This is a genomic window from Rugamonas sp. GW822-FHT03B10 (assembly GCF_058801745.1).
In genome coordinates this window covers 115,344-172,130 of the sequence record NZ_JBXANP010000009.1, presented here as the reverse complement: position 1 = coordinate 172,130, position 56,787 = coordinate 115,344, and the positions used below count along the sequence as shown (strand labels likewise).

The following is a 56,787-nucleotide window of genomic DNA, read 5'->3' as shown; positions in this document are numbered from 1 at the left end:
TATGAACGCCTGACGGCCCTGCTGCCCAACCTGCTCGAACACCGCTGCGGCGTGGGCGAGCGCGGCGGCTTCCTCGAACGCCTGCGCGAAGGCACGTATGCCGGCCACATCCTCGAACACGTGGTGCTGGAGCTGCAGAACCTGGCCGGCATGAAGACCGGCTTCGGCAAGACCCGGCAAGTGGCCGAGGGCAGCGGCATCTACAAGATGGCCTTCCGCACCCGCCAGGAGAAGGTGGGCCGCGCCGCGCTGGCCGCCGGCCGCGACCTGCTGATGGCCTGCATCGAGGACCGTCCCTACGACCTGGCCGCCACCGTGGCCACGCTGACCGACATGGTCGACTCGCTGTGCCTGGGCCCCAGCACCGGCAACATCGTCGATGCCGCCACCGAACGCAAGATCCCCTTCATCCGCCTGACCGACGGCAACCTGGTGCAACTGGGCCACGGCGCCCGCCAGCGCCGCATCTGGACCGCCGAGACGGAACAGACCAGCGCCATCGCCGAAGGCATCGCCAGCGACAAGGATCTGACCAAAACCCTGCTGGCCTCGTGCGGCGTGCCCGTGCCCGAGGGCGAGCTGGTGACCAGCGCCGAGGCGGCGTGGGAAGCGGCCAGGGACATCGGCGTGCCCGTCGTCGTCAAGCCCTACGACGGCAACCATGGCCGTGGCGTGTCGCTCAACCTGATGACCCAGTCCGACGTGGAGAAGGCTTACCACCTGGCCGCGCGCAAGGGCGGCAGCAAGAGCGTGATCGTCGAGCGCTACATCGTCGGCAACGAGCACCGCCTGCTGGTGGTGGGCAAGCGCCTGATCGCGGCCGCCGCCGGCGAGGCGCTGTGGGTGACGGGCGACGGCACCTCCACCATCAAGACGCTGGTGGACACCCAGATCAACATCGACCCGCGCCGTGGCGAGACCGAGGACGCGCCGCTCAACCTGATCCGCACCGATGAATCGGCCGAGGTGATCCTGGAGCTGGAGCGCCAGGGCATGACGGCCCATTCCGTGCCGGCCGCCGGCCAGCCGGTGCTGATCCAGACCAACGGCAACGTCGCCTTCGACGTCACCGACCAGGTGCACCCGTCCGTCGCGGCCACGGCCACGCTGGCCGCGCGCGTGGTGGGGCTCGACATCGCCGGCATCGACCTGGTGGCGGCCGACATCGGCCGTCCGCTGGAGGAGCAGGGCGGCGCCGTGATCGAAGTGAACGCCAGCCCCGGCCTGCTGGCCCATCTGAAGCCGGCCAGCGGCAAGCCGCGCAACGTGGGCGAGGCCATCGTCGACCACCTGTTCAGCGTCACCGAGACGGGCCGCATGCCCATCGTCGGCATCGCCGGCGGCCACGGCAGCACCATGGCCGCGCGCCTGATCGCGTGGCTGCTGCAGATCGGCGGCCAGAAGGTCGGCCTGACCTGCCAGGACGGCCTGTTCGTCAACGGCCGCCTGCTGCCCAAGGATGGCTTCAGCGACTGGGAGACGGGCGAGCGCCTGCTGCTCAACAAGAATGTGGACGCGGCCGTGTTCGAAAGCAGCCCGCGCATGATCCTGACCGAGGGCCTGGCCTACGACAAATGCGCGGTCGGCGTGGTGATGAGCGGCACCATCGAGGAGGACCTGGGCGAGTTCTACATCGACAGCCCCGAGCGCGTGTTCGGCGTGCTGCGCACCCAGGTCGACGTGGTGCTGCCCGACGGCGCGGCCGTGCTCAACGCGGCCGACGCGCAAGTGGTGGAGATGGCCGAGCTGTGCGACGGCGAGGTGATTTTCTACGGCGTCGATGAGCACCTGGCGGCGCTGGCCGCGCACCGGGCACTGGGCAAGCGCGCCGTGTTCCAGCGCGCCGACCGCATCGTGCTGGCCACCGGCGTGGACGAGACGGCGACCCTGCCCCTGTCGCCGCTGGTGCCGCCCGAAGCCGTGCTGGCCGCCATCGCCGCCGCCTGGGCGCTGGGCCTGACGCCGGAGCTGATCGGCGCCGGCCTGCGCACCTACGAACCGCACGCACGGCACTGACAGGCAGGCGGCAGTTAGAACAACAATATGCAAGCGGCCGGCGGCGTTCGCGCGCCACCGGCCGGCACCAGCGATGGCGTCAACCGATTAAGCCGCCACGACGTAAAACACGACAGGATAAGCAGATTTATGGAAGTCATACGCATCCGCGCGCTGCGCGGCCCGAATCTTTGGAGTCATCACACGGCGGTCGAGGCCATCGTGTCGTGCACGCCCGAAGAGCAGAATATCGAACTGCTGTCCGGTTTCGAAGCGCGCCTGCGCACCCGGTTCCCGGCCCTCAACGCGCTGCAGCCGACCGGCCACACGGAAGCCGTGCCCATGGCCCACGTGCTGGAGCTGGCGGCCCTGTGCCTGCAGGCGCAGGCCGGTTGCCCGGTCACCTTCAGCCGCACCACGCCGACGCTGGAGAAGGGCATCTTCCAGACCGTGGTCGAGTACACGGAGGAGGCCGTGGGCCGGCTGGCGCTGGAGCTGGCCGTGAACCTGATCAACGCGGCCGTGGCCGACACCCCGTTCGACCTGACGGGCGCGCTGGCCGAGCTGCGCGAGCTGGACGAGGACGTGCGCCTGGGCCCCAGCACGGGCGCCATCGTGGCCGCCGCCGTGGCCCGCAACATCCCGTTCCGCCGCCTGACGGAGGGCAGCATGGTGATGTTCGGCTGGGGCAGCCGCCAGCGCCGCATCCAGGCCGCCGAGATGGATTCGACCAGCGCCATCGCCGAATCGATCGCGCAGGACAAGGAACTGACCAAGAAGCTGCTGCACGCGGCCGGCGTGCCGGTGCCCATCGGCCGCTCGGTGGAGGACGCCGACGACGCCTGGGCCGCGGCCCAGGAGATCGGCCTGCCGGTGGTGGTCAAGCCCAAGGACGGCAACCAGGGCAAGGGCGTGACGGTCAACGTGATGACGCGCGAGCAGCTGACCAAGGCCTTCCACACGGCGCGCGAATTCCGCGACGACATCATGGTCGAGCGCTTCCTGCCCGGTAACGACTTCCGCCTGCTGGTCATCGGCGACAAGCTGGTGGCGGCCGCCCGCCGCGATCCGCCCCAGGTGGTGGGCGACGGCGTGCACACCGTGCGCGAGCTGGTGCAGCAGGTGAACGCCGACCCGCGCCGCGGCAGCGGCCATTCGACCTCGCTCACCAAGATCAAGTTCGACGACATCGCGCTGGCCCGGCTGGCGTTGCAGGACCTGGAGGCGGACTCGATTCCGCCCAAGGGCCAGCGCGTCATCCTGCGCAACAACGCCAACCTGTCCACCGGCGGCACCGCCACCGACGTGACCGACGACGTGCATCCGGACGTGGCGGCGCGCGCGGTGGAGGCGGCGCAGATGATCGGCCTCGATATCTGCGGCGTGGACGTGGTGTGCGACAGCGTGCTGCGACCGATCGAGGACCAGCGCGGCGGCGTGGTGGAAGTGAACGCCGCGCCCGGCCTGCGCATGCACCTGTCGCCATCGTACGGCAAGGGCCGCGCCGTGGGCGAGGCCATCGTCAACAGCATGTTCCCCGAGGGCGAGGACGGCCGCATCCCGGTGGTGGCCGTCACCGGCACCAACGGCAAGACCACCACCGTGCGCCTGATCGCCCACCTGCTCACGGCCAGCGGCCTGCGCACCGGCATGACCAACACGGACGGCGTCTACATCGAAGGACGCCGCACCGACAGCGGCGACTGCAGCGGCCCGCGCAGCGCGCGCAACGTGCTGCTGCACCCGGACGTGGACGCGGCCGTGTTCGAGACGGCCCGTGGCGGCGTGCTGCGCGAAGGCCTGGCCTTCGACCGCTGCCAGGTGGCCGTGGTGACCAACATCGGCACCGGCGACCATCTGGGCCTGAACTACATCACCACCGTGGAAGACCTGGCCGTGCTCAAGCGCGTGATCGTGCAGAACGTCGCCGACAGCGGCTTCGCCGTGCTCAACGCGATGGACCCGATCGTGGCCGGCATGGCCGCCAACTGCCGCGGCAAGGTGATCTTCTTCGGCGCCGAGCGCGGCCATCCGGTGATCGCCACCCACGTGGCGCAGGGCCGCCGCACCATCTACGTCGAGAACGGCCACCTGGTGGCCGTCGAGGGCAAGCTGATGCACCAGGTGGACCTGACCCAGGTGCCGATCACGCGCAACGGCGCCATCGGCTTCCAGGTCGAGAACGTGATGGCGGCCGTGGCCGCCGCGTGGGGCGTGGGCATCAGCTGGGACGCCATCCGCCTCGGCCTGAAGACCTTCGCCAACGACACCGACAACGCGCCCGGCCGCTTCAACGTGTTCGACTACAAGGGCGCCACCCTGATCGCCGATTACGGCCACAATCCGGACGCCATCCTGGCGCTGGTGCAGGCGGTGGAAACCATGCCGGCCAAGCGCCGCTCGGTGGTGATCTCGGGCGCCGGCGACCGCCGCGACCAGGACATCCGCCAGCAGACCGAGATCCTGGGGCGCGCCTTCGACGACGTGGTGCTGTACCAGGACCAGTGCCAGCGCGGCCGGGTGGACGGCGAAGTGGTGGCCTTGCTGCGCGCGGGCCTGACCGGCGCGCCGCGCACCAGCCACATCGCCGAGATCACGGGCGAGTTCCTCGCCATCGACACGGCGCTGGCGCGCCTGGAGGAGGGCGACCTGTGCCTGATCCTGGTCGACCAGGTGGAGGAGGCGTTGGCCCACATCGCCAAGCGCATCGCCGAAGCCTGATTTTAAAAGCAGTCGCTTCGCGCGGCCGCCGCCGTGCCGGGAATCCCCGGCGCGCCGGCGGCCGTTTTATTTGCATGGGCCGTTCCGCGTTTTAAACTAGTGGCTTGATATTAAGTCGCTATTTAATCGATATTCTCCTGCGTTGCCGCCGTCTTCATTGCCGCCTCCAATAGATCGATGCCCGATGTTATTAATGGCTGGCGTGGCTATTATATTTGAAGGGTTTATTCTTCATCGTCTCCGTGTCAATTCGGATAGGTGCGCGCGCAGTGCCGGCGCAGCTCTTGTTCCTTGCCGTGCCGCCGATGTTGAGGGCGGGGCGGGGCACGCTGGCATATTGGTTCCTTGCGGAATGATTCTCTCAGATTCTCATTCATTAAATTATTAAATTCAAAAGACAAATATATATTTTTCCGGCGGTGTGCATCATTCATGGAGGCTATGGCATTATATTTCTACGGCGGGAAATAAATAGGCGTCCTCCCGTGATATTCACCAGTTGCTGTTTGTTTGCTAGTTATCTGGCGGGTTTTTCCTAAAAAACGGTCGAACGAATGAGGAGCAAGCAATGGATCCATTTATCGGGCAGATCATCCTGTGGCCGGGCCTGTGGGTGCCGGAGGGCTGGGCGTTGTGCGACGGCAGCAGCGTCAACGTGTCGGACTATCAGGCCTTGTTTTCGCTGATCGGCTACACCTACGGCGGCAACGGCAGCAGCACCTTCGCCTTGCCGGATCTGCGCTCCAAGGTGCCGGTGGGGACCACCGCCATGAACGCGGTGGGCCAGAAGGCCGGCGCCGCCACCGCCAGCGTGACGGCCGTGGGCACCGGCAGCGTCACCATCGGCGTGAACAATCTGCCCGGCCACACCCACGCCGCCACCTTCACCCCCGGCGGCGGCACGACGTCGGTGAGCATCGCGATCCCGGCCGATGGCGGTGGCGAGACGGACAACGTGCCCGGCACCGGCCTGGTGCTGGGCAAGGCCGTGACCGGCACCGCCGCCACCAAGATCTACAGTGCCAACGCGGCCACCACCACGCTCAAGCCATTCTCCGTCGACGTGCCGGCCGGCGGCGGCACCGTGGCCAACGCCAATACGGGGGGCGGGGCCGCGCTGCCCGTCACTGTCAACGTGCCGGTGTCGGTGAGCACCCTGCAGCCTTCGCTGACGCTCAATTACATCATCGCCACCACCGGGATCTATCCGAGCCGCCCGTAGTCGGCCGTCGTTCGGTTTAGCGAATCGCGGCGCAGGCCTGCCTGCGCCGCGCCCTTGCCGGACCGCCGCCGTGCGTCCCGTCGCGCGCCCAGCCGGGTGCACGGCGCGCGGCCGCCATCCGGTCCACCTGAACAGGATGAAGCCATGTATCGTTCGCCAGAATTCGCCGTCCCTGCCCGCGCCTGCCCCCACGCGCGCCACGAAGTCGTGTTTGTCGACAGTGCGCTCGACGACTTGCCCACGCTGCTGGCCGGGCTCGCGCCGGGGCTGGAAGTGCAGCTGCTCGATCCGGCCGGCGACGGCCTGGCGCAGATGACGGCGGCGCTGGCAGGGCGGCACGCCATCGCCGCCGTGCACCTGCTCACACACGCCACGCCGGGCGCGCTGGCGCTGGGTACGCTGACGCTGGACGCGGCACAGGCGGCGGCGCGGGCCGATGAGCTGGCGCGCATCGGCCGGGCGCTCGCACCGGGAGCCGACCTGCTGTTGTATGGCTGCCGGGCCGGCGCCGGCGAGCGCGGCGCGGCGCTGCTGGAGGTGCTGGCGCGCGCCACCGGCGCCGGCATCGCCGCATCGGACAGCACGACGGGGGGCGCCGCCATGGGCGGAGACTGGCTGCTGCAAGTGCGGCGCGGACTGGTGGCCACGATGGCGCTGGGGGCCGACGGCGCGCTGGCCGGCTACCGGGGCGTGTTGAGCGTGCCCACGTCCACCTTCGATTTCGAGTCGGGCGTGAGCGGGCAGACCAATGCCGCAAATCCGGGTGCCCAGATCACCAGCCAGACCCTGGGCAGCGATACGCTGACCATGACGTTCGGTGCGGGCGACGGCGTGGGATGGGTAACGGATCCCGATTCCCTGGGGCTGGGACCGGTGACGAACTTCAGCGGAATGATTTTCGGCATGTCGTTCGAATACCCGACGACGGGGTTGATGTTCACGCTGGACGGCGGCAAGACGTTCGACCTGACCGGCTTCGACATCATGGATATGTCCGATGGCGACTACAGCGCCACCACCTGGCGCTTGACCACCAGCAAAGGCGACACCGGCTTAACGTTCACCAGCGGCCCAGGGCAGGCCGCCCATGAGGCGCTGTCGGACGTCTTTCTGGATGGGGTCAGCTGGTTCAAGCTGACGGCCTCGGACGGCACCTCGCCGTTCCTGGTCAGCCTGGACAACGTCAAGCTGGCCAACATCGCCTTGCCCAACGTCGCACCCACTTTCGTCGGCGCCACCACCACGCTGACGGTGACGGAGAACGACGGCGCCACCGGCATCGCGAGCCTGCTGCAGGCGAGCGACACGGACAGCAGCCAGACCCTGACCTGGAGCCAGAACAGCGCCCCCGGCCACGGCACGCTCAACTTCTCCGGCGCCACGGCCAGCAGCGGCGACACGGCCATCACCAGCGGCGGCAGCATCAGCTACACGCCCACGGCCGGCTACGCGGGCACCGACAGCTTCATCGTCCAGGTGTCGGACGGCACGGCCACGGCCACCCGCACCATCACCGTCAGCGTCAACCCCGGCGCGCCCGGCACGCCCGACCTGGCCGGCGCCAGCGACACCGGCAGCAGCAACACCGACAACGTGCTGACCGGCGGCAGCATCGGCTTCAGCGGCACCAGCCCGGCCGGCGACAGCAGCAGCACGGTGCGCGTGTTCCTCGACCAGAACGGCAACCACAGTTACGACGCCGGCACCGATCCCACGGCCACGGCCACCGTCAGCGGCGGCAACTGGAGCGTGACCGACCTGGATGCGAGCGGCGTGAGCGACGGCAGCTACAACGTGTACGCCCAGCTGACCTCGGCCACGGGCGGCCTGACGGGCGCCGCCAGCGCCGCGCTCAGCGTCACGCTCGACCACACGGCGCCGACCCAGACCGTGGGGTCCATCGCGCTGTCGGCCGACACCGGCAGCAGCGGCACCGACTTCATCACGCAGACGGCCGCGCAGACGGTCAGCGCCCAGCTCAGCGCCGTGCTGGGCGGCACCGACGTGCTGTACGGCTCGACCGACAACGGCGGCACCTGGACCGACATCACCGCCATGGCCAGCGGCACGGCCATCACGTGGACCGGCGTCACGCTGGCGGGCAGCAGCGGCCTGAAATTCAAGGTGACCGACCTGGCCGGCAACGATGGCACGGTGGCCAGCCAGGCCTACGCGGTCGACACCACGGCGCCCACCGTCACCATCGGGGGCAGCCACTCGTCGCTGAATGTCGGCGGCACCTCGCTGCTCACGTTCACGTTCTCGGAAGCCGTGACCGGCTTCACCACGGCGGACATCACGGCGCCCAACGGCGACGTGAGCGGCCTTGCTTCGTCCGACGGCGGCACCACCTGGACCGCCACCCTCACGCCCACGGCCGGCATCGAGGACGCCACCAACGTCGTCACGGTGGATAAGACCGGGATCAGCGACCTGGCCGGCAACGCCGGCAGCGGCAGCTCCAGCAGCGGCAACTACATGGTCGACACGGTGCGCCCGACGGCCTCGCTGGTGGTCGCCGACGCGGCGCTCAAGGCCGGCGAGACGTCGCTGCTGACGGTCACGTTCTCGGAGGCGGTGAGCGGCTTCACGACGGCCGACCTGACGGTGGACAACGGCGCCGTGGCCGGCCTCAGTTCCGCCGACGGCGGCATCACGTGGACGGCGACCCTCACGCCCACGGCCAGCGTGACGGCCGCCACCAACGTCGTCACGCTCGATGGCACGGGCGTGGTCGACCTGCACGGCAACGCGGGCAGCGGCAGCGCCGATTCCAACAACTACGCGATCGACACGGCGCGACCGTGGTCCACCATCGCGCTGTCCGACAGCGCACTGGCGGCGAGCGACACGTCGCTGGTGACGATCACGTTCTCCGAGGCGGTGACGGGGCTGACCAACGCCGCGCTGACGTTCTCCAACGGCACCCTGAGTCCTGTCAGTTCCAGCGATGGCGGCGTCACCTGGACGGCCACCTTCACGCCCGCGGCCAGCGTGGATGCGGCCACCAACACCATCTCGCTCGACAACGCGGCCGTGACCGACGCGGCCGGCAACGCGGGCAGCGGCACCACCGACTCGGGCAACTTCACCATCGACAGCACGGCGCCCACGGCCACCGTGGTGGTGGCCAACGCCGACCTGCACGGCGCCGCCACGTCGCTGGTGACGATCACGTTCTCGGAAGCGGTGACGGGCTTCACGACGGGCGACCTGACGGTGGCCAACGGCACGCTGGACGGCCTCAGTTCGTCCGATGGCGGCGTGACCTGGACCACCACCCTGACGCCGGCCCTGGGCGTGGCCGACGCCACCAACGTCATCACGCTGGACAACACGGGCGTGCACGACATCGCCGGCAACGCCGGCGTGGGCAGCACCGACTCCAACAACTACGCCGTCGACACCATGGTGCCCACGGCCACCATCGCGCTGAGCGACGCGGCGCTCAGGATCGGCGACACGGCCACCGTCACCATCACCTTCTCGGAGGCCGTGACGGGCTTCACCAACGCCGACCTGACGATCGACAACGGCACGCTGACGGCGGTCAGCTCGTCCGACGGCGGCGTCACCTGGACCGCCACGTTGACCCCGGCGGCGGCCACCGCGGACGCCACCAACATCATCCGGCTCGACAACACGGGCGTGCTCAACGTGGGCGAGGTGGCCGGGGTGGGCCACACGGATTCGGCCAACTACACGGTCGACACGGTGCGCCCCACGGCCACGGTGGTGGTGGCCGACGACGCGCTGCTGGCGGGCGAGACCTCGCTCGTCACCTTCACGTTCGCGGAGGCCGTGACCGGCTTCACGGCGGCCGACCTGGCGGTCGCCAACGGCGTCGTGAGCGGCCTCAATTCGGCCGACGGCGGCACCACCTGGACCGCGACCCTGACCCCCACGGCCGGCGTGACGGACGCCAGCAACGAGATCACGCTCGACCTGTCGGGCGTGGCCGACCTGGCCGGCAACGCCGGCGCCGATTCGGCCAACTCGGGAAACTACACGGTCAGCACGGTGCGCCCCACGGCCACCATCGACGTGGCCACCACCACGCTGGGCGTGGGCGCGACCAGCGCCGTCACCATCACGTTCTCGGAGGCGGTGACGGGCTTCGACAACAGCGACCTGACGGTGGGCCACGGCACGCTGAGCGCCGTCGCCTCCAGCGATGGCGGCGTCACGTGGAGCGCCACGCTGACGCCGGACAGCGCCGTGAACGCGGCCGGCAACGTGATCACGCTCAACGGCGCCGGCGTGCACAACGCGGCCGGCAACGCCGCCAGCGGCACCATCTCGTCCAATGCCTACACGGTCAGCACGGCGGCGGCGCCCTCCGGGCCGCCAGCGGTGCCCAGCACGGTCGATGGCGTGCCGCTGACCACGGTCACCACCGTCGATCCGGCCACCGGCCTGACCACCCATGACGTGACGGTGCCGGTGGTGCTGCCGACCCGGCCCGACGATCCGTCCACGCCCAATCGCGGCCTGGCCGACATCCCGCTGGGCGTCACGCCGGCGGGCGGCCAGGGCACCACGCTCACGGTCAGCCTGCCCACCGGCACGGGCCTGGAGGCCAGCGGACCCACCAGCCTGCTGAGCAACGCGCAGGCACTGCAGGACCTGATCCTGCGCATCGAGCAGCGGACGACCACCGGCTCGGCCGAGCAGCACGACATGACGGGGCAGGGCAGCAACTTCCTGCATGGCCTGGGCGGCAGCACGCTGTTGCAGACCCAGACCCTGGTGCCGATGGCGGGTCAGGGCCTGGGGCCGCAGACCATCCACATCAGCGGCAGTTCCACCACGCCGGCGCCGGGCCAGCCGGCCAACGGCACGGCCATCGGCCTGGTGATCGACGCCAGCCACCTGCCGGGCGGTTCGACCCTGGAGTTGAACAACGTGGACTTCGCGGCCGTGGTGGGGGCGGCCACGCTGCGCGGCGGCGATGGCCAGAACTTCGTGATCGGCGACGACGCCTCGCAGAACATCCTGCTGGGCGCCGACGACGATGTGCTGTACGGCGGCGGCGGCAACGACATCGTCGGCAGCGCAGGCGGCAACGACTATCTCGATGGCGGCAGCGGCGACGACACGGTGGCCGGCGGCATCGGCAACGACACGCTGGTGGGCGGCACCGGCAACGACGTGCTGCAGGGCGGGCGCAGCGACCAGGGCGCGTGGCAGTTCTACCTGGGCGCGGACGGCGCCTTGTCGGCCCGCCACCAGACGGCCGTGTTCGCGCCGACCCAGACGGAAACCCTGCAGCGGTCCGAGTTGAACGGGGCCAGCGCCGACCTGGCCTTCCTCGCCGCCACGCCCACCCGGCTGACGGACCTGGCGTTGTTGTACCACGCCGCGTTCGGCCGCGCGCCGGACCTGTCGGGCTTGAATTTCTGGCTCGGCACGGGCATGGCCGTGGCCGACATCGCGCGCGAGGTCGTCCAGTCGGCCGAGTGGCAGGCCAGCGGGCTCGATCAGCTCAGCGACCAGGCCTTCCTGCAACACCTGTACCAGCAGGCGCTGGGACGCGCGCCCGATGCGGACGGCCTGGCCAACTGGCTCGCCCGGCTGGCCGGGACGGATGGCCAGCCGGCGTCGAGCCGGGCCGAGGTCCTGCTCGGCTTTGCGGAAAGCGCCGAGCACCGGGCACTGGAGAACGGCAGCGCCGGTCTGCTGATCGGCGCCGCCAACGTCACGCGCGAGGGCAGCTGGATCGCCGGCGCCGGCGACAACCGGCTCGACGGCGGCGCCGGCAGCGACGTGCTGGTGGGCGGCGACGGTGTCGACACGGTGGTCTACAGCGGCGCGCTGGCCGGGTACAAGTTTGAGCTGGGCAGCGACGGCGCCGTGCACGTGGCCGACAAGGCCAACAGCGATGTCGATACCATCAGCGGCATCGAGCAGGGCGCGTTCAGCGACGGCACCGTCGATTTGCGCTTCACCCAGGCCGCGCCGGACACGCTGAAAACGTTGGGACTGTTGTATGGGGCCGCGCTGGACCGGCCCGGCGACCTGGCCGGCTTCAGCTGGTGGGCGGCGCAGCATGTGGGCGCGGGGCAGATGGCGGCCGGCTTCGCCGACAGCGCCGAGTTCCACGCGCGCTACGACGGCATGGACAACGCCGCCCTGGTCCACGCGCTGTACAACAACAGCGGACTGGCCGACACGGCGGCCGGCGGCAGCGCGCGCTGGGTCGATTTCCTGGCCGCGCACAGCCGCGCCGAACTGGTGGGCGCCTGGGTGGCCAACGCCGACGTGGCGGCGGCCCAGTTCGGCAGCCAGGGCCTGTGGCTGGTGTAGCTCTGCCTTTGGAGCGAGGACAGGCCGCGCCGGCCGGCCTATACTGGATGGTACATTAAGAAAAACTATAGATTCCATAAGAATTTATAGTTTTTCTTTATCGTCGCCTTTGTTTAGACTATCTCCATCGTTCACCACCCAGGAGTCAACGCCATGCACCAGCCACCGATCACCACCGCCTCCGGCATTCCCGTCGCCGACAACCAGAACTCCGCCAGCGCCGGCCCGCGCGGCCCGCTGCTGCTGCAGGACTTCCACCTGATCGAGAAGCTGCAGCACTTCAACCGCGAGCGCATCCCCGAGCGCGTGGTGCACGCCAAGGGTTCGGGCGCCCACGGCAGCTTCACCGTCACCCACGACATCAGCCGCTACACGCGGGCCAAGTTGTTCGCCGAGGTGGGCAAGCAGACCGCCACCTTCGTGCGCTTCTCCACCGTGGGCGGCGAGCGCGGCAGCGCCGACACCGAACGCGACCCGCGCGGCTTCGCCGTGCGCTTCTACACGGAGGAGGGCAACTGGGACCTGGTGGGCAACAACACGCCGATGTTCTTCATCAAGGACCCGATCAAGTTCCCCGACTTCGTCCACACCCAGAAGCGCGATCCGCAGACCAACCTGAAGTCGGCCGCCATGATGTTCGACTTCTGGAGCAAGGCGCCGGAGAGCCTGCACCAGGTGACGATGCTGTTCTCCGACCGGGGCACGCCGGACGGCTACCGCCACATGGACGGTTTCGGCAGCCACACCTACAGCCTGGTCAACGCGGCCGGCGAGCGCTTCTACGTCAAGTGGCACTTCAAGACCCGCCAGGGGATCCGCAACCTGAGCGCGGCTGAGGCGGCGCGGCTGGCCGGGGCCGACCCCGACTACGCCCAGCGCGACCTGTTCGGCGCCATCGCCGAGGGCCGCTTCCCGCGGTGGGACGTCAAGCTGCAGGTGGCCACCGAACAGCAACTGGCCGAATGGGAGGCGCGCACCGGCTGGAACCCGTTCGACCTGACCAAGGTCTGGCCGCACAAGGACTTCCCGCTGCTGCCGGTGGGCGTGCTGGAACTGAACCGCAACCCGGACAACTACCACGCCGAGGTCGAGCAGGCCGCCTTCTCGCCGGCCAACGCGGTGCCGGGCATGGGCTATTCGCCCGACAAGATGCTGCAGGGCCGCCTGTTCGCCTACCACGACGCGCAGCTGTACCGGGTCGGCACCAACCACCAGCACCTGCCCGTGAACGCGCCGCGCTGCCCGTTCCACAACCACCAGCGCGACGGCGCGATGGCGATCCAGAACGGCGGCGCCGCGCCCAACTACGCCACGGTGGCGGCGCAGGGCAGCCATCCGTCCGGGCTGGGCCACGGCGAACCGGCGCTGGCGCTGCACGGCGGCGCCGGCCGCTACGACGGCCGCGGCCAGGAGGACGACTTCACGCAAGCGGGCAACCTGTTCCGCCTGATGCCGGCGCCGGCGCGGCAAAACCTGTTCGACAACCTGGCCGGCCCGCTCAGCCAGGTGCCGGCCGAGACGGTGCAGTGCCAGCTGGCCCTGTTCGACCAAGCCGATCCGGCCTACGGCGCCGGGGTGCGCGCGGCGCTCAGGGCGCGCGGCGTCGACCTGGCGTAACGGCGGCGCCGGACCGGCCGTGGGCCGCCGCGCGGAACTGCACTACAATCAGGTTTCCCACTGATCGCAGTCTGCCGCGCGGAGGCGCCATGCACCGAACCCCCACCCGTCATTCCCATCCGTCCATGCCGGGCCAGGTGGTGCTGGTGCTGCAGGGCGGCGGCGCGCTGGGCGCCTACCAGCTCGGCGTGTACCAGGCCATGCACGAGGCGGGCGTGGAGCCGGACTGGGTGATCGGCACCTCGATCGGCGCCATCAACGCCGCCATCATCGCCGGCAACCCGCCGCACCACCGGCTCGAACGGCTGCGCCAGTTCTGGGGCCAGATGGAGCAGAACGCGCTGGGCTTCTCGGCCATGCCGCGCATGCTGGCCAACCTGGTCACGATGGGGCAGGGCATCCCGGCCTTCTTCGAGCCGAATCTGGCCGCGTGGTGGGGGCCGGAGGCGCGCCTGGGCGTGGAGCAGGCGGCCTACTACCGCACGGGGCCGCTGCGCACCACGCTCGACACGCTGGTCGATTTCGATTACCTCAACGGCGGTGACACGCGCCTGACGGTGGGCGCCGTCAACGCCCGCACCGGCGCCATGCGCTATTTCGACACCCGCAGGGAGGCGCTGAACGCGTCGCACGTGATGGCCTCGGGCGCCATCCCGCCCGCCTTTCCGGCCGTGCGCATAGCCGGCGAGCCGTACTGGGATGGCGGCATCTATTCCAACACGCCGATCGAGGCGGTGCTCGACGACGAGCCGCGCCGCAGTTCCGTGATCTTCTCGGTGCAGGTGTGGAACCCGGACGGCAGCGAGCCGCAAAGCGTGCTGGAGGTGCTCGACAAGCACAAGGAGATCCAGTACGCGAGCCGCGCCGGCAACGTCGAGCAGCAGCGCAAGCTGCACCGGCTGCGCCACGTGATCCGCCAGCTCACGCTGCACCTGTCGGACGAGGCGGCCGGCACGCCCGAGGTGCGCGAGCTGGCCGCCTGGGGCTGCGGCACCACCATGCATATCCTCGCGCTCAAGGCGCCCCGGCTGGGCGGCGAGGACCACACCAAGGACATCGACTTCAGCGCCCACGGCATACGCGAGCGCTGGCAGGCCGGCTACGACGACACCCGGCGCTTCATCGCGCTCAAGCCGTGGGAGGGCGAGGTGGACCCGATCGAGGGCGTGGCCATCCACGAACTGCCGCCCGCCGCCTAGCGACAGCGCCGGCGGCCGGACCGCCCGGCCGCGCGCGCTCACGGCGTGGGCACGCGCAGCACCTGGCGGCACACGTCCAGCCAGGCGCGCGCCGCGTGCGACAGGTAGCGCCCGTTCCACACGTGGGCCACCTGCCATTGCAGGCGCGGCTCCACCAGCGGCAGCGCATCGAGCTTGCCGATGGCGAGGCGGTGGATGAAGGGCTCGGGCACCAGCGCCACGCCCATGCCGGCCGACGCCATCGCCACCAGCCAGTCCCACTGGCCGCTCTGGGCCGCCACCTGCGGTTCGAAGCCGGCCTCGTTGAACGCCGCGCGCAGGTTGCGGGTCATCGCGAAATCGTCCTTGAGCAGCACCAGCGGCATTTTGGCCAGCGCCTTGACGGGCAGCGCGGTCCGTTGTTTGGGGAAGGTGCCGGCCGCCGCCAGCGCCCAGATCGGATAGCTGGCGATGCGCACCGTCTCCAGCGCCAGCGCCGGATCGGCCGGCAGCACCGTCATGCCGATCTCCAGCTCGCCGGCCGCCACCTGGCGCTCGATGTCCTGGCCCGTGCCCTCGTGCAGCGTGAGCACGATGTCGGGGTGGCGCTGGCGGAACGCCTTGAGCACGGGCGTGAACAGCAGGTTGATCATGGGCGGGATGCCGACCGTCAGGCTGCCCGCCCTGGCGGCCTGGATGTCGCGCAGTTCCAGGTTCAGCTGGCGCATGGTGGCCAGCATGTCCTCGCCGCGCGCGTACACCACTTGGCCGGTGTCCGTCAGCGACAGCTTGCGGCCGTCGCGCACCAGCAACTGGGCGCCCACCTCGTCCTCCAGCTGGCGCACCATCTTGCTGATGGTGGACTGGGTCACGTGCAGCGACTCGGCGGCCAGCGTGAAGCTGTTCAGTTTGACGGTCTCGACGAAGTAGCGCAGCGAGCGGAGATCCATGAAATTTTCGAATGAATTGAGGGAGAATAAGTCATAAAACGCATGCGGCTCCAATTCTATACTGGTTCGTATCCAATTTGTAGTCAAAAAGAGCGAGGAGCACCGCATGTACCAAGACCGCATCCGCCGTCCGGCGCTGATGGAGAAACTGATGACGGCCCAGCAGGCCGCCGCCCTGTTCCGCAACGGTATGACCGTCGGCATGAGCGGCTTCACCCGCGCCGGCGACGCCAAGGCGCTGCCGCTGGCGCTGGTCGAGCGTTCGCGCCAGGAGGCGCTGCAACTGACGCTGGTGACGGGCGCCTCGCTCGGCAACGACAGCGACGGCCTGATGGCCAACGCCGGCGTGGTGGCGCGCCGCATGCCGTTCCAGAGCGACGCCGCGCTGCGCCGCAAGATCAACACCGGCGAGGTGATGTTCATCGACCAGCACCTGTCGGAGACGGCCGAGCAACTGCGCTCGGGCGACCTGCACGGCATCGACATCGCCGTGGTGGAGGCGGTGGCCATCACGGCCGACGGCGGCATCGTGCCCACCATGTCGGTCGGTAACAGCGCCAGCTTCGTGCAGCAGGCGCGCCAGGTCATCGTCGAGATCAACCTGAGCGCGCCGCTGGCGCTGGAAGGGCTGCACGACATCTACCTGCCGGCGCCGCGCCCGCACCGGGGCGCCATCCCCATGCTCACGCCGTGGCAGCGCATCGGCTCGACCACGATTCCGCTCGACCCCTCGCGCATCGCCGCCATCGTCATCACGGACAGCCCGGACAGCCCGTCCAACGCGCTGCCGCCGGACGCCGAGACGGACGCCATCGCGCGCCACGTGATCGCCTTCCTGGAAGGCGAGGTCAAGGCCGGGCGCATGGGGCCGGAGCTGCTGCCGCTGCAGGCCGGCATCGGCACCATCGCCAACGCCGTGCTGCACGGGCTGGTCGACTCGCCGTTCCGCAACCTGACCATGTACTCCGAGGTGCTGCAGGACAGCGCGCTGGAGCTGCTCGACTCGGGCCAGCTGGCGATGGCGTCGGCGTCGTCGATCACGCTGTCGGCCGCCATGCACGACAAGTTCATCCGCGAACTGGAGCACTACCGCAAGCGCGTGATCCTGCGGCCGCAGGAGATCAGCAACCATCCGGAGGTGGTGCGGCGGCTGGGCATCATCGCGCTCAACACAGCGCTTGAATTCGACATCTACGGCAACGTCAACTCCACCCACGTGGGCGGCACGCACATGATGAACGGCATCGGCGGCTCGGGCGACTTCGCCCGCAACGGCGCGCTGTCGATCTTCGTCAGCAAGGCGGCGGCCAAGGGCGGCAAGATCTCCAGCGTGGTGCCGATGGTGTCCCACGTCGACCACACCGAGCACGACGTGGACGTGCTGGTGACGGAATGGGGCCTGGCCGACCTGCGCGGGCTGGCGCCGCGCGAGCGCGCGCCGCTGATCATCGAACGCTGCGCCGATCCCGAATACCGTCCGCAACTGCGCGCCTACTTCGAGCAGGCCTTGCAGCGCGGCGGGCAGACGCCGCACGTGCTGGAGCAGGCCCTGTCGTGGCACACGCGATACCGCGACACGGGCGACATGCGCGCGACGACCTCGATCTGACCGTTTTTGAAGTGGTTTGGCCCGGTGATGAATAATCGCCGGGCTTTTTTCATATGGCTGCATGAAAATTCTGTGGGTGGCGCAAACTGACCGGCGGCACGCTTGGAGAATCGCGCTAAAACCGGGAAAATAGCGGCATCGGCAACTTCCTCCACACGGAACCAGCAATGACCATCAAAATCAGCCAAAACTTCGACTCCGGCGCCATCGAGGTGCTGCGCGCGGACAGCGCCGCCGCCATCGAACTGCAACTGCGCCAGGACAACGCCGCCGACATCCGCCAGTGGTTCCACTTCCGCCTGCAGGGCGCGCGCGGCCAGGCCTGCACCATCAAGTTCCTGAACGCCGGCGCGGCCACCTACGCCAAGGGTTACGAGGACTACCAGGCGCGCGCCAGCTACGACGGCGAGAACTGGTTCCAGGTGCCGACCTCGTTCGACGGCCAGGTGATGACCATCCACCACACGCCGGACCTCGACAGCGTGTACTACGCCTATTTCGAGCCGTACTCGTACGAACGCCACCTGCGCCTGCTGGGCGAGGTGGCCGAGAACCCGGTGGCGCGCGTGCTGGACCTGGGCAGCACGGTCGACGGCCGCGACATGAACCTGGTGGTGGTCGGCGACCCCAAGGCGGAGAAGAAGATCTGGTTCATCGCGCGCCAGCATCCGGGCGAGTCGATGGCCGAATGGTTCATCGAGGGCATGATCGATGCGCTGCTGGACGACGCCAATCCGATCGCCCGCAAGCTGCTGCAGCGCTGCGTGTTCTACATCGTGCCGAACATGAACCCGGACGGCTCCGTGCGCGGCAACCTGCGCACCAACGCGGCCGGCGCCAACCTGAACCGCGAGTGGATGACGCCCACCGCCGAGCGCAGCCCGGAAGTGCTGGTGGTGAAGCAGAAGATGCACGAGACGGGCATCGACATGTTCTTCGACATCCACGGCGACGAGGCGCTGCCGTACAACTTCGTGGCCGGTAACGAGATGCTGGAGAACTTCAGCGACGAACGCCGCGCCGCGCAGCAGGCCTTCATCGACCGCTACAAGCAGGCCAGCCCGGACTTCCAGGACAAGTACGGCTACGCGGCCAGCAAGTACAAGGAGGACATGCTGACGCTGGCGTCGAAGTATGTGGGCCACCACTTCGGCTGCCTGTCGCTGACGCTGGAGATGCCGTTCAAGGACAACGCCGACCTGCCCGATCCGCACGTGGGCTGGAACGGCGCGCGCAGCAAGGCGCTGGGCGCGGCCATCCTGCAACCGATCCTGCTGTCGCTGGACTGAGCATGGGCGTCGAGATCGAACGCAAGTTCCTGCTGCGCGGCGACGGCTGGCGCGCGCTGGGCCAGCCGGTGCTGCTGCGGCAGGGCTACCTGTCCTCGCACAAGGAGCGGGTGGTGCGGGTGCGCATCGAAGGACAGCAGGCCATGCTGACCATCAAGGGCCGCACGGTGGGTGCCAGCCGCGGCGAGTGGGAATACCCGATCCCCTTGGCCGACGCGGCCGAGCTGCTCGACGGCCTGTGCGAGCAGCCGCTGATCGAGAAGTACCGGACCCGCATCGCCCTCGGCGGCCATGTGTGGGAGGTCGACGAGTTCCTCGGCGCGAACGCCGGCCTGGTGGTGGCCGAGATCGAGCTGGGCAGCGAGGACGAGGCCTTCGACAAGCCCGACTGGCTGGGCGAGGAGGTGACGTCGGACGTGCGCTACCTCAACGCCAACCTGATCCGCCATCCCTACACCAGCTGGTAAGACCGCGCGTTTTGGTCTAGGCTGGAGGAATGGACGAACGGCTTACCGCGCTTGAGGCGCAATTCAATTCCATCCTGCCGACGTTGGCGACGAAGGCGGACATCGAAGCCTTGCGCGCCGACATGTACAAGATGTCCACCGATACCCATCGGTGGATGTTGGCGTCCATGATAGGCATGTTCCTCGGCTTTGGCGGTCTGTATTTCGCTGCGTCGCGTGACTTGCGGCCGCCGCCGGCGCCCGCGCCGCAAGCCGTTACCCAACAGGTGGCGCCGCCGCCGGTCATCATCTACAACCTCCCTCCAGATACCCGCGAGCCAGCCAAATAGCGCTGCCTTACCGCTGGCGCTGGTTCAGTTGCATGCAAGCTCCATGATCAAAATGTTGTAACATCCTGATAATATTTTGGGAGGGGTAAGTATGTCCGCATATGAACTAGCGCAGTTGAACATCGCCGTGATGAAGGAACCGCTCGATTCGCCCGTCATGGCGGACTTTGTGGCCAACCTGGACCGTATCAACGCACTGGCGGAAAGTTCGCCCGGTTTCGTGTGGCGCTTGCAGACGGAGGAGGGCGATGCGACGGCCCTGCGTCCGATGGGCGACGACACCATCATCAACATGTCCGTCTGGCGCGACGTGGATGCACTGAACACGTATGTCTATGGCACGGCCCATGTCGAGATCATGCGGCGCCGCAAGGAATGGTTCGAGCGCATGCGCGACGCTTACGTGGTGCTGTGGTGGGTCCGCGCCGGCCATCGGCCCACCGTGACCGAGGCGGTCGCGAAGCTGGCGCAGCTGCGCGCGCAGGGACCGACCGAGCTGGCATTCACGTTCCGCCACGCCTTCCCGCCGCCCGATGCGCCGCAAGCCGGCTCGCCGTTCGGCCTGGACAGCGCGTGCCCGGCCACCTGAGCGTGGAGTGCGCCCATCGGCGCGGCTAGCAAAAATCGCTAGGCCGCAGTGCAGCCGATCGCGAGCCCCGATTCCCGGCTTTCCCGTATTGCCGCCGCGCGCGGCGCCCGATAATTGATGCTCAGGTCCGGATGTCCCGGACCGCATCATTTTGGAAAGGGCCCGCGCCATGCCGCAAACACCGACCGCACTGCGCCTCGACGGCCAGGGCAAGCCGTTGTGGCTTGCCCTGGAGCTCACCTACCGCTGTCCCCTCAAGTGCTCGTGGTGCAGCAACCCGCTCGATTTCGAGGACTACACGCAGCGCGAACTGACCACCGACGAGTGGCGCCGCGTGATGCGCGAGGCGCGCGCGCTGGGTGCGCTGCAGATCGGCTTCACCGGCGGCGAGCCGCTGCAGCGGCGCGACCTGGAGGAGCTGGTGGCCTATGCCGAGCAGATCGGCCTGTACAGCAACCTGATCACCTCCGGCGTCGGCCTGACCGAGGAGCGCCTGCTGGCCCTCAAACAGGCGGGTCTCAAGCAAATCCAGTTGTCGATGCAGTCGACCGACGCCGCCCTCACCGATGAACTGGTGGGCGCCAGGGCGCACCAGGCCAAGCTGGACGCGGCGCGCCGCATCAAGGCGCTCGGTATGCCGATGGTGCTGAACATGCCGGTCGGCCGCCAGAACATCGGCCACGTGGGCGCCATGATCGCGTACGCGGCCAATCTGGGCGCCGAATACCTGGAACTGGCCAACCTGCAGTACTACAACTGGGCCCTGATCAACCGCGACGAACTCATGCCCACGCTGGCCGCCCTGCGCGCGGCCGAGGCGGTGGTGCAGGAGTGGCGCGCCCGGCTGGGCAAGCAGATGGCCATCTACTATGTGATCCCCGATTACTACGAGGGCCGTCCCAAGGCGTGCATGAACGGCTGGGGCGCCATCCACCTGACCATCGCGCCGGATGGCGTGGCGATGCCGTGCCAGGAGTCGCGCTCGGTGCCCGGCCTGGAGTTCGTCTCGGTGCGCGAGCGTCCGCTGGAATGGATCTGGAACGAGTCGCCGCTGTTCCGCAAGTACCGCGGGCTGGACTGGTTGCCCGAACCTTGCCGCAGCTGCGACGAGCGCGAGAAGGACCATGGCGGTTGCCGCTGCCAGGCCTTCCTGCTGACGGGCGATGCCGGCAACACCGATCCGGCCTGCGACCGTTCGCCGCACCACCACCTGATGCAGGCGGCCGTGCACAGCGCGACGCGGCCGCTGCGCTTCCGCAAACCGCTGGTCAAGCGCGCCCCCGGCGTCATGTCCACCGCCTTCATGGAGGATTGAATGCGCCACCCCTACGATCACGCCCTCGCCACGCTGCTGTGCGGCGCGCTGTTGACGGCCTTGCTGGTGGCGCTGCTGCGCCACGGCTGGCTCTGAGGCCGCCATGGATGCCGAACACTTCGCCCTCGCGCTGCGCTGGTTGCACTTTCTGGCCGGCGTGGTGTGGGTGGGCCACAATTATTCGAGCGTGGTGCAGCGCCCCGTCTACGTGCCGCTCAAGGCGTCGGATCTGAGCGGTGATACCAGTCCGCGCTTCCAGGCCATGCTCAACCGCGAACACGGCGTGTTCCGCTGGGCCTCGGTGGTGACCTGGAGCGCTGGTCTGCTGATGCTGTGGCAGCGCGGCGCGCTGCCCTATGCGCTGCAACTGCACGGCGGCCTCGCGCCGATCGGCATCGGCATGTACATCGGCACGCTGATGATGCTCAATGTCTGGTTCGTGCTGTGGCCGCACCAGCAGAAGGTGCTCGGCCTGGTGCCGGCCACGGTCGAGGAGCGGCTGCGTTGCGCGCGCATCAGCCACCTGTCGTCGCGCACCAACACCATGCTCTCGGTGCCGCTGCTGTTCTTCATGGCGGCCGGCGCGCATGGCGGCCTGACGCTGCCCGGATGAACACCGTCTATAACTTCGCGGCCGGCCCGTCCCAGTTGCCGGCCGCCGTGCTTGAACAGGTGCGCGAACAGTGGTTCGCGCGCGCCGACGACGGCGCCACCGCGCTCGAGCGCCCATTCACCGGCGCCGCGTTCGGCGCCGCGCTGGCGCTGGCGCGCGCGCGCCTGGCCGCGCTGCTGGCCGTGCCCGACAATTACCACATCCTGTTCCTGGCCGGCGGCGCCACCCAGCAGTTCTCCATGGTGCCTCTGAATCTGCTGGGCGAGGCCAGCCACGTCGCCTATGCCGACTCCGGCCATTGGTCGCAGCGCGCGATGCGCGAGGCGGGGCGCTACGCCGACGTCGCCGTCGCCGCCCGCCATCCGGGCGCGCAGGCGCTGGCGGCGCCACCCGTGGGCCGCTGGCAGCTGCCCGACGATTGCGCCTACTGCCACATCACGCCCAATGAAACGGCCGACGGCATCGCCTATCCGGCCTTGCCCGACTGCGGCGCCGTGCCGCTGGTGGCCGACGTCACTTCCTGCCTGTTGACGGCGCCGCTGGAGGTGGCGCGCTTCGGCCTGCTGTACGCGGCGGCGCAGAAGAACCTCGGCATCGCCGGCATGACGGTGGTGATCGTGCGCGACGATCTGCTGCGCCGTCCCGCGCCGCTGGCGCCAGCGGTGTTCAATTACCGGCTGCAGGCGGCGCAGGGCGGCCGCGTCAACACGCCGCCGACGCTGGCCATCGAACTGGCCGGCATGATGTTCGGCTGGATCGCGCAGCAGGGCGGGCTGGCGGCGATGCAGGCGGCGGGCCAGCGCAAGGCGTCCCTGCTGTACGACGCGATCGACGGCAGCGGCGGATTTTTCCGCGCGCCGGTGGCGCCCGGCCATCGCTCGCCCGTCAACGTGCGCTTCGAGCTGGCCGAGCCGGCGCTGACGGAACGCTTCATCGCCCAGGCCGCGCAATGGGGCTTGCACAACCTGCGCGGCTATAGTCTGTTCGGCGGCTTGCGCGCCAGTCTGTACAACGCCATGCCGGAGGAGGGCGTGCACGCGCTCACCGCCTGCATGGCCGATTTCATGCGGAGGATGGGATGAACGGCTGGTTGCGCGCACTGCGCGAACGCCCCGGACTGGCCGGTGGCATCGATCGCGACGGCGGCCGCGCCGCGTCGCTGCTGGCCTGCGGCTTCGCCGGGGTGGAATTCGGCACCGCCGCGCCGTTGCCGGGACCGGGCGGGCAGCCGGGTGTGGCGGCGCTGGCGCAGCGCTTGGCGGCCGTGGTGGCGCAGCCGGGCCGGGCCCGGATCGGCATCGGGCTGGGCATGAACGCGGATGTCCCGCCCGACGCGCTGGCCGCGCAATGGCTGGCCGGCATGCATGGCGCGTGGCCGGTGGCCGATTACCTGTGCTTCAACCTGAGCGCGGCCGCGTACCGTCCCCTGTTGTTGCCCGCGCAGGACGCATTGGTCGGCGCCGCGCTGGCCACCGTCGCCGGCGAGCGCGCCAGGCTGTGCGCGGCCACCGGCCGGCGCGTGGGGCTGGCGCTCAAGCTGCCGGTCGCGGCGTCGTCGTTGAGCGCGGCGGCGCGGGCCGCGCTGGCGGCCGGCTTCGACGCGCTGGTGACGGTCTTGCCCGAGCATGCGTCGCGCCTGCCGTGGTTGCACGACTGGGCCACCGCCATCGACGGCGCCGCCGCGCTGGTGGCCGTGGGCGGCATGCGCAGCGCGGACGACGTGGGCGCGGCGCTGCGGGCCGGGGCCGACGGCATCCAGGTCCACCGCGCCTTTGTCGAGCAGGGCGCCGCCTGTCTGCCGCCGCTGCTGGCCGGACTGGCGCGGCCGGTCCCAAACTCATGAAAATCGCGAGGCGCGTTTGGCTGGGCGCCGTTGGCGCGGCCGAGCCGGCGCGGCGATACTGGTCGCAGGTACAGCACTCCGCTGACCATCCATCGAGGAGATACACAATGAACTGGGAAACCCCCGCCTACTGCGAAATCCGTCTTGGCTTTGAAGTGACGGCTTACGTCTACACGCGCTAAGCGCCACCGGAAGCGGCCCCGCGCCGCTTCCTTTCTCCCTTCCTTTTTCGAGCGCATCATGCCACTGCCCACCCACGCCATTCCCCGCCTCGCGCCGCATTACGTGTTCCGTTGGGAGGAAAGCCAGGCCGCCTGGCTGCTGCTGTATCCCGAAGGTCTGGTCAAGCTCAATGGCTCGGCCAGCGAGATCATGCGCCGCTGCGACGGCCAGCGCGACGTGGCGGCCATCGTGGCCGACTTGATGCAGGCATTTCCCGGCCCGTCCGGCGAGGTGGAGCAGGGCACGCTGGCCTTCCTGGACGTGGCCTGCGACAAGGGCTGGCTGCGCACCTGACGCCGGCCCGCACCACGCCAGCCGCCACCGCGCCAGCCGTCACACCGTCAGCAGGCCGCTGCGCAGCGCGACCATCGTCATTTCGGACGCGTTGCTGATGTTGAGTTTTTGCTTGATGTGGTAGAGGTGGGTGCCCACGGTGCTGGGGCTCAGGTGGAAATCCTGCGCCACCGCGTTCACCGAGCGGCCTTGCGCCAGCTGCAGGAACACCAGCATCTCCTTCTCCGTCAAGGCGCCGGCCGGGTCGGCGTCGCCGCTCAGGTTGGCCAGCGCCACGGCCTGCGCCAGCTCCGGGTCGAGGTAGCGCCGTCCCTGCGCGACCTGCCGCACGGCCCGTACCAGCTCGTCCGGTTGGCAGCGTTTGCTCAGGTAGCCGAGCGCGCCGGCCTTGAGCGCGCGCATCGGCACGATGCTCTCGTGGTAGGCCGACAGCATCAGCACCCGCGCGCCGGGCGCGCGTGCCAGCAGGCGCGCCAGCGCCGCCAGGCCGCCCATGCCGGGCATGGAAATATCCATCACCAGCACGTCCGGCGGCGCCTGCTCGTACAGGGCGAGCGCGCTCTCGCCGCTGTCGGCCTCCCGCACCAGGGCCGCGCCGGCGCCTTCGAGCAGCAGGCGGAATCCCATGCGCACGATGGCATGGTCGTCGGCCAGCAGGACCGTCACGTTGTTCAATGTCGTATTCATCGGTGCTTCCTCATTTTCCGATTCAGATTGCCTGGTCGATCTTGATGCCGTAGGCCGGCAACCGCGCGTGCAGGCGCACGCCGTGGCCCGCACGGCTGGTGATGGTGAGCTCGCCCTTGAGCGCCAGCACCCGTTCGCGCATGCCGCGCAGGCCAAAACCGTGGGGCTGGCCGGCGCCGGGCGGCAGGCCACGTCCGTCGTCGGCCAGCGTCAACTCCAGCCAGTCGCCGTCGGGCTGGCGGCGCAGCCGCAGCGTCAGCCGCACCTGCGCCGCGTCCGCGTGGCGCGCCACGTTGGTCAGCCCCTCCTGCACGATGCGCAGCACCGCCACGGCCAGCGCGTCGTCCACCCGCAGGCCGTCGTCGCACAGTTCGACTTGCAGTTCCACCTGCGGGTAGTGCTGGCGCCATTGCACCAGGTGGCGTTGCACGGCCTGACCGAGGCTGGCCGCGTCGTCGCCCGGTGGGCGCAGCCGCTGCAGGATGTGGTGGATGCCTTGCTGGATGTCGTTGGTGACGGCGACGATGCTCTGCGCATGACCGTGCAGCGCGGCCTGGTCGCCGGTGCGCTGGACGATGGCGCCGGCCAGCGCGCGGACCGCCGTGATGCCCTGCGCCAGTTCGTCGTGCAGCTCCTGGGCGATGCTGCGCCGTTCGCGCGCGAGGCGGGTGTGCATCTGCTGCGCCAGTTCGCGTTCGCCGTGCAGGCGCACGTTGTCGTTGACGGCCTCGTTGAGGCGGTCGGCCATGCCGTTGTAGGCGTGCGCCAGCAGGTTCAGTTCTCGCGCGCTGTAGACCGGCAGGCGCAGGTCGAATTGTCCCTGCCCCGTGCGTTCGAGCGCGTGCCGGATCTGTTCGAGCGGCGCGAAGGTGCGGTCCAGCAGGCGGCCGGTGGCCAGGAACAGCAGCGGCAGCAGGGCGCCGGCCCATAGCGCCATCGTCAGCGCGCTGTCCCATGCGTCCACGCTGGCGCGCGACGGGTCGGGGGTCAGCACCAGCGTCAGCGTGCCGGCGCTGATGTGGCGCGGCGGCACGTGCGGGTCCAGCAGGCGCGCGAACCAGGCCGGCGCGTCGCGTCCGGCCTTGTAGTGCGACGCCGGCGACACGTACAGCGAATGGCCGCTGGCGTCGAGCGCGTTGAGCGCGTTGGCCCGGATGCGGCCGGCCGCCTGCAGCCGTTCCAGCAAACGGGCTTCGGCCGCCGCGTCGGGCCGGTCGCGCAGTTCGCCCGACAGCACGGTCAGCCATTGCTCGCACACGCGGGTGCCGGCCGTGATCTCCTCGTCGATGCTGGTGCGCGTCGCCTGCAGCCAGACCGCGCCCAGCGCCAGCGTCAGGCAGGCCGTCACCGCCGTCAACAGCAGGCTGATGCGGGTACGCAGGCTGAGGCGCCGGAAGCGCGCCGGCAACTGTCCCGCCATCGCTCTTGATGTGGCCATTCCATTCTCCTTGGATGGCATGCATGCAAGAAACATACCGTTCGCGCCAAGGGCAGACGGGGCGGCAGGTGTGCCGATACGGACCATGACTTGTTCAGTTCCGGCACGGCGTGGCGCCGTGGCGGGCAATAAAAAACCCCCGCACGTTGGCGGGGGTTGTGGTGGACGCCGGGCGCTGGATCAGTGGAAGTGCTCGGTGCCCGTGGGCGCGTCTTCCGGCATTTCCGCGTGGGCCAGTTCGCCCGTGGGATCAGCGAACAGCGGCGCGCCGCAGTCGTCGCAGAACTCCATCACGTAGCGCTCGTTGTGCTTCTTCACCACCGTCACGCCGGCCTCGTTCAGGCAGCGCACGATCTCGTCCACCGGCGTCACCGGCTTGGCCAGCGGGCCGTCGGCGCCGGCCTGTCCCGGGCCTTCGGGCGGCGTGCCTTCCTCGTCCTCCTGGCCGTACAGCGGCCATACGACGCCGTAGACCACGTCCGTGCTCTGGCGCTGGGTGAAGGCGATGCGGTACTCGTCGATCTGGCCGTCGGCCGATTCCTCGCCGAAGCCGGCGATCACGGCGCGCAGCTCGGACGGTTCCACCGCCAGCGTGTGCGTCAGGTAGTGGACGGCGGCGCGGATCGACACCGGGCGGATCAGCTTGTCCGCTTCGCGGCAGGCCATGTAGTAGGCCTCCGGCAGCAGCAGTTCGATGCCGCAGCCCGGCAGCAGGCGCGCCACGGTCGGCATGGCCTGGGTGCGCCATTGTTCCAGCGCGGTCGCGCGCTCGGCGCTGAAGTTGGCCTGGTGGGCCGGCATCTGCCAGCGGAACAGCGGCGCGCCCGTGGGGGCGACCACGGCCACCAGCAGGTAGCGCGTGTCGGCCAGGAACGGCGCCGTCTCGGGGATCTTGGTCTCGGCCTTCAGCGTGGAACCCTTGAGCGCGGCCTGGCCCAGCTTGAGCGTCTTGCCGTAGGTTTCCACGTGGGTGCGCGGCAGCTGGTCGATCGAGTACAGCGTGGGCGACATGGCCATCTGCGCGCCGTCGGCCAGCAGGTGGGCCGAGAAGTGGGTCGACAGCGTGGCCAGGATGTCGGCCGGGATGGGGCCGGATGCGATGACGAAGCGGGTCCAGGCCAGGATGGGCGCGGCCACCAGCAGCACGTCGTACTGGTGCGGCACGCCTTCCACGTCCTGCGTGATGGCGGCGGACTCGCTGACCGCCTCCACGCCATCCATCAGCACGTCGTAGGCGTTCAGGTCTTGCTTGAACAGGTTGCCCAGCGTGGTGTCGATGGTGTCCTGGTGGCCGGTCTTGAGGAGTTTCTGGAGCTGCGCATCGAGGCTGTGTTCCCAGGCCCGCTCTTCGATACGACTGGCCGCCTGCCCCACGGCTTGGGCATAGGCGACGAGGCGTTGGCTCTCGGCAGACAATTTATGGGATGAATCTTTTGATGGACGACGCATAGCGCTATAAAGCTCTCGATAAAGTGAAAAAAGCGGATTGGATATCAGTCAGGCAGATGATAACCCTTATCCCCCGTATTGTAGTGGATTCGCTGGATAATCAGGCAATCGTCCCCGGTCCGCGCGTTTTTTGCCGAACGCCGGGAACGCCACGCCGCCAGCGTGCATCTAATGCGGCATAACCACCCAGCTGACAGAGAGCCCCACCATGCAGCCAGACCTGAAACCGCCGATGCCCGACCTGCCCGACGCCGAACTGGCGCGGCGCGTGGCGGCCGGCGAGCGCGATGCCTTCACCATCCTGATGCGGCGCTACAACCGCAGCCTGTACCGCGCCGCCCGCAGCATCCTGCGCGACGACGCCGAGGCCGAGGATGCGTTGCAGGAGGCCTACCTGCTGGCCTACGGCGCCATCGGCCAGTACCGGGGCGACGCCAAACTGGGCACCTGGCTCACGCGCATCGTCGTCAACGAGGCGCTGGCGCGCGCGCGGCGCGGGCGCCGGCGCGCCGAGGTGATCCGGTTAGACGGCATGGCCGAACCAACGGAGGAACAGGATATGAGCGACGGCGCCCACGACACGCCCGAAAACGCCGCCATGCGGACCCAGATGCGCCAGTTGCTGGAGCAGTCGATCGACCAGTTGCCGGACGCCTTCCGCACCGTGTTCATGCTGCGCGCGGTGGAGGAGATGAGCGGCGACGAAGTGGCGGCCTGCCTCGATATTCCCGAGGCCACCGTGCGCAGCCGCTACTTCCGCGCGCGCAGCCTGTTGCGGGCCGCGCTGGCGCAGCAGGTCGATCTGGCGCTGGAGGACGCGTTCGGGTTCGACGGCGAGCGCTGCGACCGCATCGTCGCCGGCGTGCTGGCGCGCTTGTGACGGCCGCCGGCCGCGATTTCATGCAGCACCCTCACCAAGGAGAATCACCATGTCTTTTCTGACCAATCAAGATGGCGCCACCCGGCGCGAAGCCCAACCCCGGCGCCTGTTCCTGGGCCAGTCCGGCCTGTTGCTGTCGGGCGCCGCCGTGGCCCTGCTGGCCGGGCGCGACGCGCTGGCGGCCAAGGGCGCCGCCACCCCGTCCGACCTCCAGATCCTGAACACGGCGCTGGGCGCGGAGCTGGAGGCGGTGGCCGCCTACCAGCTGGGCGCCGACAGCGGGCTGCTGCTCAAGCCCACGCTGGACCTGGCCGTCACGTTCCAGGGCCACCACAAGGCCCACGCGGGCATCCTGTCGGCCACCATCGTCAAGCTGGGCGGCAAGCCGGTCGAGGCCAAGGCGAAGTACGACTTCCCGGTCGACACGCTGAAGACCCAGACCGACGTACTGCGCTTCGCGGCCGGGCTGGAGAAGGGCGCCGTGAGCGCCTACCTGGGCGCGGTGCCGCTGTTCCGCGACCGCGAGCTGGCCAAGGCCGCCGCCAGCATCCTCGGCGACGAGGCCATGCACTGGGCCGTGCTGCGCAACGCGCTGGGCGAGGAGCCGGTGCCGGCCGCCTTCATGGGCTAAATAAAAAACCGGGGTCAGGTCATCCCATCAGGCAACATGCCAACGCGCATGTTGCCTGATGGGATGACCTGACCCCGGTTTGTGGTCTGCGTTGGCGCTGTTTAGGCGACCAGCAGCTGGCGCAGCACGAATGGCAGGATGCCGCCGTGCTTGTAGTAGTCGACTTCGATCGGCGTGTCGATGCGCAGCAGCAGCTGCACGTCCCGGGTCGAGCCGTCGGCGCGGTGGATCACCAGCGTGGCCTGCTGTTGCGGCTTGATCTCGCCTTCCAGACCCTTCAGGTCGAACGTTTCCTTGCCGGTGATGCCCAGCGATTCCACGCTGTCGTTGCCGAGGAACTGCAGCGGCAGCACGCCCATGCCGACCAGGTTGGAGCGGTGGATGCGCTCGAACGAGCGGGCGATCACGGCCTTCACGCCCAGCAGCTGGGTGCCCTTGGCGGCCCAGTCGCGCGACGAGCCGGTGCCGTACTCCTCGCCGCCGAACACCATGGTCGGGGTGCCCTCGGCCACGTACTGCATGGCCGCGTCGTAGATCGACATCTGTTCGCCCGACGGCTGGTGGATCGTGATGCCGCCTTCCACGGCCGAACCGTCGGCCTTCGGCGGGATCATCTTGTTCTTGATGCGCACGTTGGCGAAGGTGCCGCGCATCATGATCTCGTGGTTGCCGCGGCGCGAGCCGTAGGAGTTGAAGTCGGCCTTCATCACGCCGTTGGCCAGCAGCCATTTACCGGCCGGGCCGTCTTCCTTGATCGAGCCGGCCGGCGAGATGTGGTCGGTGGTGATCGAGTCGCCGAACACGCCCAGCGCGCGCGCGCCGGTGATGCCGGTGGCGGCCGCCTTCGGCGTCATCTCGAAGCCTTCGAAGAACGGCGGCTCGGCGATGTAGGTCGAGGCCGGCCAGTTGTAGACCTGGCCCTCGGTGGAGGACACGTTCTCCCACAGCTTGCCCGGATTGCCCTTGACGTCGGCGTAGTTGGCCTTGAACACTTTCGAGTTCATGGCGAACTTCATCAGTTTGCCGATCTCGGCCGAGGTCGGCCAGATGTCGCCCAGGTAGACGTCCTTGCCGTCCTTGCCCTTGCCCACGGGTTCGGTCATCAGGTCCACCGTCATGTTGCCGGCGATGGCGTAGGCCACCACCAGCGGCGGCGAGGCCAGGAAGTTGGAGCGGATGTTCGGGTGGATGCGCGCCTCGAAGTTGCGGTTGCCCGACAGCACGGCCGAGGCCACGATGTCGTTGGCGGTGATGGTGGCGTTCAGTTCCGGCGTCAGGTCGCCGGCGTTGCCGATGCAGGTGGTGCAGCCGTAGGCCGTCACGCCGAAGCCCAGTTGCTCCAGGTAGGGCAGCAGGCCGGCGGCCGTCAGGTATTCGGTCACCACGCGCGAGCCGGGGGCCAGCGAGGTCTTGATGTGCGGCGCCACCGTCAGGCCCGCTTCGACGGCCTTCTTGGCCAGCAGGCCGGCGCCCAGTAGCACGCTCGGGTTCGAGGTGTTGGTGCACGAGGTGATGGCGGCGATCAGCACGTCGCCGTTCTTCACGTTCACGCCGTTGCTGGTGGTGTAGGTCTGGCCCAGGTCGGCGGCCTTCTTGTTGAAGCCGTTCTCGGTGGTGGGCTTGGAGAACAGCTCGGTGAAGTTGTTCTTGACGTTGCCGATCTCGATGCGGTCCTGCGGACGCTTGGGGCCGGCCAGCGAGGGCGTCACGCTGCCCAGGTTCAGTTCCACCACGCGCGTGTAGTCGATCTCGCCGGCTTTGGGCACGCCGTACAGGCCCTGGGCCTTGAAGTAGTTGGCGAACGCGTCGATCTCGGCCTTGGTGCGGCCGGTGCCCTCGAAGTAGGCGATGGTGGCGTCGTCCACCGGGAAGAAGCCCATGGTGGCGCCGTATTCGGGCGCCATGTTGGCGATGGTGGCGCGGTCGGTCAGCGACAGCGTCTCGGTGCCTTCGCCGAAGAATTCGACGAACTTGCCGACCACTTTTTCCTTGCGCAGCAGTTCGGTGATGGTCAGCACCAGGTCGGTGGCGGTGCAGCCCTCGCGCAGCGCGCCGGTCAGGTTGACGCCGATCACGTCCGGGGTCAGGAAGTAGACGGGCTGGCCCAGCATGCCGGCCTCGGCCTCGATGCCGCCCACGCCCCAGCCGACCACGCCGATGCCGTTGATCATGGTGGTGTGCGAGTCGGTGCCCACCAGGGTGTCCGGGTAGTACACGCCGTCGTCGGTCTTGTGCACGCCGCGCGCCAGGTATTCGAGGTTGACCTGGTGCACGATGCCGAAGCCGGGCGGCACCACGCCGAAGGTGTCGAACGCCTGCATGCCCCATTTCATGAACTGGTAGCGCTCGTTGTTGCGCGAGAACTCCAGCTTCATGTTCAGGTCCAGCGCGCCTTTTTCGCGGAAGTGGTCGATGGTGACCGAGTGGTCGACCACCAGGTCGACCGGCACCAGCGGTTCGATCTTCTTGGCGTTGATGCCCATCTTGCTGGCCACGTTGCGCATGGCGGCCAGGTCGGCCAGCAGCGGCACGCCAGTGAAGTCCTGCAGCACCACGCGGGCCACGACGAACGGGATCTCATCGGTGCGCTCGGCGGTGGCGCCCCAGTTGGCCAGCTGCTTGACGTGCTCTTCCGTCACCTTCTTGCCGTCGCAGTTGCGCAGCACCGATTCCAGCACCACGCGGATCGATACCGGCAGGCGGGAAATATTGGTGCCCAGGCTCTTTTCCAGGGCCGGCAGCGAATGGAACTTGCCTTTCTTGCCGGCCGAGATGGTGAAATCCTTCAGCGTGTTCAGAGTGTTGCGGGACATGACTTCTCCTTCGGGGGTTCGTCTATTATTGATCGCAGGAAATACGGTACGACGCGGCGCCGGAAGTGGCGCCGCCAGTGCTAGCACAGCTTCAATTACAGCTTGCCGTCGGCGGTGGGTGCGGCCAGGCCGACGGTCTTGCTCTGTTCAGCGTTGCGGCATTCGTTGGCCAGCTGGTGGCCGCCCTTGGAGTCCAGCAGCATGCTCTTGGCGGGGATGCCGATCCACACCAGGCCCAGCAGCTTGTTCTCGAAGCGCTGCGCGCCCGTGGTGGTGCCCACGCGGGTCAGGCGCATCAGGCGCTTTTTCCAGCGCAGCGCGATGTGGCTGTCGTCGGCGTCGTTCTTGTACAGCGTGATCTTGTTGCCCAGTTCGCAGTCGAAATCGACCACCGTGGCGCCGGTCACGGTCGGCTCGTCGGCGTCCTCGTCGCCGGTCTTGGCCGCGGCGGCGGTGGCGTCGGCCTTGTGGACCTTGTGTTTGGCCGGCTTTTTCACTTCCGCCTGGGCGCTGGTGGCCAGGGTCAGGGAAGCGAGCGCGAGGCTGCATGCCAGGAAAAGTTTAGAGATGGACATGGTTATGCCTCCTTGGTGGGGTCGCTGGGACCGTTGTTGATCATGGCGGCCACCGACTCGGGCAGCGTGAGCCCGGCCAGTCTGGCCCGTTGTAAAACGGTCCAATAATATCGGTAGCTGGCGCGGTCATGCAAGCGTCCATTCAACGAGATCGGGCCCCACTGCACCTGGGCCGCCTCGTGCAGGATGGCTGCGGCCTCGTGCACCTCCGACACGCGCGGCGTGAAGGCCTTGATCACGGGCTTGATCTGGGTCGGATGGATGCTCCACATGCGTGTGTAGCCGAATTCGGCCGCCGCGCGCTGGGCGTCGTTGGCCACCACGGCCGTGTCCTTGATTTCCGTCGTCACGTTGTGCGACGGCACCTTGCCGTGCGCGTGGCAGGCGGCCGCGATCTCCAGCTTGGCGCGCACCACCAGCGGGTGGACGAACTGGCCCGGCGTGCGCATGGCGTTGCCGGGCACGGCGCCGTAGTGGGCCGAGACGAAGTCCATGATGCCGAACGACAGGCATTCGACCTGGGGCAGGGCGGCGATCGCGTGCACCTCGTGCAGCGCGCCGTGGGTCTCGATCAGCACGTGGATCGGCAGGCCGCTGCGGCCGGCCGCTTTGGCGTGGCGGTTGACGAGGGCGATGGCGTCCTTGGTCTCGCGTGCGCTGTTGACTTTGGGCAAGACCAGATAGGCCAGCTTGGGCGCGGCGGCGCAGATGATGGCCACGTCCTGCGCGAAGTGCGGGCTGGCCACGTCGTGCACGCGGGCGCCGATGCGGTTGAATTTGTTGTCGTCGGAGGCCAGCAGCTCGGCCACCAGGCGCGCGTGCGCCTCCTCGTTGCCGGCGCTGGCGCCGTCCTCGCAATCGAGGGTGATGTCGAACACGGGGCCAAGTTCTTGTTGCAAAGCAATCGACTTGCGCATCAGCTTCTCGGAGCCGGCGTAGTGGTCGCACACGGGCAGCAACAGCGGCTGGCGATTGCCCTGGAATAAAACCTCGGATGGATGCATGCGGGTAGGGGGAGTGGAGGAAGTGGAAACAGGGGAGTCTAAATGCAAACCCGCCGCGTCGCTCGGGGCGGCGCGGCGGGTGCGGCGGATCGGTTGTTCAACCGGGTCCACGGGAGGGCATTACGGCAGCAGGTGCTTGACGCCTTCGCGCTCTTCGGTCAGTTCCTTCAGGGTCAGGTTGATGCGCTCTTGCGAGAAGGCATCGATTTCCAGGCCTTGAACGATCTTGTATTCGCCGTTTTCGGTGGTGACAGGGAAGCCGAACACGGTGCCTTCAGGGATGCCGTACGAGCCATCCGAAGGAACGCCCATGGTGGTCCACTTGCCGGCCGTGCCCAGCACCCAGTCGTGGATGTGGTCGATGGCGGCGTTGGCGGCCGAGGCGGCCGACGACAGGCCGCGCGCTTCGATGATGGCGGCGCCGCGCTTGCCGACGGTCGGCAGGAAGGTGTTGGCGTTCCATTCCTGGTCGTTGATCAGTTCCTTGACCGATTTGCCGTTCACGGTGGCGAAACGGTAGTCGGCGTACATGGTCGGCGAGTGGTTGCCCCACACGCACAGCTTCTCGATGTCCTTGACGGCGGTGCCGGTCTTGGCGGCCACTTGCGACAGGGCGCGGTTGTGGTCCAGGCGCAGCATGGCGGTGAAGTTCTTCGCTGGCAGCGAAGGGGCCGATTTCATGGCGATGAAGGCGTTGGTGTTGGCAGGGTTGCCCACCACCAGCACTTTCACGTTGCGCGAGGCGACGGCGTCCAGCGCCTTGCCCTGCACCGTGAAGATCTGGGCGTTCGCTTCCAGCAGGTCCTTGCGTTCCATGCCTGGGCCGCGCGGACGGGCGCCAACCAGCACGGCCACGTCGACATCCTTGAAGGCGGTCATCGGATCGGAGTGGGCGGTCATCTCGGTCAGCAGCGGGAACGCGCAGTCGTCGATTTCCATCATGACGCCTTTCAGCGCTTTCTGGGCTTTCTCGTCATTGATTTCCAGCAGTTGCAGGATCACTGGTTGATCCTTGCCGAGCATGTCGCCGTTGGCGATGCGGAACAGCAGGGCGTAGCCGATCTGGCCGGCGGCGCCGGTCACTGCAACACGCATTGGGGTTTTAGCCATGATGAATCTCCAAGTTGGGAATGAAAACGTTCTGTCTAAGCTGACGACCAGCTCGCGCCGGCGGGGAAAACAGTAATGATACCAAAACCAGCGCCCTGCACGGGCCGCCTGGCCCATGTTTCGGCGGTGGCCGGCGACGTGCTGCTGTCCCCGGCGGCGTTCGGGCGTTGCCTTTCGGGATGCCTGGGGCGGGTCGATGGGGGCGTCGCCACAGGTCCTGAAAACGCTAGCCTGGCGAGTGTAGGCGCGTGCTTGGCATCTGTCAATCCTATCTTATGTCTTATATAAGACACATAACTAGACAGGTTTTTGCTGGACGGGAAGGGGCTTTTGTGGTGAAATCGTGGTCTATGAATCCCGCCCCGCCCAACCAAAACCAGAACAACACAGCCGTCAGCGGGACGGCCGGTCCGGCCGCGAGCCCGGCGCCGGCAGCGGGCAGCTCGCCCACTTTTTCGCCACTGTACCAGCAAATCAAGGCCCTGATCACGCAAAGCCTGCAGTCGGGCGAGTGGAAGCCGGGCGAACTGATCCCCAGCGAGGTCGAGCTGGCCAACCGCTTCAAGGTCAGCCAGGGCACGGTGCGCAAGGCCATCGACGAGCTGGCCGCCGAGAACCTCGTCATGCGGCGCCAGGGCAAGGGCACGTTCGTGTCCACCCACCACGAGGCGCGCGCCCATTTCCGCTTCCTGCGCCTGATGCCCGACGAGGGCGTGCCGCACTATCCCGAAAGCAAGATCATCGAAGTCAAGCGCATCCGCGCCCCGGCCGACGTGGCCCGGCTGCTGGACATGAAGACGGGCGACGCCTTGATCTTCATCAAGCGCGTGCAAGCTTTCGACGGCGTGCCCACCATCGTCGAGGAATTGTGGCTGCCGGGGCAGACCTTCAAGGGACTGACGGCCGAGCGCTTGATGGAATACAAGGGGCCGATGTACGGCCTGTTCGAATCGGAGTTCGGCACGCGCATGATCCGCGCGGCCGAGAAGATCCGCGCCGTGTGCGCCGACGGCGCCGCCGCCGAGCTGCTCGGCATCGCCGAGGGCACGCCGCTGCTGTGCGCCGAGCGCGTGTCGTTCACCTACGGCGACAAACCGGTGGAGCTGCGGCGCGGCCTGTACCTGACGGCGCACCACCACTACCAGAATGAGCTGAACTGAGTGGATTGAACTGAGCGCAGAGAGTTTGGAGACAGGGGCGCCGTTCGCGGCGCCTGACCAGCCCGCCGCACCGGCAACCTTGGTGTTGATGGACTGATAATACGATGAGCTACAAAATGTAGCCGCCTGACAGTGTTGTAAAACACTATTTTTGTTATATGTAGGAATAGATATTGGTGGTAGCTGCGAAATAAGCGAAAATCGCAGTCTCGCAACATTTTGTCTAAGATCAAAGGGAGGTTTGTTATGTCAGAAGCCGTCAGGGAAGCGCCTAAAAAGGAACGGCCCGAATTCCGCAATATCCACGTTACGGAATTGTCCAACTACCGTATGCCTTTGGCCAGCATCGTCTCCATCCTGCACCGCATCAGCGGCTTCATGATGTTCGCCCTGCTGCCATTCGTGCTCTACCTGCTGCAGCAAAGCCTGCTGTCGGAAATGACGTTCGCTTATCTGCAGGGCATCGCCTCGCAACCGATCGTCAAGCTGATCATCCTGGCCCTGGTCTGGGGCTATATGCACCACTTCTGCGCCGGCGTGCGCCACCTGTTCATGGACCTGCACTTCGGCCTGGACAAACTGTCGGCCCGCCAGTCGGCCGCTGTCGTGCTGGCAATCAGCCTGTCCCTGACCGCCCTGGTCGCCCTCAAATTGTTTGGAGTCTTCTGATGGCACAAAATAACGTCGGACCTAAGCGCCTCGTCGTGGGCGCCCACTACGGCCTGAAGGACTGGCTGGCGCAACGCATGACCGGCATCCTGATGGTGATCTACACCGTCACCCTGCTGGTGTCGTTCCTGACCGGCAGCAACTTCAGCTATGAAGGCTGGGCCGGCCTGTTCGCCCAGCAATGGTTCAAGCTGTTCAGCGCCGTGACCCTGTTCGGCCTGTTCTACCACGCCTGGGTTGGCGTGCGTGACATCTGGATGGACTACGTCAAGCCCGTCGGCCTGCGCCTGACCCTGCAAATCGCCACCATCGTGTGGCTGCTCGCTTGCGCATTCTACGCTGTGCAAATTCTTTGGAGTGTTTAATCGTGGCAGCATTCAAATCTGCAATCCCAACCCGCCGCTTTGACGCGGTAATCGTCGGCGCCGGCGGCTCCGGCATGCGCGCATCGCTGCAACTGGCCGAGGCCGGCCTGAACGTGGCCGTGCTGTCGAAAGTGTTCCCGACCCGCTCGCACACCGTGGCGGCGCAGGGCGGCATCGGCGCCTCGCTGGGCAACATGGCCGAGGACAACTGGTTCTGGCACATGTTCGACACCGTCAAGGGCGGCGACTACCTGGGCGACCAGGACGCCATCGAATTCATGTGCCGCGAAGCACCGAAGGTCGTCTACGAGCTCGAACACTTCGGCATGCCGTTCGACCGCAACCCGGACGGCACCATCTACCAGCGTCCGTTCGGCGGCCACACCGCCAACTTCGGTGAGAAAGCCGTGCAGCGCGCCTGCGCCGCGGCCGACCGTACCGGCCACGCCCTGCTGCACACGCTGTACCAGCGCAACGTGCGCGCCCGCACCCACTTCTTCGTCGAATGGATGGCGCTGGACCTGATCCGCGACGCCGACGGCGACGTGGTCGGTGTGGTGGCCCTGGAGATGGAAACCGGCGAATGCATGATCCTGGAAGCGAAGACCACCATCTTCGCCACCGGCGGCGCCGGCCGTATCTTCGCCGCCTCCACCAACGCCTTCATCAACACCGGCGACGGCATGGGCATGGCGGCACGCGCCGGCCTGCCGCTGCAGGACATGGAATTCTGGCAGTTCCACCCGACCGGCGTGGCCGGCGCGGGCGTGCTGATCACCGAAGGCGTGCGCGGCGAAGGCGGCATCCTGATCAACTCGGAAGGCGAGCGCTTCATGGAACGCTACGCACCGACCCTGAAGGATCTGGCGCCACGCGACTTCGTGTCCCGTTCGATGGACCAGGAGATCAAGGAAGGCCGCGGCTGCGGTCCGAACAAGGATCACGTGATGCTGGACCTGCGCCACATCGGCGCCGACACCATCCAGAAGCGTCTGCCGTCGATTCTGGAAATCGGCCACAAGTTCGCCAACGTGGACGCGACCAAGGAACCGATCCCCGTCGTGCCGACCATCCACTACCAGATGGGCGGTATTCCGACCAACATCCACGGCCAGGTGGTCACCCCGGCCGGCGACGGGACCCAGAAAGTGGTCAACGGCCTGTACGCGATCGGCGAATGCGCCTGCGTGTCGGTGCACGGCGCCAACCGCCTGGGCACCAACTCGCTGCTGGACCTGGTGGTGTTCGGCCGCGCGGCCGGCAACCACGTGGTCGCCTCGAACCTGAAGCAGAAGGAAAACAAACCGCTGCCGAAGGACGCCGCCGACTACGCGATGAACCGTCTGAACAAGCTGGAAACCTCGACCGGTTCGGAAAAGGTGCAGGGCGTCGCCAACGACATCCGCGCCACGATGCAGAAATACTGCGGCGTGTTCCGCACCGACGACCTGCTGAAACAGGGCTACGCCGAGATCATGAAGCTCGACGAGCGCCGCAAGCACGTGTCGTTCAAGGACAAATCCAAGGTGTTCAACACGGCCCGCGTGGAAGCGCTGGAGCTGGACAACCTGATCGAGACGGCCAAGGCCACCATCACCTCGGCCGTGGCCCGCAAGGAATCGCGCGGCGCCCACGCGCACAGCGATTTCCCTAACCGCGACGACGACAACTGGATGAAACACACCCTGTGGTTCTCCGAAGGCAACCGTCTGGATTACAAGCCGGTGGTCACCAAGCCGCTGACGGTCGACACCTTCAAACCGAAACCACGCACATTCTAAGGGTCAGAACATGGCACGCACTCTCAAATTCAAGATTTACCGCTACGATCCGGACAAGGATAGCAAGCCCTACATGCAAGACCTGACGGTCGAGCTGAAGGACACCGACAAGATGCTGCTCGACGCGCTGCAGCGCATCAAGTCGGACGTGGACGACTCGCTGGCCCTGCGCCGCTCCTGCCGTGAAGGCGTGTGCGGTTCGGACGCGATGAACATCAACGGCAAGAACGGTCTGGCCTGCACCACCAACCTGAACGAGCTGACCGAGCCCATCGTGCTGCGTCCGCTGCCGGGCCTGCCCGTGATCCGCGACCTGATCGTGGACATGACCCAGTTCTTCAAGCAGTACGACTCGATCAAGCCGTTCCTGATCAACGACTCGATCCCGCCCGAGAAGGAGCGCCTGCAGTCGCCGACCGAGCGCGAAGAGCTCGACGGCCTGTACGAGTGCATCCTGTGCGCGTGCTGCTCGACCTCGTGCCCGTCGTTCTGGTGGAATCCGGACAAGTTCGTCGGCCCGGCCGGCCTGCTGCAAGCCTACCGCTTCATCGCCGACTCGCGCGACGAAGCCACCGGCGCCCGTCTGGACAACCTGGAAGATCCATACCGCCTGTTCCGCTGCCACTCGATCATGAACTGCGTCGACGTTTGCCCCAAGGGTCTGAACCCGAACAAGGCGATCGGCAAGATCAAGGAATTGATGGTACGCCGCGCGATCTAAGCGAGGCAAAGCTGGACCCCGTGCGGGCGGCGCCGGACGCCGCCCGCTGTAGACCTCGCTGCAAGGTGCGAAATCAACATGACAGTATCGAAACCCGCTGCGCATCAGTCCGACCCGGCCAACCGCGCGCGCTTGCGCTGGCGCGCCCGCCGCGGCCTGCTGGAGAACGACATTATCCTGACCCGTTTTCTCGATGCGCATGAAACCGAATTGACCGACGAGGAAGTGGACGCATTCACGCGGCTCCTCGATTTGTCGGACAATGCCCTGATGGATCTGGTGCTGGCTCGAAAAGAGCCGGATGGCGATGTCGATCTGCCGCATGTGCACGCACTGCTGCAGCGGCTGCGCCAAGCTTGACGGTTGAGCGGACCCGCCGCGCACGACGCGGCGCCCGCCGGCCGGCATGTCCAGAATTTCGCCTTTTTTTATTTGCCTCATCTCTCCAAGAAGGAAGAGTCCATGAACACCTCTGAAAACAAAGCCACCCTATCGTTCTCCGACGGCAGCCCGTCGATCGACTTCCCCATCTACAAGGGCACCGTTGGCCCGGACGTGATCGACATCCGCAAACTGTACGCCGGCACCGGCAAGTTCACCTACGACCCAGGCTTCATGTCGACCGCCGCCTGCAACTCGTCGATCACCTACATTGACGGCGACAAGGGCGAGCTGCTGTACCGTGGCTACCCGATCGAACAGCTGGCCGTGAACGCCGACTTCATGGAATCGTGCTACCTGCTGCTGAACGGCGAACTGCCGAACGCGGCCCAGAAGAAGAAGTTCGTCGACACCGTCTCCAAGCACACCATGGTGCACGAGCAGATGCAGTTCTTCTTCCGCGGCTTCCGTCGTGACGCGCACCCGATGTCGGTGCTGGTGGGCACGGTCGGCGCGCTGGCCTCGTTCTACCACGACTCGCTCGACATCAACGACCCGCATCACCGCGAAGTGTCGGCCATCCGCCTGATCGCCAAGATGCCAACCCTGGTCGCCATGTCGTACAAGTACTCGATCGGCCAGCCGTTCGTGTACCCACGCAACGACCTGTCGTACAGCGCCAACTTCATGCGCATGATGTTCGGCAACCCATGCGAAGAATACAAGGTCAACGACGTGCTGGTGCGCGCGCTGGACCGCATCCTGATCCTGCACGCGGACCACGAGCAGAATGCTTCGACCTCGACGGTTCGTCTGTCCGGTTCGTCGGGCGCCAACCCGTTCGCCTGTATCGCTGCCGGTATCGCCTGCCTGTGGGGCCCTGCCCACGGCGGCGCCAACGAAGCGGCACTGAACATGCTGAAGGAAATCGGCACGGTCGACAAGATCCCTGAGTTCATTGCCAAGGTCAAGGACAAGAACTCGGGCGTGAAGCTGATGGGCTTCGGTCACCGCGTGTACAAGAACTTCGACCCGCGCGCCAAGCTGATGCGCGAAACCTGCCACGAAGTGCTGAACGAGCTGGGCCTGCACGACGACCCGCTGTTCAAGCTGGCCATGGAACTGGAAAAGATCGCCCTGAACGACGAATACTTCGTGTCGCGCAAGCTGTACCCGAACGTCGACTTCTACTCGGGCATCGTGCAGTCGGCGCTGGGCATCCCTGTGTCGCTGTTCACCGGTATCTTCGCCATGGCCCGCACCATCGGCTGGATCGCCCAGTGGAACGAAATGATCTCCGATCCAGAGCAGAAGATCGGCCGCCCACGTCAGCTGTTCGTCGGCTCGACCACGCGCGAAGTGCTGCCTATCGACAAGCGCGCGTAAGCGAGGCTGTCAGGTTGGACCAAAAAGCGGGCTGCGGCCCGCTTTTTTTATTTGGCGATGTGACTGTTGATTTGCACCGAAAACTGACCCACGTTGCCGTGAGATAGCCCCCTGAATCACCGGACACGGCCTATGCGGAGCGCCAATCCGCCAGCGCCATTGATCCATACGCCTTCCAGCTTTCCGGCTGGCTGAAGACCGAGGCGGCCAAATCCCGGAAGCAGAGACGCAGCCTCAAGCAGCTCCACAAGGATCTTATCAATTTGGGTTTTAAGGGGTCTTACGACAGAGTCGCGGCGTTCGCCAGACAGTGGAGGGAGGGTCAAACGGAGTGGGTCAATTCAGCGCGCAAACGAACACTGGGCGGATAAATTGTTTGTTGGATAGGTTTTCGATGAACGATGACCTCTACCAAATTGAGCACCCTTGATGGTGCGGCGTTTTGCATTGGGGGGGCAGAGTGTGGCCGAACTATTGTGCGGGCGTGACCGTGCGCGTCTTGACGTCCACCAGGAACGTTTTGCCGCCTTCGTTGGTGATGCGCAGACGGCCATCCGGGTCGAAGGTCATGGACGTGAAAAACACCCATTGCACGTCCGCTTCCAGCTTGGCGTCGATCGGGTTGCCATAGACGGGCAAGGTCCACAGCCGCTTGCCGCTGGCGATGTCGGTGGCGACCAGCACGCCGCCGACCTGGTCGGCGCCGACGTCGCGCCCGTCTTTGGCTTGGGCGTAGCGCACGCCTTCGTGCTCGACCGGCGGTACCTTGGGCGGCGGCAGGCGGTCTTCGGAAGTTTCGATCAGCATGACAGTATCCTTTTTAGCGGGTGCGTCATTGGCCATTGCCGGGGCGGCGGTGGTAGCGGATGCTTGCGCCGGCGCTCTGCCACAGCCGGACAGCAAGCCGGCCGTCATCAACAGCATGATGAGGATGCACGGTTTCAAGCGACTTGTACTTTGGCGTAGTCGCCGCTGCTCATGCGTCCGGCGCAATCCATGCAAAACATTGCCCAGCTGTCGGCATTGTTGAGCGCCTGGGCGGCGGTGAATTTGGCATCGCCGGCACCGGGTTTCAGTCCGGCGTCGTGATGGCGGTATCGATGGTCCTTGGGGCGTTGGCGGTCGTCAGTGCTGAAATGTGAGCTGGTGTCGTTGATGCGGGTGCCTATCCCATAGTATTCCTTGCTTGCCACGGGCGACAGGGGCAGTACCGACATTTATTCACAAACTCATGTCTGAGTGTCGGCACTGACGCTGAGGGCTCTGTGGTTCGTCATCTGATGCCTTGGTGGGCGAGGGGGCATGGGACCGCCCGGACGCATCAAAGCCGATACGGCGTGACAATTGGTGAGCGTCCCGGTTATTGAAATAGATAACATGTAGTATTCCATCAACATTTTCGCGGGGGGACGATGATTTACCTTTTCTATCCGTTCGACGATGGCACTGCCTTGGATACGCTGGATGCTTTGCAACCGGGAGTCGGAGGGATACCTGGTGTTGTGGCGTCCCCCAAGATTGGCGGCATTTATCGCAGCGATGGTAGCTATCCCGCCGGTTTGTGGTCGGTGACGGTCAATGATGCGATATTCGTTGTCGGCCACGCGGCCGAAGGGATGAAGGTGCTGGCCGATGCCCAAAAGAACATGATCGATCAGACCGAGGTGGTCGACCGCATGATCGCCTGCGGCTTGCCGCACAACGTGAACTGCAAGATTGTGATGTACGCCTGCGAATCGGGAAAAGGCGGGCCAGCTTCGCTCGGCTCCAAGGTCGCCAGTTCTCTCAAGACAAAAAAATACGCTTGTCGGGACAATGTCTGGGGCTTCATGTTCAAGGTCTCCACCAAAGCCAATCGGGACAATGCGCTCTGCATAGAGATGGGCAAGGGCAATTGGGTGGACTACACCACGCAGACGCATGCGCTGATGCAGACACCCCCTGGACATTGAAGACCTTCCCGGGCGGAATTGGGGGCCAGATGTTTCGATATGCCGTTGCGCTTCTCGTCATTGGTTGGGCTGTTAACGCCTGTGCGCAAAGCGAAAGCATCGAATTAAAGGCCCGTATTGAGCGCATTGAAAACGGACTGCTGGAGCCGGTTGCGGTCCATGGTGCACCCATCCGCACCATGCGGCTGCGTGATCGAATGCGTGCCCTGCATGTACCAGGTGTCAGCATCGCCGTCATCAACGCAGGAAAGGTGGAGTGGACCCGCTCTTACGGGGTTGCGGATGTAAGAACGGGTCGTCCTGTCACACCCGCCACGATCTTTCAAGTTGCATCAATCAGCAAACCGGTGGCCGCCCTGATGGCCGTGCGGCTGGCGGCAGATGGAAAGCTCGATCTTGACGATGACGTGAACCGAAGGCTGCGTCACTGGCATTTGCCGGGGGCGCAGCCGGCGGTTACTGTCCGGGCATTGCTCAGCCATACAGCGGGCATGCCAGAATTTGGGTTGTTGGGTTATGGCAGAGATGAGCCGAAACCCACACTCTTGCAAGTATTGGAAGGCGCCAGCCCGGCGACCAATCCGTCAGTGACCGTGGCAAATCCTGTGGGCGGCAGCTACGCCTATTCCAGCTTGGGTTATGCTGTGCTCCAACAGTACATAAGTGACGCCACAGGTCGCCCGTTCAGCGTTTTGGCCAGTGAAAAGGTATTTGAACCGCTCGGCATGCGCGACTCGTTATTTGCGCAGTCGCTTCCTCCCGCCCTGGCCGCACGCGCTGCATTCGGTCACGATCTGGATGGCACTGTCATTGCTGGAAACTGGCGCGAATACCCTGAATTAGCGGCGGCTGGCCTATGGAGCACGGCGCATGACCTAGCACGCTTTGTCGTGGCCGTTCAGTATGCTGTATCCGGACAGGATACGCGGCTTATCACCCAGCAACAGGCAAAGATGATGCTGACGCCAGTGGGGGACAGTTATGGTCTCGGTTTTGGACTCGATCACACTGGGGCAGAACCGGTATTCCATCACAGTGGCTCGAATGCCGGTTACAAGTCACTGTTCTTCGCATATGAGCGTACCGGAAAGGGCGCCGTCATCCTCACAAATTCGGATTACGGGGGAACTTTAATTGACGAAATTGCGCGCAGCATCGCTGCGGAATACGCATGGGGTGATTTTCGCCCGATTGAACGCGTCGGCGTCAAGGCTAACCCAGCGTTATTCAGCCGTTTTTCCGGCGATTACGCTGTGTCCAATACGACGCTGCGTATCAGCCACGATAAGGGGCATCTGTATGTCGCCGGGCCACCCATCGGTCCCCTGCCTGTGGAGTTGATCGCGGCAGGAGACTACGATTACTTTATTCGTGAAAAGGACGTCACCTTGCATTTCGATCGCAATGGTAGCGATAAGGTTCAAACTCTCACCTTCATCGATGGCCGGCCCCGCCAAGGCACGCGACTTGCCACCGGATCGCGCTGAGTTGCAGCGCGCTTTGTTCCCCACGGATCGGTGGGAACCGCCATGGCAACGAACGCGCAGAGTATCGCGTCGCGACGCGTTGAGAAAATAACTACTGTACATAAAAACAGTATAAAATGGCATCCAGTACTTAGCCAAGGAGCCATCGCATGTCGGAGCTGGACGTCTATTTATCGCAGTATTTCCTCGATACGGAGCAGATGGCGGCTGCGTCCGGGCTGCCTGTGGCGTCGTTGCTGACGCTGGTGCGGGAGCGGCTCGTGCCGGGCCCGTCTTACGTGGTGGCCAACGGCACCACGCTCAAATCGTATGTGTTCGGCGAGATGGGCGCCGGCGCGGCGAAGGAGGGCAGTTACTTCCATCCGGCGACGGCCGTGTGGGTCGACCGGGCCATCCACGTCATCGCCGAGGTCGGGCGGGAGCACGCCGGCGCGGTGCTGCGGGCCAGGTTCGCGGAGCGGATGCAGGCCGCGCTGGCCGAATTGAACGGCTCGACCTGGCGCCTGCCCGATTGCTTCGCCGAGGATGGCACGGCGATCTCGGATGGCATCGCCCGGCGCATGCAAAGCATCTGGGCGCACTTCATGCACGGGACGTTTGGCTTGTGCGTGGCCAATCCCGTGTCGGAAATGGCGATCGCGCGCAAGGAAGTTTTGCAGGAAAAGCTCACGGTGCTGAGCGTGAACGGCACCCGGTTCGCCTACACGGCCGACGAGGCGCTGGCCATGCTGGACCTGATCGACGACTTCGCCGACAGCGCCATGTCGTTTTCGCCCGTCGAATATGCAGTCAGCAGCCGCAAGCGTCTGGTCGACGATCTGGCGGCCCGTATCAGGAATGCGAGCGTGTTTGCAGAAACTGCCTGACTTCCCCTGCTTGGGCGTCAGCGCAAGAACATGGGGCGCGAATGTGCTAACGTGTGTGTTCAGCGGTGCTTTGCCGTGGAGTTAAATGATGGACACACTTTCGGAAGATTCAATTAAGACTGAGCTTGATGGGGCGGCATTGACGGTGGTTATTTCCGGCGAGCTCGCTGCCCGCCTGTCGCATTTGGCGGAACAACGGGGCTTGTCACTGGAGCATGCGGCGATAGGCGCGATCCAATATTATCTGGAACAGTTCGACGGGCTTGATGCCGTCGAACGCAGTGCGATTGAGGCGCTGCATGAGTATGCCACGACGGGCATGCATGTCACCGCGGCCGAAGCCGATGCTTGGCTGGCGGAGCTGGAAAACGGTCACGATGTTGAGCCGCCGGAATGCCACACCTGATCTGGTCGCGTGTCGCCTTGCGGGATGTGCAACGCATCTACCGCTTCTTGGCACGCAAAGATCCTCTGGTAGCCATGCGGGCAATTGCGGCGATCCGACGCGGCGTGTCGCCTCTGGCCGACTTTCCCGATATGGGGAGGCCTGCCAGTAAGCTCGGTCCCGGCGTTCGGCGCTGGGTAGTTCAGTTCGGCAGCGAAGGCTATGTCATCATGTACAAGGTGGACGCAACGGCCGTCACTTTGCTGTCGTTGCGTCATCAGAAGGAGTCCGGGCCGTGATGTCGCGGCCCTGCCCCGCCAAACTCCCTGAACGATCTCAACTTCCTGAATTATCCATGTAAGCCGTCACCTCCGCCGCCGTCGGGGGATTGCAGCCTTCGCGCATGGCGTTCAGGCTGGCGCTGGCGATGGCGCGTTGCAGGGCGGGCCGCAGCGTTTCCTCTCCGGCGTCGGCTAACGCGGCCGCCGACAGGCTTTCGTGCGCCGCCAGCGCGGCCACCAGGCCGGCCAGGAAGCAGTCGCCGCAGCCGACCGTGTCGCGGACTTCGATGCCGGACGGCGCGGGCAGGGTGATCGTCGCGTCGCGCGACAGCAGGATGGCGCCGTCGGCGCCCAGTGTCAGCGCGATCAGCTCCACCTGGGGCAAGTCCAGCAGCGTGCGGGCCGCTTCCAGCGGTGACTGCGCCGTCAGGCCCAGGTGGGCCAGGTCTTCCTCGCTGACCTTGATCAGGTGCGCGTGGCGCAGCGCGCGCCGCACGCCGGCCGCGTAGGCGGGCAGGTCGTCGCAGGCCAGCGGCCGCAGGTTGGCGTCGATCGAAATCAGCGCGCCGGCTTCGGCGGCGGCGGCCACGATGGCCAGCGTGGCATCCAGGTCTTCCGGCACCAGCGCCAACCCGCCTGTGTGGAACAGCCGCGCGCCGGCCGGCAGCGCGGCGCGCGCTTGCGCGGGCGTGATGTCGCGGTCGGCCACGCCCTGGCGGTGAAAGGCGTAGCTGGGCGACTTGTTCTCGTCCAGCGTGACGATGGCCAGCGAGGTGGGGCGGGCGCTGCGCTGCGGGCTGCCCAGGCGCACGTCGGCTTGCCCCAGCATGCGCGCGAAGCCGTGGCCGAAGCTGTCGATCGACAGCGGATTCAGATACGTCACCGCCAGCCCCTGGCGCGCCGTGGCCAGCGTGAAGTTGCATACGGCGCCGCCGAGCGCGGCGGCAAAGCGGCCGTCCGGCATTTCTATCATGTCCACCAGCGCTTCGCCGTAGGTCACTATCATGGTTTTCTCCTGCGTATTTCGTGTTGTGTGTTGGGGGCTGATGGCCGCCGCTCAGCGTGCGGCCGTGTGCAGCAATTTCAAAAACAGTTCGCGGTCGGGCGCGAAGTTGGCGTGCAGCGGCAGCAGCGCGGCGCCGATGGCGCGCGCGTCCGCGCCGATCGCGCCGGCGCGCAGGGCGGGCCGGCGCACGCCTTCCCAGCTGTAGCGTTCCAGCGCCTGCTTGGTTTGCTCCAGCAGGCGCGCCAGCAGGGCGGGGTGGCTGGAGCCGTCCAGCACCACTTCGTCCAGGTCCAGCAGACAGGTGGCGTTGCTGACGGCGAGGGCGATGGCGCGGGCGGCGTCATCCAGCCACGCTTCCGTGTGGGTCAGCCACGGCTGCTGCAATGCGCGCGCGTCGTAGGCGGCCGTTTCGTCCAGACCGGCGGCGGCGTACAACTGCTCAAGGCTGAACAGCGAGGCGGTGCTCAGCAACTGCTCGGGCGGCCCACCCGCGCCGGGCGCCAGTTGCAGCGGCATGGAGCCGAGCGCACCAGCATTGCCGGACAGGCCGGCATGCACGCTGCTGTCGAGCACCAGGCCGCCGCCGATGAAGGTGCCGACGAAGATGTACAAATAGCTGCCGATGCTGCGGCCGCGCCCGGCCACCAGTTCGGCCACGCAGGCGGCCATGGTGTCCTTGGCGAACACCACGGGCACGTGGCTGACGGCCTGGATTTCGGCGCGGATGTCGAGCCGTTCCCACTGGCCGGCCTGCGCCGGCGCGCTGCCGAGCAAGGCTTGCCAGCCACCGAGTCCCAACGGCGCGGCCACGCCGATGCCGGCCAGCCGCGCCGCCCGCAGCGGGCCCAGTTGCTTGAGCAGGTCGCGCTGCATGGCGGCGATCTGGCCGAACAGCAGTTGCGGATCGGGATAGCGGTAGCTGAGCGCGCGGCGTTCGCACACCTCGCCATGAAAGTCGATCAACAGCAGGTCCAAGCTGCGCCGGCCGATCTTGATGCCGATGAAGTAGGCGCCGTCGGCATTGAGCATGATGGGCACGGACGGCTGTCCCACCTTGCCGCGCTGCGGCGCGCGCTTGAGCACCAGCCCCTGTTCCAGCAGGCGGTTGATGATCAGCGACACGGTCTGCGTGCTCAGGTGCGTGAGCCGCGCGAGGTCGGCCTTGGCCAGGCTGCCGTGCAGCCGGATCGCCTGCAGCACCACGCGTTCGTTGAACTGCCCCATGCCGCTCTGGTTCGAGCCGCGCGGACGCAGCCAGATGCTGGCGTCGGTCGGTGCGACGGCGGCGTGGGACGTGTTCATCATGCTGGCTGCGCTCCGGTCAGCACGCCTTTGCGGAACAGGAAGTTGGCGTATGGTTGCAGCTCGCCCGTCTGGACGATCGCATACGCCTGTTTCACGCGCTCATAGAACGCGAACCGCTCGACCGCCTCGCACTGCGCCGGCAGGGCGTCGCCGGCCCGCTGGCACAGGCCCAGCATGGCCTGCTGCAGCGGCGTGCGGTAGCCCGCGGGCTGGCCGCAGACGGCCATGAAGTCCACCGGACGCTCGGCCAGATCGAGCGGGAACACCGACAGCACGGCGCTGGCGGCGCGCGCCAGGTCCACGCCGGGCAGGCGGATCAGCGGTTTGCCGCGTCCCAGCGATGTGGCCGTGAAGTTGGCGTCCACCAGCACCACGGCGTCGCCGTGGCCCATTTCGGCCAGCACCTTGAGCAGCTCGGGGCTGAGCAGCGGATCGATACCTTTAAGCATGGGCCTGCTCCGGCAAGTCGCGCGGGTCCTTGGCGCCCGTCATCACGGCCACCGTGTCGGACATGCTGATGTGCTTGGGGTCGACCACGGCCACACGCTTGCCCAACCGCTGGATGTGGATGCGGTCGGCGATCTCGAACACGTGCGGCATGTTGTGGCTGATGAGGATCACGGGCAGGCCGCGGTCGCGCACGCGGCGGATCAGTTCCAGCACCATGTTGCCTTCCTTGACGCCCAGCGCCGCCGTCGGCTCGTCCAGGATCACCACGTGCTTGGCGAAGGCCGTGCTGCGCGCCACGGCCACGCCTTGGCGCTGGCCGCCCGACAGCGTGCCCACCGCCTGCTTCATCGAACGGATGCCGATCTTCAGGTCCTGCATGTGGCCCACGGCTTCGGCCAGCATGCGCGGCTTGTCGATCAGGCGCAGCCAGCGGCCCAGCAGGCCGGGGCGCAGTATTTCGCGGCCGAGGAACAGGTTCTCGGCGATGGTCATGGCCGGCGCCACGGCCAGGTCCTGGTACACGGTTTCGATGCCGTGGCGGCGCGCGTCGATCGGGGACTTGAAGCGCACCGGCTCGCCGTCGAGCGTCAGTTGGCCCTCGTCCGGGATCACGGCGCCCGACAGGGCCTTGATCAGCGAGGATTTGCCGGCGCCGTTGTCGCCGATCACGGCCAGGATTTCACCGGCGCGCAGGTCGAAGTCGGTGCCGTCCAGGGCGGTCACGCCGCCGTAGCGTTTGACCAGGCCGCGTGCCTGGAAGATGGTCGCGGGGATCGTTGCGGTCATGGTCATCAGCCTTTCTTGTGCGTCAGTTGGTCGGTGGCGACGGCCAGAATCACCAGCACGCCCGTCACGAGGATTTGGTACACCGAGGGCACGCCCATCAGCGTCAGGCCGTTGCGGAACACGCCCACGATCAGCACGCCGACGAAGGTGCCCATGACCGAGCCGCGTCCGCCGAACAGGCTGGTGCCGCCCAGGACCACGGCCGTGATGCTGTCGAGGTTGTCCGTCTGGCCGCCTTGCGGATCGCCCACGCCCATGCGGGCCACGGACAGCATGGCCGCCACGCCGTAGAACAAGCCGGCCATCATGTACACGCCGATCAGCACGCGCGAGGTGGCGATGCCGGTCAGGCGCGCCGCTTCAGGGTTGTTGCCGACTGCGTACAGGTGGCGGCCCGGCGCCGTCTCGCGCAGGAACAGCCAGGTCAGCACGTACAGCGCCAGCATCAGCACGGTGCCGTAGGTGAGGGTGGTCTGGCCGAGGTGGAAGGTGTTGCCGAAGAAGGTCATCGCGTCCGGCAGGCCGGTCACGGTCTGGGCTTGCGAATAGATCTGGGTCACGGCGAAGGCGATGTTCATGGTGCCCAGCGTGACGATGAACGGCGGCAGCTTGATCGAGGTGACCAGCGCGCCATTGAGGTAGCCGATCAGCACGCACACGCCCATGCCGCAGGCCACGGCCAGGTAGGGATGCATGCCGTAGTCGACGGCGAATTTGGTGGCCACCACGGAGCCGAGCGCCATCGCCATGCCGCACGACAGGTCGATGCCGGCGGTGAGGATGATCAGGGTCTGGCCGATGGCGATCACGCCCACCACCATCACCTGTTGCAGGATCAGCGAGAAGTTCTGGCCGCTCAGGAAGCGGTCGGACTGGGTGGCGAAGAACAGACAGGCGGCCAGCAGGGCCAGCAGCGGGCCCAGTACGGTGACTGGCGGCAGCACATCCTTGAGGCGCAGAGACATGGATTTCCCCGTGAGGGCAGGGGGCTGGTGGACGGCGGCGGCAGCCACCGAGCCCGGGTTCAGATCGCGTTGCATGATATTCCTTTCGGTACGGTCGGGGCGGCCGTGGCCGCCCTCTGTCCTGGTTACGTGCCGTGGCCGGCGTGCTTATTTACCCCAGCAGGCGCTCAGGCCGTAGCCGGTGTCCTGGCTGGGCACGTTGGCCTGCTTCTTGTCCGTGATCAGGGTCACGCCCGTGTCCACGTAGCCGCTGACCTTCTTGCCGGTCTTGGCGTAGGTCACGCCGGCGTCGACGGCCAGGCCGGCCATCTTCAGCGGATATTGCTGCGAGGTGGCCGCGATCACGCCGGCCTTGACGTCGCGCACGCCGGAGCAGCCGCCGTCCACCGACACGATCAGCACGCCTTTTTCCTTGCCGGCCGCCTTCAGGGCCTTGTACGCGCCCGCCGCTGCCGGTTCATTGATGGTGTAGACCAGGTTGATGTCGGGGTTCTTCTGCAGGCAGTTCTCCATCGCCGTCTGGCCCTTGCCCTGGTCGCCGTAGCTGTCGGCCATGCAGACCACGTCCGCGCTCTTGGCCAGGCCGGCCGTCTTGGCGTCCACACCGGCCACGCCGAAGCCGGCCAGGAAACCGTTGTGGCGGGCGATGCCGACCGGGTGGCCGGGGAACAGGTCGAGCGTGGCGATCTTGGCGGGCTTGCCGCCGAACGCGGCCTTCGCGTATTCGCCGATCAGCAGGCCGGCTTTGAAGTTGTCGGTGGCGAACAGGGCGTCGGTGGCGTTGGCCGGTTCGGCCGGGCTGTCGAGCGCGATCACCATCACGCCGGCGTCGCGCGCTTTTTTGATGGCGGGCACGATGGCCTTGGAGTCGTTGGGCGTGATCAGGATGGCCTTGGCGCCGGCCGACACCATGTTCTCGATGGCCGTGACCTGGCCCGCGTTGTCGCCGTCGGCCTTGCCGGCCGCCGTCAGCAGCTTGGCGCCCTGCAGCTTGGCCGCGTGTTGCGCGCCTTCCTTCATCTTGACGAAGAAGGGGTTGGTTTCGGTCTTGGTGATCAGGCCGATGACGGGTTCGGCGGCGGCGGCGTAGCCGGCGACGGATGCGATCAAGCCCACTGCGATGCAATGCTTAGCGTACATGCTGTCTCCTAAGTGTTTTTTATTGGATACCCGACCGGGTCGGTCGGCGTGGCGCCGGTGGCGTTGACTGAAATATAGGCCGCTTCGATTAATAAATCAATCTATTTTATTTAATCATGCGGAAGTCGCCTTTGATTGAGGTAACATGGCAACAAAAACAAGGGCTGGCTGAAGGAACGGCTGTTGTACGGCGGCTGAAATTACCCAGGAGAACGTGTGGATACGAAGTTTTTGGAACAAGCGCTGGCGGACTTGCTGGCCACGCTGGTGCCCGGTCAGCGCACCATGCTGGGCCTGGTTGGCGCGCCCGGCGCCGGCAAGTCCACCGCGGCCCAGCGCCTGCTGGAAGCATTGCCCGGCCGCGCCGTGGTGGTGCCCATGGATGGCTACCATCTGGCCAACACGGAACTGGCACGGCTGGGGCGGGCAGGACGCAAGGGCGCACCCGATACCTTCGACAGTGCCGGCTACGTGGCCCTGCTCGCGCGCCTGCGTCAGCGCGCGCCGGGCGAGGTGGTGTACGCACCCGAATACCGGCGCGAGATCGAGGAGGGCGTGGCGGGCGCGATCGCCGTGCCGCCGGAGATCGAACTGGTCATCACGGAGGGTAACTACCTGTTGCTGGATCAGGGCCACTGGGCCGGCGTGCGCACGCAACTGGACGCGGTCTGGTATGTGGACGTCGACCACGACCTGCGGCGCGAGCGGCTGGCGGCGCGCCACATGCGCTACGGCCGCACGGCCGAACAGGCGCGCGACTGGGTGTGGCAGACGGACGAACCGAATGCCGTGCTGGTGGAGGCGAGCAAGGTGCGGGCCGACCTGGTGCTGCGCTGAACTCGCAAAACCGACTTTGTGGCGGTTGATACCGCAAGTTGCCAAGCCGGGCGTGATGGTGCAGACTGCCTGCTTTGCCAACCCCGCGTCCAGGAGCAGTCCCCATGCAGCAAACTCCCCCCACCGCCGCCGACGCTGACGAAGCCGTCGCCGACAATTTGCGGCCGCGGGGTTCGAACCAGACCGGCATGCGCCAGTTCAACGAGCGCGTGGTGTTGCAGGCGATCCGCCTGCACGGCAGCCTGCCCAAGGCCGACCTGGCCCGCCTGACCACGCTCAGCACCCAGACCGTGGCCCTGATCATCAACCGCCTGACCGACGACGGTCTGGTGATGAAGCTGGAACCGCTGCGCGGCAAAATCGGCCAGCCCTCGGTGCCGATCGCGCTCAAGCCGGACGGCGCATTCTCGATCGGCGTCAAGATCGGCCGCCGCAGCCTGGACGTGCTGCTGCTCGATTTCGTCGGCACGGTGCGCAACCGTTATTCGCTCGGCTACCGCTACCCCGATCCGGATCTGGTGTTCCGCACCATCGCCGACCAGGTGCGCCAGATGCAGGCCGCGCTGGCGCCGGCGCTGCGCAGCCGCATCCAGGGCATCGGCGTGGCCGCGCCGCTGTCGCTGGGCAGCTGGCGCGAGTTGATCGGCATGGCGCCCGAGGAGGGCGGACGCTGGAACCGGCTCGACATCGCGCGCCAGATCGAGGCCGACACCGGCCTGCCGGTGCGCTTCGCCAAGGACACGGCGGCCGCCTGCGTGGCCGAACTGGTGGCCGGTCGCGGGCGCAGCGTCAAGAGTTTCCTGTATCTGTACATCGACACCTTCATCGGCGGCGGGCTGGTGATCGACAGCCATCTGCACGCTGGCCTGCATGGCAACGCGGGCGCCATCGGCTCGCTGCCGGTGGGCATGGCCGGCACGGACGCCGGCATGCCGCCGGCGCAGCTGCTGTCGACCGCGTCGCTGCTGGGACTGGAAAACCTGTTCGGGGAGGCGGGGCTCGATCCGCTGGCCGCCTACGACGAGCGGGCCACGCAAGGACAGTGGGATGCCCACAGCACGGCGTGGGTGGCGCAGGCCGCGAACGCGATCGCGATGGCGGTCACCAACGCCAGCTGCCTGCTGGATCTGGAAGGGGTGATCGTCGATGGCTCATGCAGCCGCGCGCTGCTGGAGCGGCTGATGGCCGGCGTGTCGGCCGCGCTGGCGCGCTACAACTGGGAAGGCGTGCAGCGGCCGCAGATCCAGATGGGCACCATCGGCCCGGACGCGCGCGCGCTCGGTGGCGCGCTGCTGCCGCTGTACGCCAATTTCGCGCCGGACCGCGACCTGTTCCTCAAGCTCGAAGCTTAAGGAACAGATCGCGGCAAACCAGGGTCAGATCCCAGGGTCTGACCCTTAAGCTACTGATGCTTGGCGCACTCCAGGCATCACCACCACGCCTCGACCTGCAGGCCGGCCGACAGGCCGCTGGTGTTGTTGCCGTACACGGGGCCGCTGTTGTTGGCAGCGTTGACCAGCGGCGTGGCGGCGCCATTCCATTTGCCGTAGGTGACGAACAGGCGCAGTTCGGGACGCGACCAGTAGCTCTCGCCCATGGCGATGGCCGGCGCGAAGGTCAACTTGGTCAGGCGCGCGGTCTGGCCCGTGCTGTCCTGCTTGAGCGTGGTCACGCCCAGTTCACCCTGCAGCTTCAGGTTCGGCAGGATCGCATACACGGGACGTACCCCCATCGTGGTCCACGTGTTGCGCAGCGCCGCGTCGTCGGCCTTGTCCTTCTGGTACAGGGCGGCGAACTCCATGCTGAACTGGCGGGTGGGCTGGATCACCAGATCGTCCAGCACGCGCACGCGCGTCACGTCCGAACCAAGCGTGGTGCTGCCCGACGGACCCATGCGCGAGCAGCAGATGCCGATGCCGGTGCCGGGGCCGCTGCCATACTGCAGGCCCACCAGATTGGCGCCGCCCAGCATTTCCTGTTTGTGGAACACGCCGGCCGCCCAGCCGCCGTGGCTCTGGTCGCCCTGGCCCAACGCGGCGCGGTCGCGGCCCTGGGCCGAGATCAGCGTCAGCGCGATATCGACCGTGCCGCCCGGATTGGTGGGCAAGCCTTCATACAGCACGTTCTGGCGGATGGCGGCCGGGGTGTTGACGATGGCGCCGCCCGCTCCCGTGGCGTTGGTGTCGTTGTCCTTGAAGACGGCGTAGCTGATGCGGCCCGCGCCCAGCGGGATCTTGTCCAGGCCGCCGCCCGTGCCGTTCATGTTGATGTATTGCATGTCGAGCATGTGGATGTCGGGACGGTAGTAGTAACGCTTGCCCATCCAGGCCGTGCCGCCGCCCAGGAAGGGCAGGCCCTTGGCCTCCACGTAGCCTTTCAGCAGTTGCAGCTTGGCGTCGCGGAAGTCCGAGCCGGGCGAGTAGGCGTTGACCCACAGCGTGCTGACGAAGCTGACGCCGTTGTCGGCCTTGGCGATCTCCTTGGTGTAGCCGAACTCCGTGTACGAATCGCACTCGTTGCCCAGGCGGTAGGACGAGGTCGGGCCGCCCAGCGCGTAGCAGCTTTGCGGGCCGTGGGTGGAACTGCCGCCGGCGCTGGCGCGCAGGTAGCCATGGAAGCCTTCCGTGTCGTTGTAGGAATCGGCGTGGGCAAAGCTGCAGGCGATGGCCAGCGCCATGGGGAGGGCATTCCGGGTCAGACGGTTCATCTTGTGTCTCCTGATCGTTGTGATTGTTGATACAGCGAGAGCGATTGTGCGTCTGCTTACTAATTAAATCAATTTGTTTTATTTAATTGGATGCGAAATTGCAACACAAAAAAACCGGGGTCAGGTCATGCCCTCACGCAAGATGCGCGCATCTTGCGTGAGGGCATGACCTGACCCCGGTTTGCCGGGCTGGAACGGTTACAGGCTGCCGGAGACGTTCACGCCGATCGTGCGCGGCACCAGGCGGTAGGCCTCCTGGAAGAACTGCACGTTGGGACGCTGGATCACTTTGTTGTTGTTGGCCAGGTTCTTGGCGAACAGCGACACTTGCCATTTCTCGAAGTTGACGCCGACGCTGGCGTCCAACGTCGCATAGGCCGGACGCTGGTAATCGCTGTCGCCGATGTGGGCGGTGCCGTAACTGGAGCCGGTCCAGTGCGCCGTCATGCGCGCGAAGCCGTCCGTGGTGCCGTTGATGGTGTAGCGGTACTCGCCGCCCAGCGTGGCGTTGAACTTGGGCGCGCCCGGCACCTTCTGGCCGGCCAGCGAGCCGAGCGCCTCGTTCGCGTCCACCAGGTAGGCGTTGGTGTAACCGGCCGCCAGGTCGAGGGTCAGGTCCGGCGTCGGCTTGGCCTTCACCTCCAGTTCCACGCCCGTGCTGCGGGCCTTGCCGGCATTGGTCTCGTAGTCGAAGGTGCAGCTCAGCGCGCGGTCGACCTGGATGTTCTTCCAGTCGATGTAGTAGGCGGCCGCGTTGATGGCCAGGCGGTTGTTGAGGAAGCGTGACTTGTTGCCCACCTCGTAGCTCCACAGCGAGTCGGAACCGAAGCTAGCCGGCGCTTTCGCCAGCCCCAGGCCGTTCAGTTCCGCGCCGCAGATCGACAGCGGAATGTCGCGGTTCTGGCCGCCCAGGCGGAAGCCCTTGGCCGCGTTGAAGTACAGCATGTCGGTCGGGTCCACGTTCCACGACACGGCGAACTTCGGCGTGATGGCGTGGGTGCTCTCGTCGTG

51 protein-coding genes and 1 pseudogene (2 of these 52 running past the window's edge) are annotated in these 56,787 nt (G+C 66.8%); 34 read left to right on the top strand and 18 right to left on the bottom strand.

Going from position 1 to position 56,787, the window contains the following annotated elements:
- The 6 genes from AC1RQG_RS16535 to AC1RQG_RS16510 all read left to right on the top strand — a co-directional run.
- A protein-coding gene (locus AC1RQG_RS16535; protein ID WP_493133101.1) for a cyanophycin synthetase crosses the window boundary here: on the top strand, positions 1-2,016 show its 3' portion. 141 nt of this gene lie to the left of the window's left edge; only the last 2,016 of its 2,157 coding nucleotides appear in the window; the start codon falls outside the window, past its left edge; it ends in the stop codon at positions 2,014-2,016.
- Between the two features lie 129 nt (positions 2,017-2,145).
- Entirely contained in the window at positions 2,146-4,716 is a 2,571-nt protein-coding gene (cphA, locus tag AC1RQG_RS16530; RefSeq protein ID WP_493133100.1) for a cyanophycin synthetase, read from the top strand.
- 568 nt (positions 4,717-5,284) lie between these two features.
- Positions 5,285-5,938: a phage tail protein gene (locus AC1RQG_RS16525; protein WP_493133099.1), complete on the top strand. Its 654-nt coding sequence runs from the start codon at positions 5,285-5,287 to the stop codon at positions 5,936-5,938.
- A 144-nt stretch (positions 5,939-6,082) separates the two neighbouring features.
- A complete protein-coding gene (locus AC1RQG_RS16520) occupies positions 6,083-12,244 on the top strand; it encodes an Ig-like domain-containing protein (protein WP_493133098.1) in 6,162 nt (2,053 codons plus the stop codon).
- A 153-nt stretch (positions 12,245-12,397) separates the two neighbouring features.
- On the top strand, positions 12,398-13,861 hold the full coding sequence (locus AC1RQG_RS16515; RefSeq protein ID WP_493133097.1) for a catalase: 1,464 nt from the start codon (positions 12,398-12,400) through the stop codon (positions 13,859-13,861).
- A gap of 89 nt (positions 13,862-13,950) precedes the next feature.
- Positions 13,951-15,060 carry a patatin-like phospholipase family protein gene (locus AC1RQG_RS16510; RefSeq protein ID WP_493133096.1) on the top strand — a complete coding sequence of 370 codons (1,110 nt, stop codon included), beginning with the start codon at positions 13,951-13,953 and terminating at the stop codon, positions 15,058-15,060.
- 38 nt (positions 15,061-15,098) lie between these two features.
- Here AC1RQG_RS16510 and AC1RQG_RS16505 read toward each other — a convergent pair whose 3' ends face one another.
- Complete coding sequence (locus AC1RQG_RS16505) at positions 15,099-15,989, bottom strand: LysR substrate-binding domain-containing protein (RefSeq protein WP_493133095.1); 891 nt, start codon at positions 15,987-15,989, stop codon at positions 15,099-15,101.
- 106 nt (positions 15,990-16,095) lie between these two features.
- Between AC1RQG_RS16505 and scpC the strand changes: the two genes are divergently transcribed.
- From scpC to pqqD, 11 genes are all read left to right on the top strand, one after another.
- Positions 16,096-17,598, top strand: coding sequence for a succinyl-CoA:acetate CoA-transferase ScpC (gene scpC, locus AC1RQG_RS16500; protein ID WP_493133094.1), 1,503 nt, complete (start codon positions 16,096-16,098; stop codon positions 17,596-17,598).
- A 167-nt stretch (positions 17,599-17,765) separates the two neighbouring features.
- Positions 17,766-18,887: a M14 family metallopeptidase gene (locus AC1RQG_RS16495; RefSeq protein WP_493133093.1), complete on the top strand. Its 1,122-nt coding sequence runs from the start codon at positions 17,766-17,768 to the stop codon at positions 18,885-18,887.
- A 2-nt stretch (positions 18,888-18,889) separates the two neighbouring features.
- Positions 18,890-19,354, top strand: a complete 465-nt coding sequence (locus tag AC1RQG_RS16490; RefSeq protein ID WP_493133092.1) for a CYTH domain-containing protein — start codon at positions 18,890-18,892, stop codon at positions 19,352-19,354.
- Positions 19,355-19,383: 29 nt separating this feature from the next.
- The gene (locus tag AC1RQG_RS16485; RefSeq protein WP_493133091.1) at positions 19,384-19,683 is read left to right on the top strand and encodes a hypothetical protein; all 300 of its coding nucleotides are present in this window, start codon (positions 19,384-19,386) and stop codon (positions 19,681-19,683) included.
- Between the two features lie 91 nt (positions 19,684-19,774).
- Entirely contained in the window at positions 19,775-20,272 is a 498-nt protein-coding gene (locus tag AC1RQG_RS16480) for a DUF3291 domain-containing protein (RefSeq protein WP_493133090.1), read from the top strand.
- A 169-nt stretch (positions 20,273-20,441) separates the two neighbouring features.
- Positions 20,442-21,587, top strand: a complete 1,146-nt coding sequence (gene pqqE, locus AC1RQG_RS16475) for a pyrroloquinoline quinone biosynthesis protein PqqE (protein WP_493133089.1) — start codon at positions 20,442-20,444, stop codon at positions 21,585-21,587.
- Positions 21,588-21,690: 103 nt separating this feature from the next.
- Positions 21,691-22,200, top strand: a complete 510-nt coding sequence (locus tag AC1RQG_RS16470; protein WP_493133088.1) for a urate hydroxylase PuuD — start codon at positions 21,691-21,693, stop codon at positions 22,198-22,200.
- Complete coding sequence (gene serC, locus AC1RQG_RS16465; protein ID WP_493133087.1) at positions 22,197-23,282, top strand: 3-phosphoserine/phosphohydroxythreonine transaminase; 1,086 nt, start codon at positions 22,197-22,199, stop codon at positions 23,280-23,282. The genes AC1RQG_RS16470 and serC overlap by 4 nt, the downstream gene beginning before the upstream one ends.
- The gene (locus tag AC1RQG_RS16460; protein WP_493133086.1) at positions 23,279-24,043 is read left to right on the top strand and encodes a hypothetical protein; all 765 of its coding nucleotides are present in this window, start codon (positions 23,279-23,281) and stop codon (positions 24,041-24,043) included. The genes serC and AC1RQG_RS16460 overlap by 4 nt, the downstream gene beginning before the upstream one ends.
- Before the next feature lie 107 nt (positions 24,044-24,150).
- Positions 24,151-24,225, top strand: a complete 75-nt coding sequence (gene pqqA, locus AC1RQG_RS16455) for a pyrroloquinoline quinone precursor peptide PqqA (RefSeq protein ID WP_182155479.1) — start codon at positions 24,151-24,153, stop codon at positions 24,223-24,225.
- Between the two features lie 58 nt (positions 24,226-24,283).
- Complete coding sequence (gene pqqD, locus AC1RQG_RS16450) at positions 24,284-24,559, top strand: pyrroloquinoline quinone biosynthesis peptide chaperone PqqD (RefSeq protein WP_493133085.1); 276 nt, start codon at positions 24,284-24,286, stop codon at positions 24,557-24,559.
- A gap of 39 nt (positions 24,560-24,598) precedes the next feature.
- Here the strand turns inward: pqqD and AC1RQG_RS16445 are convergent, their stop codons facing one another.
- The 3 genes from AC1RQG_RS16445 to AC1RQG_RS16435 form a co-directional block, all read right to left on the bottom strand.
- A complete protein-coding gene (locus AC1RQG_RS16445; RefSeq protein WP_493133084.1) occupies positions 24,599-25,246 on the bottom strand; it encodes a response regulator in 648 nt (215 codons plus the stop codon).
- A 22-nt stretch (positions 25,247-25,268) separates the two neighbouring features.
- Complete coding sequence (locus AC1RQG_RS16440) at positions 25,269-26,684, bottom strand: ATP-binding protein (RefSeq protein ID WP_493133083.1); 1,416 nt, start codon at positions 26,682-26,684, stop codon at positions 25,269-25,271.
- A gap of 180 nt (positions 26,685-26,864) precedes the next feature.
- Entirely contained in the window at positions 26,865-28,133 is a 1,269-nt protein-coding gene (locus tag AC1RQG_RS16435) for a DUF2863 family protein (protein WP_493133082.1), read from the bottom strand.
- 208 nt (positions 28,134-28,341) lie between these two features.
- On the opposite strand from AC1RQG_RS16435, the gene AC1RQG_RS16430 reads away from it, so the two are divergent.
- Both AC1RQG_RS16430 and AC1RQG_RS16425 read left to right on the top strand, forming a co-directional pair.
- Positions 28,342-29,013 carry an RNA polymerase sigma factor gene (locus tag AC1RQG_RS16430; protein WP_493133081.1) on the top strand — a complete coding sequence of 224 codons (672 nt, stop codon included), beginning with the start codon at positions 28,342-28,344 and terminating at the stop codon, positions 29,011-29,013.
- A gap of 49 nt (positions 29,014-29,062) precedes the next feature.
- Complete coding sequence (locus tag AC1RQG_RS16425) at positions 29,063-29,644, top strand: ferritin-like domain-containing protein (protein WP_493133080.1); 582 nt, start codon at positions 29,063-29,065, stop codon at positions 29,642-29,644.
- 101 nt (positions 29,645-29,745) lie between these two features.
- On the opposite strand, the gene acnA is transcribed toward AC1RQG_RS16425, so the two are convergent.
- The 4 genes from acnA to AC1RQG_RS16405 all read right to left on the bottom strand — a co-directional run bounded on the left by acnA (position 29,746) and on the right by AC1RQG_RS16405 (position 35,146).
- Positions 29,746-32,457: an aconitate hydratase AcnA gene (acnA, locus tag AC1RQG_RS16420; protein ID WP_493133079.1), complete on the bottom strand. Its 2,712-nt coding sequence runs from the start codon at positions 32,455-32,457 to the stop codon at positions 29,746-29,748.
- Between the two features lie 95 nt (positions 32,458-32,552).
- Positions 32,553-33,032, bottom strand: coding sequence for a hypothetical protein (locus AC1RQG_RS16415; RefSeq protein WP_493133078.1), 480 nt, complete (start codon positions 33,030-33,032; stop codon positions 32,553-32,555).
- 2 nt (positions 33,033-33,034) lie between these two features.
- Positions 33,035-34,036 (bottom strand): HpcH/HpaI aldolase/citrate lyase family protein, encoded by a 1,002-nt coding sequence (locus tag AC1RQG_RS16410; RefSeq protein ID WP_493133077.1) that lies wholly within the window; start codon positions 34,034-34,036, stop codon positions 33,035-33,037.
- A 120-nt stretch (positions 34,037-34,156) separates the two neighbouring features.
- Complete coding sequence (locus tag AC1RQG_RS16405) at positions 34,157-35,146, bottom strand: malate dehydrogenase (protein WP_493133076.1); 990 nt, start codon at positions 35,144-35,146, stop codon at positions 34,157-34,159.
- 350 nt (positions 35,147-35,496) lie between these two features.
- On the opposite strand from AC1RQG_RS16405, the gene AC1RQG_RS16400 reads away from it, so the two are divergent.
- From AC1RQG_RS16400 to AC1RQG_RS16365, 8 genes and pseudogenes are all read left to right on the top strand, one after another.
- Positions 35,497-36,306, top strand: coding sequence for a GntR family transcriptional regulator (locus AC1RQG_RS16400; RefSeq protein WP_493133075.1), 810 nt, complete (start codon positions 35,497-35,499; stop codon positions 36,304-36,306).
- A gap of 246 nt (positions 36,307-36,552) precedes the next feature.
- Positions 36,553-36,975, top strand: coding sequence for a succinate dehydrogenase, cytochrome b556 subunit (gene sdhC, locus AC1RQG_RS16395; RefSeq protein ID WP_493133074.1), 423 nt, complete (start codon positions 36,553-36,555; stop codon positions 36,973-36,975).
- Entirely contained in the window at positions 36,975-37,340 is a 366-nt protein-coding gene (gene sdhD, locus AC1RQG_RS16390) for a succinate dehydrogenase, hydrophobic membrane anchor protein (protein ID WP_493133073.1), read from the top strand. The genes sdhC and sdhD overlap by 1 nt, the downstream gene beginning before the upstream one ends.
- A 2-nt stretch (positions 37,341-37,342) precedes the next feature.
- The gene (gene sdhA / locus AC1RQG_RS16385) at positions 37,343-39,121 is read left to right on the top strand and encodes a succinate dehydrogenase flavoprotein subunit (protein ID WP_493133072.1); all 1,779 of its coding nucleotides are present in this window, start codon (positions 37,343-37,345) and stop codon (positions 39,119-39,121) included.
- A gap of 10 nt (positions 39,122-39,131) precedes the next feature.
- Positions 39,132-39,842, top strand: a complete 711-nt coding sequence (locus AC1RQG_RS16380; protein WP_493133071.1) for a succinate dehydrogenase iron-sulfur subunit — start codon at positions 39,132-39,134, stop codon at positions 39,840-39,842.
- Positions 39,843-39,920: 78 nt separating this feature from the next.
- Entirely contained in the window at positions 39,921-40,202 is a 282-nt protein-coding gene (locus tag AC1RQG_RS16375) for an FAD assembly factor SdhE (protein WP_182219305.1), read from the top strand.
- Between the two features lie 102 nt (positions 40,203-40,304).
- Positions 40,305-41,609, top strand: coding sequence for a citrate synthase (gltA, locus tag AC1RQG_RS16370; RefSeq protein WP_182166967.1), 1,305 nt, complete (start codon positions 40,305-40,307; stop codon positions 41,607-41,609).
- A gap of 131 nt (positions 41,610-41,740) precedes the next feature.
- A pseudogene (locus AC1RQG_RS16365) lies at positions 41,741-41,929 on the top strand (IS21 family transposase); the annotation flags it as partial.
- Between the two features lie 151 nt (positions 41,930-42,080).
- On the opposite strand, the gene AC1RQG_RS16360 reads toward AC1RQG_RS16365, so the two are convergent.
- Positions 42,081-42,416 carry a hypothetical protein gene (locus tag AC1RQG_RS16360; RefSeq protein ID WP_493133070.1) on the bottom strand — a complete coding sequence of 112 codons (336 nt, stop codon included), beginning with the start codon at positions 42,414-42,416 and terminating at the stop codon, positions 42,081-42,083.
- A gap of 134 nt (positions 42,417-42,550) precedes the next feature.
- Positions 42,551-42,826 (bottom strand): hypothetical protein, encoded by a 276-nt coding sequence (locus AC1RQG_RS16355; protein ID WP_493133069.1) that lies wholly within the window; start codon positions 42,824-42,826, stop codon positions 42,551-42,553.
- 195 nt (positions 42,827-43,021) lie between these two features.
- Between AC1RQG_RS16355 and AC1RQG_RS16350 the strand changes: the two genes are divergently transcribed.
- From AC1RQG_RS16350 to AC1RQG_RS16330, 5 genes are all read left to right on the top strand, one after another.
- Complete coding sequence (locus AC1RQG_RS16350) at positions 43,022-43,561, top strand: hypothetical protein (protein ID WP_493133068.1); 540 nt, start codon at positions 43,022-43,024, stop codon at positions 43,559-43,561.
- A 29-nt stretch (positions 43,562-43,590) separates the two neighbouring features.
- Positions 43,591-45,048, top strand: a complete 1,458-nt coding sequence (locus tag AC1RQG_RS16345; protein WP_493133067.1) for a serine hydrolase domain-containing protein — start codon at positions 43,591-43,593, stop codon at positions 45,046-45,048.
- Between the two features lie 149 nt (positions 45,049-45,197).
- Positions 45,198-45,914 (top strand): DUF6058 family natural product biosynthesis protein, encoded by a 717-nt coding sequence (locus AC1RQG_RS16340; protein ID WP_493133066.1) that lies wholly within the window; start codon positions 45,198-45,200, stop codon positions 45,912-45,914.
- An 85-nt stretch (positions 45,915-45,999) separates the two neighbouring features.
- On the top strand, positions 46,000-46,320 hold the full coding sequence (locus tag AC1RQG_RS16335) for a CopG family transcriptional regulator (protein ID WP_493133065.1): 321 nt from the start codon (positions 46,000-46,002) through the stop codon (positions 46,318-46,320).
- Positions 46,308-46,598: a type II toxin-antitoxin system RelE/ParE family toxin gene (locus AC1RQG_RS16330; RefSeq protein ID WP_493133064.1), complete on the top strand. Its 291-nt coding sequence runs from the start codon at positions 46,308-46,310 to the stop codon at positions 46,596-46,598. The genes AC1RQG_RS16335 and AC1RQG_RS16330 overlap by 13 nt, the downstream gene beginning before the upstream one ends.
- A gap of 37 nt (positions 46,599-46,635) precedes the next feature.
- Here AC1RQG_RS16330 and AC1RQG_RS16325 read toward each other — a convergent pair whose 3' ends face one another.
- From AC1RQG_RS16325 to AC1RQG_RS16300, 6 genes are all read right to left on the bottom strand, one after another.
- Positions 46,636-47,586: a PfkB family carbohydrate kinase gene (locus AC1RQG_RS16325; RefSeq protein WP_493133063.1), complete on the bottom strand. Its 951-nt coding sequence runs from the start codon at positions 47,584-47,586 to the stop codon at positions 46,636-46,638.
- Positions 47,587-47,637: 51 nt separating this feature from the next.
- A complete protein-coding gene (locus AC1RQG_RS16320) occupies positions 47,638-48,891 on the bottom strand; it encodes an ROK family transcriptional regulator (protein WP_493133062.1) in 1,254 nt (417 codons plus the stop codon).
- On the bottom strand, positions 48,888-49,340 hold the full coding sequence (locus AC1RQG_RS16315; protein WP_493133061.1) for an RbsD/FucU family protein: 453 nt from the start codon (positions 49,338-49,340) through the stop codon (positions 48,888-48,890). The genes AC1RQG_RS16320 and AC1RQG_RS16315 overlap by 4 nt, the downstream gene beginning before the upstream one ends.
- Positions 49,333-50,133, bottom strand: coding sequence for an ATP-binding cassette domain-containing protein (locus AC1RQG_RS16310; RefSeq protein ID WP_493133060.1), 801 nt, complete (start codon positions 50,131-50,133; stop codon positions 49,333-49,335). Before AC1RQG_RS16310 ends, AC1RQG_RS16315 begins: the two co-directional genes overlap by 8 nt.
- Positions 50,133-51,092, bottom strand: coding sequence for an ABC transporter permease (locus tag AC1RQG_RS16305; RefSeq protein WP_493133170.1), 960 nt, complete (start codon positions 51,090-51,092; stop codon positions 50,133-50,135). The genes AC1RQG_RS16310 and AC1RQG_RS16305 overlap by 1 nt, the downstream gene beginning before the upstream one ends.
- 147 nt (positions 51,093-51,239) lie before the next feature.
- Positions 51,240-52,232 carry a sugar ABC transporter substrate-binding protein gene (locus AC1RQG_RS16300; protein WP_493133059.1) on the bottom strand — a complete coding sequence of 331 codons (993 nt, stop codon included), beginning with the start codon at positions 52,230-52,232 and terminating at the stop codon, positions 51,240-51,242.
- Between the two features lie 216 nt (positions 52,233-52,448).
- Between AC1RQG_RS16300 and AC1RQG_RS16295 the strand changes: the two genes are divergently transcribed.
- On the top strand, positions 52,449-53,069 hold the full coding sequence (locus AC1RQG_RS16295) for a nucleoside/nucleotide kinase family protein (protein ID WP_493133058.1): 621 nt from the start codon (positions 52,449-52,451) through the stop codon (positions 53,067-53,069).
- A 104-nt stretch (positions 53,070-53,173) separates the two neighbouring features.
- Complete coding sequence (locus AC1RQG_RS16290) at positions 53,174-54,421, top strand: ROK family transcriptional regulator (protein ID WP_493133057.1); 1,248 nt, start codon at positions 53,174-53,176, stop codon at positions 54,419-54,421.
- A gap of 77 nt (positions 54,422-54,498) precedes the next feature.
- On the opposite strand, the gene AC1RQG_RS16285 is transcribed toward AC1RQG_RS16290, so the two are convergent.
- Positions 54,499-55,776, bottom strand: coding sequence for a maltoporin (locus tag AC1RQG_RS16285; protein WP_493133056.1), 1,278 nt, complete (start codon positions 55,774-55,776; stop codon positions 54,499-54,501).
- Positions 55,777-55,974: 198 nt separating this feature from the next.
- Positions 55,975-56,787: the final stretch of a TonB-dependent receptor gene (locus AC1RQG_RS16280; protein ID WP_493133055.1), read on the bottom strand. It continues 1,596 nt past the right edge of the window; only the last 813 of its 2,409 coding nucleotides appear in the window; its start codon lies beyond the right edge, outside the window; it ends in the stop codon at positions 55,975-55,977.

Bases quoted from the DNA above. Each gene is read 5' to 3' on its own strand.
- cphA (WP_493133100.1), top strand. From the start codon at position 2,146: ATGGAAGTCATACGCATCCGCGCGCTGCGCGGCCCGAATCTTTGGAGT.
- AC1RQG_RS16525 (WP_493133099.1), top strand. From the start codon at position 5,285: ATGGATCCATTTATCGGGCAGATCATCCTGTGGCCGGGCCTGTGGGTG.
- AC1RQG_RS16520 (WP_493133098.1), top strand. From the start codon at position 6,083: ATGTATCGTTCGCCAGAATTCGCCGTCCCTGCCCGCGCCTGCCCCCAC.
- AC1RQG_RS16515 (WP_493133097.1), top strand. From the start codon at position 12,398: ATGCACCAGCCACCGATCACCACCGCCTCCGGCATTCCCGTCGCCGAC.
- AC1RQG_RS16510 (WP_493133096.1), top strand. From the start codon at position 13,951: ATGCACCGAACCCCCACCCGTCATTCCCATCCGTCCATGCCGGGCCAG.
- AC1RQG_RS16505 (WP_493133095.1), bottom strand. From the start codon at position 15,989: ATGGATCTCCGCTCGCTGCGCTACTTCGTCGAGACCGTCAAACTGAAC.
- scpC (WP_493133094.1), top strand. From the start codon at position 16,096: ATGTACCAAGACCGCATCCGCCGTCCGGCGCTGATGGAGAAACTGATG.
- AC1RQG_RS16495 (WP_493133093.1), top strand. From the start codon at position 17,766: ATGACCATCAAAATCAGCCAAAACTTCGACTCCGGCGCCATCGAGGTG.
- AC1RQG_RS16490 (WP_493133092.1), top strand. From the start codon at position 18,890: ATGGGCGTCGAGATCGAACGCAAGTTCCTGCTGCGCGGCGACGGCTGG.
- AC1RQG_RS16485 (WP_493133091.1), top strand. From the start codon at position 19,384: ATGGACGAACGGCTTACCGCGCTTGAGGCGCAATTCAATTCCATCCTG.
- AC1RQG_RS16480 (WP_493133090.1), top strand. From the start codon at position 19,775: ATGTCCGCATATGAACTAGCGCAGTTGAACATCGCCGTGATGAAGGAA.
- pqqE (WP_493133089.1), top strand. From the start codon at position 20,442: ATGCCGCAAACACCGACCGCACTGCGCCTCGACGGCCAGGGCAAGCCG.
- AC1RQG_RS16470 (WP_493133088.1), top strand. From the start codon at position 21,691: ATGGATGCCGAACACTTCGCCCTCGCGCTGCGCTGGTTGCACTTTCTG.
- serC (WP_493133087.1), top strand. From the start codon at position 22,197: ATGAACACCGTCTATAACTTCGCGGCCGGCCCGTCCCAGTTGCCGGCC.
- AC1RQG_RS16460 (WP_493133086.1), top strand. From the start codon at position 23,279: ATGAACGGCTGGTTGCGCGCACTGCGCGAACGCCCCGGACTGGCCGGT.
- pqqD (WP_493133085.1), top strand. From the start codon at position 24,284: ATGCCACTGCCCACCCACGCCATTCCCCGCCTCGCGCCGCATTACGTG.
- AC1RQG_RS16445 (WP_493133084.1), bottom strand. From the start codon at position 25,246: ATGAATACGACATTGAACAACGTGACGGTCCTGCTGGCCGACGACCAT.
- AC1RQG_RS16440 (WP_493133083.1), bottom strand. From the start codon at position 26,684: ATGGCCACATCAAGAGCGATGGCGGGACAGTTGCCGGCGCGCTTCCGG.
- AC1RQG_RS16435 (WP_493133082.1), bottom strand. From the start codon at position 28,133: ATGCGTCGTCCATCAAAAGATTCATCCCATAAATTGTCTGCCGAGAGC.
- AC1RQG_RS16430 (WP_493133081.1), top strand. From the start codon at position 28,342: ATGCAGCCAGACCTGAAACCGCCGATGCCCGACCTGCCCGACGCCGAA.
- AC1RQG_RS16425 (WP_493133080.1), top strand. From the start codon at position 29,063: ATGTCTTTTCTGACCAATCAAGATGGCGCCACCCGGCGCGAAGCCCAA.
- acnA (WP_493133079.1), bottom strand. From the start codon at position 32,457: ATGTCCCGCAACACTCTGAACACGCTGAAGGATTTCACCATCTCGGCC.
- AC1RQG_RS16415 (WP_493133078.1), bottom strand. From the start codon at position 33,032: ATGTCCATCTCTAAACTTTTCCTGGCATGCAGCCTCGCGCTCGCTTCC.
- AC1RQG_RS16410 (WP_493133077.1), bottom strand. From the start codon at position 34,036: ATGCATCCATCCGAGGTTTTATTCCAGGGCAATCGCCAGCCGCTGTTG.
- AC1RQG_RS16405 (WP_493133076.1), bottom strand. From the start codon at position 35,146: ATGGCTAAAACCCCAATGCGTGTTGCAGTGACCGGCGCCGCCGGCCAG.
- AC1RQG_RS16400 (WP_493133075.1), top strand. From the start codon at position 35,497: ATGAATCCCGCCCCGCCCAACCAAAACCAGAACAACACAGCCGTCAGC.
- sdhC (WP_493133074.1), top strand. From the start codon at position 36,553: ATGTCAGAAGCCGTCAGGGAAGCGCCTAAAAAGGAACGGCCCGAATTC.
- sdhD (WP_493133073.1), top strand. From the start codon at position 36,975: ATGGCACAAAATAACGTCGGACCTAAGCGCCTCGTCGTGGGCGCCCAC.
- AC1RQG_RS16380 (WP_493133071.1), top strand. From the start codon at position 39,132: ATGGCACGCACTCTCAAATTCAAGATTTACCGCTACGATCCGGACAAG.
- AC1RQG_RS16375 (WP_182219305.1), top strand. From the start codon at position 39,921: ATGACAGTATCGAAACCCGCTGCGCATCAGTCCGACCCGGCCAACCGC.
- gltA (WP_182166967.1), top strand. From the start codon at position 40,305: ATGAACACCTCTGAAAACAAAGCCACCCTATCGTTCTCCGACGGCAGC.
- AC1RQG_RS16360 (WP_493133070.1), bottom strand. From the start codon at position 42,416: ATGCTGATCGAAACTTCCGAAGACCGCCTGCCGCCGCCCAAGGTACCG.
- AC1RQG_RS16355 (WP_493133069.1), bottom strand. From the start codon at position 42,826: ATGTCGGTACTGCCCCTGTCGCCCGTGGCAAGCAAGGAATACTATGGG.
- AC1RQG_RS16350 (WP_493133068.1), top strand. From the start codon at position 43,022: ATGATTTACCTTTTCTATCCGTTCGACGATGGCACTGCCTTGGATACG.
- AC1RQG_RS16345 (WP_493133067.1), top strand. From the start codon at position 43,591: ATGTTTCGATATGCCGTTGCGCTTCTCGTCATTGGTTGGGCTGTTAAC.
- AC1RQG_RS16340 (WP_493133066.1), top strand. From the start codon at position 45,198: ATGTCGGAGCTGGACGTCTATTTATCGCAGTATTTCCTCGATACGGAG.
- AC1RQG_RS16335 (WP_493133065.1), top strand. From the start codon at position 46,000: ATGATGGACACACTTTCGGAAGATTCAATTAAGACTGAGCTTGATGGG.
- AC1RQG_RS16330 (WP_493133064.1), top strand. From the start codon at position 46,308: ATGCCACACCTGATCTGGTCGCGTGTCGCCTTGCGGGATGTGCAACGC.
- AC1RQG_RS16325 (WP_493133063.1), bottom strand. From the start codon at position 47,586: ATGATAGTGACCTACGGCGAAGCGCTGGTGGACATGATAGAAATGCCG.
- AC1RQG_RS16320 (WP_493133062.1), bottom strand. From the start codon at position 48,891: ATGATGAACACGTCCCACGCCGCCGTCGCACCGACCGACGCCAGCATC.
- AC1RQG_RS16315 (WP_493133061.1), bottom strand. From the start codon at position 49,340: ATGCTTAAAGGTATCGATCCGCTGCTCAGCCCCGAGCTGCTCAAGGTG.
- AC1RQG_RS16310 (WP_493133060.1), bottom strand. From the start codon at position 50,133: ATGACCATGACCGCAACGATCCCCGCGACCATCTTCCAGGCACGCGGC.
- AC1RQG_RS16305 (WP_493133170.1), bottom strand. From the start codon at position 51,092: ATGTCTCTGCGCCTCAAGGATGTGCTGCCGCCAGTCACCGTACTGGGC.
- AC1RQG_RS16300 (WP_493133059.1), bottom strand. From the start codon at position 52,232: ATGTACGCTAAGCATTGCATCGCAGTGGGCTTGATCGCATCCGTCGCC.
- AC1RQG_RS16290 (WP_493133057.1), top strand. From the start codon at position 53,174: ATGCAGCAAACTCCCCCCACCGCCGCCGACGCTGACGAAGCCGTCGCC.
- AC1RQG_RS16285 (WP_493133056.1), bottom strand. From the start codon at position 55,776: ATGAACCGTCTGACCCGGAATGCCCTCCCCATGGCGCTGGCCATCGCC.